Source organism: Streptomyces sp. NPDC006261 (assembly GCF_040613515.1).
Classification (GTDB): domain Bacteria; phylum Actinomycetota; class Actinomycetes; order Streptomycetales; family Streptomycetaceae; genus Streptomyces.
This window is the reverse complement of sequence record NZ_JBEXSI010000002.1, coordinates 115,003-172,206: the sequence shown is the minus strand read 5'-3', so window position 1 is coordinate 172,206 and position 57,204 is coordinate 115,003. Positions and strand designations below refer to the sequence as shown.

Here is a 57,204-nt window from a genome sequence, read left to right as displayed (position 1 = left end):
ATAGGTGCTGAACGGGATGTCGTGGACGGAGAAAGCCGGGCCGGGTCGGGCGGCGGTCATGAAGGGGACTCGTTTCTCGAACAGGGGGCGGGGGCCTTCCCGCACGGGGACGGTGGTTCCCTCGGGGAGCGGAAGGCGGTGTTGCTTCGGGATTTCAGTCCTTGACCGCGCCCGCGGTGACGCCCGCGGCCACGTAGCGCTGGGCCAGGACGAGGATGACGGCGGCCGGTACCGAGGCGACGACGGCGGTGGCCATGATGGCGTTCCACTCCTGATTGTTGTTGCCGATGTAGTGGTAGATGCCGAGGGTGATGGGCTCGTGGGTACCGCCGCTGACCAGGGTGCTGGCGAAGATGAAGTCCGACCAGGACCACAGGAACGTGAACAGGGACACCGTGACCACCGCGTTGCGGCTCATCGGCAGGACGATGGACCAGAAGGTGCGCAGGGCGCCGGCTCCGTCCATGGTGGCCGCCTGGATCAGTTCGCGGGGGAGGCCGGACATGAAGGCGGTGAAGATGAGCACGGCGAACGGCACGGCCAGGGTGGAGTCCGCGATGATCAGGCCAGGGACGGACTGGAGCATCCCGAGGCTGAGATAGACGGCGTAGAAGCCCATCGCCATGATGATGCCGGGGATCATCTGGGCGGCCAGCAGCACGAAGGACAGGATGCCGCCGCCGCGGGGACGCAGCTTGGCCAGGGCGTAACCTGCGGGCGCGGCGAGGGCCACGGTGAGCGCCACGGTCGCCAGGCCGATGACGAGGCTGGTGGCGAGGTAGGGCAGTTGCTCCTCGATGACCCTGCGGTAGCCGTCCAGCGTGCCCCGCACGGGGAACAGGTCCGGCGGGCTCTTGCGCATGGCCTGGTCGCGGGTGAAGGAGACGTTGAGCATCCAGTAGACGGGGAAGAGCATGACCGCGGTGAGTGCGGTGCCCAGGGCCGTCTTCCACCAGTGGCTTCGGCTGCGACGCGGTCGGGGGGTGAGCGTGGCGGTCATGGGGCGTGCTGCTTTCGCTGGGCCTTCAGGTAGATCAGGCCGAACACCAGGGCGGTGACGACGAGGAGGTTGCCGACGGCCGCACCGGGTCCGAAGGCGGGCAGCGCGTTGCCGAAGCCGAGTTGGTAGGACCAGGTGGCGAGGGTGGTGGACGAGTCCGCCGGGCCGCCCCTGGTCATGATCCAGATGATGTCGAAGACCTTGAGCGTGTAGACCAGCCCGAGGAGCAGCGTGATCGCGGAGACCGGTCGCAGCAGGGGGAAGGTGATGCGCCAGAAGCGCTGCCAGGCGTTCGCACCGTCGAGGGCGGCCGCCTCGTACAGCGAGTTGGGAATCGACTGCAGGCCGCTGTGGAGGACGACCAGGTTGAACGGGACGCCGATCCAGACGTTGGCGATGATCACCGAGACCAATGACCACGACGGTGAGGTCAGCCAGCTCACCGGGCCGATGCCGACGGTATGCAGGGCCGCGTTCACGATGCCGGAGTCGCTGTTGAGCATCCACGACCAGGTCGACGCCGAAACGATGAGCGGCAGCAGCCACGGCACCAGGAACAGGGCGCGCAGGGTCGCCGACAACCGGAAGTGCTGGTTGAAGAAGACCGCGAGGGCCAGTCCGATGGCGTACTGGAAGACCAGGCACACGGCGGTGAACAGCGCGGTGTGCAGGAGGGCCGGCGCGAAGGTCGGGTCCTCGAAGACGGTCAGGTAGTTCGCCAGGCCCGTGAACGGCGCGTCTCCCTGGACGAAGGAGCGGACCGTGTAGTGGCGCAGGCTCAGATCGATGTTGCGGTAGAGCGGATAGGCGTAGAAGAGGACGAGGTAGAGCGTCACCGGGGCGAGGAAGCCCCAGGCGGCCCATCGCGGGGAGGACGGACGGCGTCGCGCTCGTGAGGAGAGTGGGGCGGTACCGGCCGCCCCGTTCCGGACACGTGCGGGCCGGCGGTCCGGCAGCTGTGTCGTGTGAGTCATCTGCGCACCGGGTTTCTGGACTGCTGGACGCACCGGGATTCCGGATTACTTGACCGCGGACTGAGCCTCGCCCAGCGCGTCCTTCGGCGACTGCGCCCCGCTGAGTGCGGACTGGACCGCCTTCCACAACTGTTCGGAGATCTGCGGGTACGCGGTGCCCAGGTCGTCGCTCGTGCGCCCCTTGGCTGCCTTGACGGATTCGATCCAGGGCTTCAGAGCGGGGTTCGCCGCCGCCTGCTTGCCCTGCACCTCGCCGGTCGGCGCCACGTACGACAGGGTGGTGGCGGTGGTGTTGAGGTTCTCGGTGCTGGTCAGGCAGGACACCAGCTTCTTGGCGACGGCGTAGCGACCGGGGTCTCCCTGGACCGGCACAGTGACGAACTCCCCGCCGGTGGGCGCGGCCGCGTTGCCTCCCCGGGCGGCGGGAAGGGGGAGGACGCCGTAGTCGAAGCCTGCCTTCTCCGCGTTGGCGAGCTGCCAGGTGCCGTTCTCGGCGAAGGCGTAGTCGCCGCTCGCGAACTCCTGCCAACTGGTGGTCTGGGTGTTGTTGATGACGGAGTTGGGCGCGTACCCCTTCTTCAGCCATCCCTGCCACAAGGACAGCGCGGCGGTCGCCTCGGGGGAGTCCAGGGCGGTCAGCTTCGCGCCCGCTCCCCAGAACCACGGCAGGAACTGGAAGCTGCCCTCCTCCGTGCCGATGGCCGAGAAGGTGATGCCCTTCTTCCCGGCCTGCTTGACCTTCTCCAGGGCTGCCGTCAACGACTCCCAGTCCTTGACGGAGGAGACCTCCACGCCGGCCTTCTTCAGCACGTCCTTGTTGTAGTACAGGGCCAGGGTGTTGGCGCCGATCGGTGTGCCGTACGTCTTGCCGCCCGACTGACCGGCCGCCAGTAGGTTGCCGTCCACCGCGGAGGTGTCGAGCTGGTTCTCGTCGGTCGTGGTCAGCACGCCTGCCTCGGCGAGGGTCGACACCACGGGGTTGTCGACGATGAGGACGTCCGCCGAGTTGTCCTGCTGTGCCGCCAGCAGTGCCTTGTTGGAGAGGTCGCTCGTGTCGAAGACCGTCCGCTTGACCGTCACACCGGCATTGGTACCGCATTCGTCCAGCAGCTTCGCCCAGACGGACTTCTTGTCGAACTGCGGGTAGGGGTCCCAGACGGTGTACGTGCCGTCGTCGGCGGTCGCACCGCCCGAATCGGCGGAGCAGGCGGTGCCGGTCACGGTGACCAGGGTCGACAGAGCCACCGCCGCGGTAAGGCGGCGGCCGGAGAATCTGCGCATGACGGTTCCTTAGTTCTTGGCACTGATGAGCTCATGGCACGGGTGCGCTCGGAGGCGACTTAGGAGGTACGAGGGCATGCGGAGCAGCCACGGGCAGCGGGACGGAGCACCGTGGGGCGAAGCGTGGGCGAGGGTGGCGGGGCGGTGTCAGAACCGGGGCGCGGGGGCCTGGTCCTCGGCCCTCAGGGTCATGCCTGCGGGCCCGGTACTGGCCCGCAGGGAGATCGGCGGCACGAGGAGGTGGTGGCGGGGCGGGGCGTCCGGCTGATCGAGGCGTTCCATGAGGAGTTCGACAGCACGCCGGCCCATCTCCTCCGCCGGCACGTCCGCCGCGGTGAGCTGGGGGGTCACCGTCTCGGCCCATCGACCGGCCACTACTCCAGTCACCGAGAAGTCGCGTGGCACGTGCCGATCCGCTTGAGCGAGCCCCCGGTAGATACCGCCGAGAGCCGCCTCGTTCAACGTGACCAGGGCGGTCGTCTCCGGCTCGTCGTGCAGGATCTGTTCCAGGCACGCCTGGCCCGATGCGGCGTCGTCGCCGCAGCAGTACGTCCGCACCTTCAGCCCGCGCTCGGCGGCGGCCTTGGTGAACCCTTCCAGCCCGCGGCGGGCGGACTCGTACCCGGCGCGCAGCAGGTTCTCGGGCCGGTTGACGAAGGCGATCGTGTGGTGGCCGAGGTCCGCGAGATGGCGCACGCACGCCGCGGCCAGCGCGGTGTGGTCCAGCCCGACCCACCAGCCGCCCTCCGGGCGGGCGGTGCGGCCGATGGCGACACAGGGGAAGTCCAGCGCGGTCAGGTGATCGACCCGGTCGTCCTCCAGCCTGATCTCCATGAGGATGGCGCCGTCCACCCGCCGCTCCCCCAGCAGACGTTGGAACGAGCGGTCGCTGTCCACACCGCTCGGTGACAGCAGGACGTCGTAGTCGTGCGTCGCTGCGGCCTCCACCACGCTGCCGATGAAGTCCAGCTGCATCCCGGTGTAGTGGTTTCCCGCCGGTGGAAAGACGAGGCCGATCGTGCTGGTCCGCCCGTTGGCGAGCGCCCGGGCGCTGGCATTGGGCTGGTACCCGAGCTCGTCGATGACCCGCTGGATCTTCCGACGCGTGGCGTCGGACACGGAGCGCTTGCCGCTGAGCGCGTAAGACACGGTGCTTCGTGAGACACCGGCCCGCTTGGCGATTTCACCGATGTTCACGGCGACTCCTTTGGTGAACCGGCGCGCTGCACGCGGTGCGACAGCGCCACCCGCCCATGAGAGCTGGAGAGGGAAAAGAAAGACGTCCGGATCGTCGAACCGGTTCGCTTGGTAGGAAGGTAGGGAGCACTCAGCCGACTGTCAACACTTCGTACAGGATGACCTCGACGAGCCCTCGAACAGCAACTGTGACCGACGGTCAACTCCCTGGAGCACGCGTATTGCCCGGTCGATTTGCCGGTGCTAGCTTCTCTCGAACCGGTTCGATCCGGGCCCCAGCATCAGGCCATTGCCCACGGCGGCGGGCACCCCGAAGCACCCCTCGAAGTATCCCCTTTTCGTGCCGCTCTCGCAGCAGTGGAGGTTCGAACCGGTTCGCTTCTCCCCCACCTCGACGCACAGACCCCTGGAGGCGCTCAGTGCGAAGAACAAAAGCGATGGCAGCGAGTGTCGCGGCAACGGCGGTCCTGGCCGCCCTGATCGCCGGCCCCACATCCGCAACGGCACAGACCGCGCTGCCGGAACGACTCGTCATCGACCTCGCCACCGACACCGGTGCCTTCCACGGCGGTGCCGCCGGATCCCTGTACGGGATTTACGGCGACGGCGTGCCGAGCCGCAACCTCATCGAGGGCATGCATCTGCGGACGGTTTCCACGAAGGCGCAGGACGGACCGCAGCATCCGGGAGCGGACGCGTTGGAGATACTGCCGCCGTTCGTGGACGCGCGCGGCAAGGACCTCTACATCTACATGACCGACATCTACCGCGGCTTCCCCTACCAGTGGCCGGGCGCCAACGGTCCCGCCCGGCTCGCGGACTTTAAGGAGAAGATCACCAAACAGGTCCGCCAGGTCAAGACCATGGGCGCCTACCAGAACCACGTCGTGTACGTGCCGTTCAACGAGCCCGAGGGGAACATGTTCGGCACGGGGCCCTGGAGCTACGACAACGTCAACTGGCTGAACCGGCCGGAGCAGTTCTTCGCCGCGTGGAAGGAGGTCTATCACCTGATCAAGGGCCTCCACCCCGACGCGCGCATCGCGGGCCCCAACACCTCGCAACTCTTCGACCAGGTCAAGGGATTCCTCGCCTACGCCAAGGCAAACAACGTGGTTCCGGACGTGATGACGTGGCACGAGCTGTCGTCGCCCGCCGCCGTCCGCACGAGTGTGGCCAAGTACCGGACCTGGGAGAAGGAGACGGGGATCGGCCCGCTGCCGATCAACGTCAACGAGTACGGTCACAACTACCATCTCTCGGTTCCCGGCCAGGTCGTCCAGTGGGTCTCCGCCATCGAGGAGTCGAAGATCGACGCCGATCTGGCGTACTGGAACATAGACGGCAACCTCAACGACTCCGCCGTCGAGGCCAACAAGGGCAACGGCCAGTGGTGGCTGTTCAACGCGTACGGCCAGATGTCCGGCCGCACGGTGAAGGTGACCGCCCCGCATCCGAACGCGCAGTACACACTCCAGGGCGTGGCGACCCTCGACACGGGCAAGCGGCAGTCACGGGCGATCTTCGGCGGCAAGAGCGGGGACGCGGACGTCGTCTTCCGCAACGTCGACCCCAAGCTGTTCGGAACGACCGTGCACGCCACCGTGCAGGAGATCCCATGGACCGGGCAGGTCGGCGACTCGGCGCAGCCCTTGCGGCTGGCGGACCGGAAGGCCGAGGTCGGCGCGGACGGCTCGGTGACCCTGCCGATGCGGGACATGAACGAGATGTCGGCCTACCAGGTCATCCTCTCCCCCGGCGCCGCAGCCGGCGCACCGGCCGTGCCCTCGGTGAGCTGGCGCAAGATGTACGAGGCGGAGAACGCCACGTACACCGGCAGCGGCTACTCCAGGAACGGCCCGGAGGGAACGCCCCAGGACGTCGGTAAGTTCGCCACCTCCGGGACGTACAACGTGGGCGGTCTGCGCACCGGCTCCAACGGGGTCCTCGCCTTCGACGTCGATGTCCCCCAGGACGGCACGTACGACCTGAACGTCTTCGCCAACTCCTACAACCAGTACGGCCTGGTGCAGGAGCAGGGCCCGACCAACGTCTTCCTGCGCGTCGACGGCAAGGACCCGCAAGAGCTTCGGCTGCCACTGGGTTACAAGTGGGTGGTGTGGGGCCACACCGACACCACGGTGCGGCTGACCGCCGGCCGGCACCGGATCACGCTCGCCGCTCAGGACCCCGAGCTCGGTGCCACCAAGGGTGACGCCATCATCGACAAGCTGGACCTCAGCCTGCGCGACGCGGTCGTACGGCCGGCCGTGTACGAGGCCGAGTACGCCACGGTCAACGGGACCCAGCCCGTCTACACCCACGCAGGCGTCTCCGGACCGGGCACGGTACCGCTGGGCAACGGCGCCTCCACGACGTTCTGGGTCCACTCCCCCGCCGACGGCGAGGCCACTGTCTCCGTCGACCACCTGGGCGGCGGACTGGCGAGCCTGGCCGTCAACGGCGAAAAGGCGAACACGCCTGCCGTCGGAGGCACGGGGAAGGGTACGAACACGGTCAAACTCTTCCTGTCCGGCGGCATCAACAAGATCACCCTGACCGGTACGTCGGGTGCGCCGGTCCTCGACCGGCTGCGGGTCACGAAGTCGCATGGCACGCTGAAGCCCGGCGTCTACCAGGCCGAGAACGGTTCCGTGACCGGCGCGGCCAAGGTGACCACCGCTCGCACCTTTGCCGCCGGCCGCCAAGCCGTCACCGACATCGGTAAGGGAAAGGCCAACGCGCTCACCCTCGACGTGACGGCCGCCAGGGCCGGTCGGCACGCGTTGACCATCCGCTACTCCAACGCCGAACAGGCACCCGCCACTCACTACAACCCCGACCCTGTCGCCCGCCACGCGGACCTGTCCGTCAACGGTGCGGCGAGCCGCCGCGTGCTGTTCCCGACCACCTTCCACTTCAACAACTTCTGGGAACTGTCCGTCCCGGTCACACTCAGGCAGGGCACTAACCGGCTGTCGTTCACCGCTGACGAACTGCCCGACTTCGACGGGGACACCTACAACCAGCACGACCAGCGATCCCCGTACGCACCGGTGATCGACCAGGTCGCCGTCACGCCACTGTCATCCCCGTAGTTCCATCCCACAACCGTTGAGGCGGGGCTGCCGACTCCATGGCGCCCCGTCTCGGCGTCGGCCGTGTCGACTCGCCGCAGGGCTGGTGACAGCCTCCCATTCCGATGCTGCACGAATGCGGGAGTTGATGCGCACGGCCTACTACGGCTGAGCACGGGGCGGTCATCTCCGCGCGGAAGCTGCTGCCATGCTCCTCCCTGCCAGCCCTCGCAGAGGACCACCCGCAGGCACGATCACCGTTCAGCGCGGCTCGCGATCCGGGCCGGGAGCGGCCGGAGGAACTGCTCCCGGCCCACCGTCGGATTCGGTGCGGCGCGTTCAGGTCGGAGCGGCGTGAGGCTTGGGCTCCGAAGCCTTTCAGCCCGTGGTGGGGCCGGCCCAGTTCGTGGGGACGTGACCGAGGCGGACCCGTTGCGGGTGGTCGCCGACGGGGATGGAGGTGACCTTCTTACCGGTGGCGAAGTCGATCGCCGTCAACCTGGTCGGTGCCGCTCTCAGACACCACGCAGTGCTTGCCGTCTCCGCTGACGGTGGCCCAGTACGGCTTCGAGGCGGTGACGAGCGGACCCTCCTGAAGGGTCTCGCGGGTCACGACGGTGACGTAGTCATCCATGGTCCCGGCGATGCAGAGCTTGTCACCCTGAGGGCTCATGGACATGCCGTGGTGGCGGGAATCGTTGACGTAGGTGGTGCGTTCATCGCTGGTGTCCGGGTTCTTCGGCAGCGTCTTCACCCTGATGATCTTGTCGTTGTGCACGTCGTACTCGACGAAGCGGCTGGGCGGTTCGGCGCTGGCCGGAACCGCGTGCGCCACCTGCCACCGGCCTCCCTGCCCGCCAGGAGGCCGGCCACGCGACGTCGTCGATCGCCAGCCACGGCGCGGCGGCGACGGCAGTCGGCGTGAGCCCCGTAAACGCCTTCACTTCGCGGTGCAGATGGGACTGGTCGGCGTAACCGCTCTCGGCCGCGACACCGGCGGGAGGGACACCCGCCGCGAGCAGATGGGCCGCATGGTCGAACCGCACCAACTGGGCGGCCCGCTTGGGGGTGACGCCGAGCTGCACCCGGAAACGCGCCCACAAACGCTTGCGGCTCCAGCCGACCTCGTCCGCCAGGCCGTCGATACGCATCCGGCCCCTGCTGGCGACCGTCCGCCTCCAGATGTGGACGACCTCCGGATCGACCCGCAGGCCGTCCCCGATCCGCCGGCGGACGGCGTCCGCCGCCATCGCGAACCGCTCGTCCCACGATCCGGCTGTACGCAGCCGCTCCTCGAAGCGCCCGGCGTCGCGCCCCCAGACGTCCGCCAAGGACACCACGCTCCCGCTGCCCCCGGCCGACGAGCCGAGCACTGCGGCCGCCACACCCGGCTGCAGCCGGATCTGCAGGCACTCGCCCACCAGGCCGGACGCCCGCAGCTCCCCGGGGGCCAGGCCGATCACGACACTGCCGCGTCCGTGTCGCCCCTGCGTGTCGTAGACCAGGCCGTCATCGTCGCTCAGATCGATGAGCAAGGTGACGGACGGATGCGCGACCATCGCGATGTCGACGGGCGCGGGGACAGGGTGGCGGAATCCGGCCATGCTGATGCCCGGCAGCCGGTCCGAAGGCTCCGGTACTGCGATGTCAACGCCCGACCACGCGGGTGGCACGCCCTGCGACAACACGGCGCCAGTCTAGGCCGGGCCTGCGGGCGGGGTTCCGGCGCACAGGGTCGCGAAGTCCAGCAGCAGCCGGCCCACCGGCTCGGGCGCTTCCAGCATGGGCATGTGCCCAACGCCCGGCAGCATCTCGACCCGCACGCCCGGCACGACGTCGTACTGGCGCGCCGACGCCGGATCCCACCGGGGATCGGCGGCGCCGAAGACCACGAGCACCGGGAGCCGGAGTGCGGCGAGCCGCTCGGGCACGGACTGCTCGGCGAGGTACGCGGTGTTCTCGCGCAGCACCTTGCGGAACGCGCGGTACGTGGTGCTCCGGGCGTCGGCGATCATGCCGGGCGGAATGGGCGCAGGTCCGGCGAGCGTGGCGCCGACGCCTTTGCGGATCATCGCATCCGAACGCCGCCACCACAGCAGCGGTCCGAAGGGCGGTGCCAGCATCACGCGGAGGATGGCCGGCTGCGGCAGGAGCGCGTCGAGGTGCGGGCCGGTGCTGATCATCGCCAGCGAACCCACCAGGTCGGGGCGCTGCTCCGCGAGCGCGGTGGCGACGTATCCGCCGCTGGAGTGGCCGGCCACGGTGACGGCGCGCAGCCCGAGTTCGTCGAGCAGCGCCGCCACGCGGCCCGCCTGCGCCGGAACGTCGTAGGACGTGGCGCGCGGGGACTGGCCGCAGCCCGGGAGGTCTATCCGGACGACATGATGACGGGCGGCGAGGGCCGGGACCACCGGCCCCCAGGAGGCGCTCGAGGCTCCAGATCCGTGGATGAGCAGCAGTGGCGGCGCGTCCTGCGGTCCGTCACGGTCCACATGCATCGGCTGCACGTGCTGTGCGTCGTGGGTGTTCATGGAGCGATGGTGCGGGAGGCGGCGGCTGCCGGTCTTGTACGAATGTCGCCAACGGCCCGCGGCGGGCGCGCGCCGCATCTGCACGGCAAGGAGGCCATCCGTACCACGGCGGGCTTCCTCGGTCGACTCTGAGAATACGACGCCGGAACGCTGGATCGCGTGGCCGTCGGCGCCGGCGAACGGTTGTCGACATCGGCGGCGGGCCGAGCTGTCCCTCCCGGTAGGTGTGACAGTTCCTCAGGACACCTGACCAGTCCAGCAGCTCACCTGACGCCCCACCAGAAGGAGCGTCAGGTGGGCGTCAGGATGCTCTGTCAGCACCATGCCACCGCCCGAAACCGGAGTGGCACGCGCCGCGCACGCCCTCTGGACCTGTAGGTCAGCGGCCTTTTCGAGAGGCTCAAGGAGCATCACGCACGCCACATGATGCGCCTACGGAAACAGGACGGCACGAGCCGCCCCCAACCTGGAAAACCGGAGAAAAGCAGGTCAGACACCCTTTGCTGCGGGCTCCAGAATCGCGACGCACTCGACATGCGACGTCGTTGGAAAGGTGTCTGCCTGAGTAGGCCACAGAAAAGGCCAGGTCAGAAGCGCATTCTCGGCTTGAAGGGGGGCCCAGAGCGTCAAACGAGCGTCACGGCGGTCAGTGCCGGGGCGGTCTCGGGCCACCCCGGCCTCGCGGGCGAGCGAGCGGGATCCTTCGGGATGGTCCGGTTGCCGCAGTCTGTTCAGCCCTGAGCAGCACGGAGGAGATCGCGCGGTCTACCAGGATTCCTGGTCTCGCCTGGACACGCCCCACTCTCGTCGGCGCAACAGGTCCTCCGCCCACCACCCCCGTCGACACCGGACCGCCGGTCACCTTCCTGATGTGGCCGCCCATTGCCGCCATCCGCGCAACTCGACGCAGGGACCGCATACGACCTCATACATGAGCTGACGCCCTATCAAAGCGCACGTCCCATGAGCGTCAGGGCCGCCTTGCGCGGACCCTGTGAAGACCTGGGGCAACACTCGCCCGCCTTCCCTGCCCGGATGGGAACCGCAGGTGTCGAGCACGCCCTGCCAGGCCCGAGCAACCCACGAAAACCGCAGGTCAGATCCCCTTTGCAGTAAACTCAAGAATCGCCACGTACTCCACATGAGGCGCCCTTGCCTCGTCGAACGTCAGGAAACGGGGAACCAGGTCGCGAGGCGCTTGGCGATCGCCGGTACATCGACGTTGTCCTGCGCGACTTCCTCGACGAACGGGCCGGCCACGGAAACGGGGGGCGGGACGGTACTCACGCTGACGCCGTTGAACCGCAGGAAGACACGCATGGCGAGCCAGGCGGTGCGCTTGTTGCCGTCGATCAGCGCGTGGTTGCGGGCGACGGAGTGCAGCAGTGCCGCAGCCTTCTCGTGCAGCGTGGGATACAGCTCGGCCCCGAACACGTTCGTCCGGGGCCGCTCGATCGCCGACACCAGGAGACCCATGTCACGCACGCTGTGCTCGGTGCCGTTGACCGTACGGGCGATGGCCAGAATCTCGTCGATCTGGATGTAGCGCAGGTCCGTCACTTCAGGTAGTCCAGGATCTCCGCATCGCTGTCCATCAGCTCGGCGAGGACGTCATCGACCTTCAGCTCGGCCCGCTCCTGGGCGTTACGGATGGCCTCGATGGCAAGTTCCTGCTTACTGCGGCCCTCCCGACGGGCCCGCTCGGTGAGCTTCGCGTCAAGGTCCTCGGGGAGTCGAAGTGTCATCGCCATACAGGGATGATACCAGACTGGTATCAAGTGGCACGGTCGGGCCACGCTCGGCTCCGCGGAGCGTGGGACCAAGCAGCCGTGCGCATCGCTACCGCGGAGGCCCAAAGACTTCCATCGCGAGCGTCATCCGAGCGTCAAGAATCCCGCGAGAGCCACTTGAAGGCATCGCCGTTGCAAGCGCCTCGCTCACGAATTCGCAGGTCAGAGAGCTCTCGGAGATCGATCTGTCCGCTCGAACCGCTCCACGGAGGGAAACAGGTCGAGCAACCCACCCGGACATCAAAAGCGCAGGTCAGGAGCCCTTGCCCGCAGGCTCGAGGATCGCAACACACTCCACATGCGAAGTCATCGGAAAGATGTCGGCTGCAGCGAGGCCCGGAAAAGTGCAGGTCGGAGCCCATTGAGCGGCCAGCTCTACCGTCCGCGGGCGTCCGGAGCGTCAAACGAGCGTCATGGCCAACAGCCCCACACCCCTCTTCAGGAGGGAGACCTGACCAGTTGCCCCCAACTCGATTGAGGGAACCGAGCAGCCTGGAGTTGCTGTGGGCTCGAGCGCCAAGGGCCCCTGAGCTACTCACTGGCCTGGTCCGGGCTGGGCGTCAGAGGGCTGCGCTCGGCGTCAGATGTACGGAGGCTCGATACGCGCGTGGCGCCAGGGGAGCAGAGCGGGACCAGCACGGCGTGACAGATGACGTGCTCCGTTCGTTGTTCTGATGAATCGATGTCGGAGCGTATGTAGTCCTGCCTGCGCACCTCTATATATGAGCGAGGGAAGCCTGTGCGTTTGTGGCGGCGGTGTCTGGATGCGGCAGGAGTGGAAGAGGGGCGGCTGCGGGCCGACTACGGTCACGTTGCGCGGTTCCTCATGCGTAGTGATCCAGCGGCTTACGCAGCTGCTCGGGTTCTGGCGCCGGCGGCTTCCCAGCCGCATCTGCTCGCCGGTTTCGCGTTCGCGTCCTTCACCGACGACGTGTGTGATTCGGGCGCCCTTGAGGAGCGCAGGCGACGCTTCGACTGGTGGGTGGGCCTGGTGCGGACGGGGCTGGACACCGGCCGGGTGGAGCACCCGTTACTCCGGGCTTTCCTGCACACTTCCGAAGAGTGCGGTCTGCCGCGGCGATGGGTCGAGTCCTATCTGGAGGGTACGCAGATCGATCTGGGCTTCCCTGGCTTCGTCAACGAATCCGACTACCAGGCGTATATCGATCAGCTCACCTGGCCGTTCGCCATGCTCACCACCGGCCTGGTGCAGCCAGGTGGTGAGGACGAGCAGTTCGCCAGCTCCTGTCGGCTGCTCGCCGACGGGTGCCAGCGCACCGATTTCCTCGCCGACCTGGCGGAGGATCTGCGGGGCGGAAACCTCTACCTGCCTACCGACGACCTTCAGCGGCACGGCGTGACGCGTGGCGATCTCGAGCAGGGCCGGGACACTCCTGGTGTCCGCGCGCTGATCTCAGCGACTGCGGACACGGCGCATGCCACGCTCGAAGAGGCGAGCCGAATCGTCGACGAAGTCGCGGAGCCCCATCGTCCGTTGGTGCGCTGTGTATTGCGTCTGCACCACCAGCGGCTTCGGGCCATCGCTGCGCGGGGTGCCGATGTCGCGCGCGGCCCCCTGCGGGACCGGCCGGTGGCATGTCTGCGTCTGCTGGTTCAGGAGCGCCGGTCTGTTGTGGAGCGGGCGTGATTCAGCGCCGTTCCTGTCGTTGTTGATGCATGCAGATCAAATGCTTGACGTGGCGCTGCAGGCGGCGCGGGCTGTTGCGGAATCCGGGCGTACCGGCCGGGCGAAGCTCCCGGGTTCAGCTTTCCGTCGGCCAGGCGGGTCAGCTTGCGGACCAGGTAGGAGGAGTCGGCCTGTGACGTCGCCTGTCATCGGGATCCAGGAAGAAATCGACCTGTCGGCGGTACGCGAGCGAGTCGATGCGGTATTGCGGGATTTCTTGGACGAAAAGATCCGCTCGGCGGGTGGGCGGAACCTTCCACCGGAGGTGGTGGACACGCTGCGGTCCTTCCTGACTGCCGGCGGCAAACGCATCCGTGCTCTGCTGTGTGTGGTGGGCTGGCATGCCGCCGGCGGCCGTGGGGACACGGAGTCGGCCGTGCGGGTGGCCGCGTCGCTGGAGCTGTTCGTGGCCTTCGCCCTCATCCACGACGACATCATGGACGACTCGGTCAGCCGCCGGGGCCGCCCCGCCGTTCACCGGGCCCTGCGCCCCCGCCTGGTTCCGTCGCAGCGCGCGGAGCGGCTCGGTGCGGGTGGCGCCCTACTGGTGGGCAACCTTGCCTTGATCTGGGCGCAGGAGCTGCTGCACACCGCTCAGCTGTCCTGCGAGAGGCGGCAAGCGGTGCACGCGTTGTACGACGCGATGCTGGAAGAGGTGATGTACGGCCAGTACCTGGACGTGATGGGCACCGGCCTGGACGCGGATGATGTCGAGGCGGCATTGAGGATCGTCCGCTACAAGACCGCTACCGCGACGGTCGAGAGACCCTTACAGCTGGGTGCTGCCGTCGCCGGGGCCGGCGCGGAGGTCCTGGATCGGTTCACCGACCTCGGGCTGCCGCTGGGTGAGGCTTTCCAGCTCCGGGATGATCTGCTGGACGTGTTCGGCAGCACGGACGGCGCGGGTGCTCCGGGACTGGGTGATCTGCGGGAAGGAAAGCGCACCGTGCTGCTGGCTCTGGGTATGCAGGCGGCCGGTCCCGAGCAGCGGCAGCGTCTTGGTGATCTGGTGGGCCGGTCTGACCTGGACGAGTGCGGGGCGGGCGAAGTGAGGACCATCCTGGAGTCGACGGAAGCGCGAAAACGAACAGAGGCCATGATCACTGCCCGTTATGATTACGTCGTGCAGGTGCTTGAGACGGCTGCGTTCCCGCCCGCCGCCTACCGCGCTTTGCATGGGCTGGCCGTTGCCGCCATCTCCTACAGTTCCTGAGCTCGGGGCCCCCGTCCCGACAGCCGCCGCGAAGGACCGGTACGTCGGCAGGCAGTGAAGCGCGCCGGTGTCTCACTCCGGGCTGCCGTCGGCGGTCTACGCCTGTCCTATGTCTTTTCGATCAGGAGGACCTCCCTGTGACTGATGCCGCTGTCCTGACCTCCCGGATCCGGACGCGTCTGGCCGGATACGAGAACCGCTTCAGCACGCTGTTCGAACAGTACTTCCACACTCTCGGCACTGATTTCGAGGTGCCCGCGTTCAGCGTGTTCACGCCCGAGTGCCTGCACCTGCTGCGGGACCTGTCGCTGCGTGGGGGGAAGCGGATGCGCGTGGCGCTGGTCCATGAAGCCGCCCGCCTGGTGACCACGGAGCCGGTCGAGGCAGTGGACGAAGCCGCGTTGAGCGTCGAGCTGCTACAGACGCACGGGCTGATCCACGACGACATCATCGACGACAGCCCCACTCGCCGGGACGGCCCCTCCACCTACTACGCCTACCGGCACAAGTTCCCCGACCACCCGCAGGCCGCCCTAGGACTTGCCATCCTTGCCGGCGATCTAGCGCTCGCCCTGTCCCTGCGGGTACTGCTGGAGTCCACAGCCCCCCCTGCGATCCGGCAGGCCATGGTCGAAGTGCAGACCAGGGCAGCTTCAGACACCTTCGTCGGCCAGATCATCGACCTTGAGCGCGACTTCTCCCCGGCCACGGAAGAGGAAGCGCTCCACTGTGTGGCCGACCACAAGACCGCTCGCTACTCGGTACTGGCCCCGATGCAGCTGGGGTTGCTTGCCGCAGGCGGGCACCCGGACCTCTTCGAGACGGAGCTGCGCCGCTACGCCCGGCTGGTGGGGATCGGCGGGCAGATGCGCGACGACTACCTCGACCTGTTCGGAGACCCACAGATCATGGGCAAGCCCGTGGGGGCCGACATCCGGAGCGGGCGGCGCAACTACACCGTCCATGCCATCCTCGCGGCCGCCACGGATGCCGAGAGGACCGTGGTGGAATCCGCGCTCGGTGACCCAAACTGCACCGAGGAGACCATCGCAGCCGTCCGCGACATCGCCGAGCGCCGCCGGGTGCCGGTGAAGATGCGCAGCGGCATGCAGCGCTACGCGGAACTGGCCTCGGCCGAGGCGGCCGACTGGCGCTCGAGGTGGCGCCCGGAGTCGGTCGCGTTCTTCGAGTACCTACCGCAGTGGGCCATGGAACGGATCCGATAGCGCCCGCCGGACACCGGCCGAAGAAGGACGCGCCTCATGTCCCAGGCACGACGCGCGTGACGAGAGCTCAGCGTGCCGCGGGCGGCCCCACGCGGTCGGCGGCAATCAAGGGAGACCAGGTACCCAGTCGGCTCCGAGCGGAGCATCTCACGGTATCTGAGCAGAGGCGGCGGCGCCCCTGGCGGTGTGCTGATCAGCCGCCCGAACGGCCGGTAGACGCTGCGTTCGGGTGCGTACGGCGAAGGCCGTCATGCCCAGCGCGGCCATACCAAGAGCCCAGCCGGCACCCAGCAACAAAGAGCTCCAGGGCACGGTCTGCAGCCCGCCGGCTGCGACGGAGGCTTGCACCGCGCCGTGGGCGGGGAGGTAGCGCACGACGGGGCTGTCGGCGTTCGGGTTGATCATCGGGTTCTGCAGCAGCAGGTCGATGGAGCTGGTCATGATGGCCAGGAACATCCCGGCGAGTTCACTGCGCAGCACGGCCGCGAGCCCGATGCCGAATGCTCCGTAGGTGAGGGCGCCGATGAACATGCCTGCGGCGAACACCATGGGCTGCGCCGGGTGCCAAAGCAGGTGGGTCCAGGCGGTGGCGTAGACAGCGACCACTGCGGCCACCACGACCAGCGTGGCGCATTTCGCCGCCGCCAGACAGGACCGCAGGTAGCCCGCCTGCACCAGACGCCGGTCGAACAAGGCGGAGCGGGCAGTAGCGATGAACATCATGAAAGCGATGACCAAGGTCAGAGCCTGCAGTGCCCCGGTGATCTGGGTCAGGACGTTGGCGTCCATGACCAGCCAACGGTCCACCGCGCGCACGTGGAACCGCAGCGGCGTCCGGGCCACCACCTCGAACGCCAGGGTCGTCCACAGCGGGACGAACAGCAGCACGATAAGCAGCGCCAACCGGTTGCGGGCCTGTTCGATGAGCGCGAACCGCAGCGCGGTCCCCAGGCAGGACCACCACCGCTTCACGAGTCCCACCCGCCGGCGCCGGCCTGATCGGCTTCATGGAGAACGCCTGCCTCCAGGCGGTACAGGATGTCCAGGCGGGAGGCATCGTAGGCGAGGTGGGAGACCACCAGCACCGCGCGCCCCCGGTCGCACAGGGTTCTGGCCAGGTCCCAGAAGCGCAGGTAGGTGTCCCAGTCGAAGCCCTGGTACGGCTCGTCCAGGAGCAGCACCTGCGGATCGTGCATCAAGGCCAGGACGAGGTTGAGCTTCTGCCGGGTCCCGCCACTGAGCGTTTCCACGCGCTGGTCCCGGTAGCCGGTGCAGTTCAGCTGCTCCAGCAGTTCGAAGGCCCGGTCGAGACGGTTCAGGCCATAGGCCGTCCGGAGGAAGAGCAGATGCTGCTCGACGGTGAACGCCCCGTGGAGCACCGCGTCCTGCGGACAGCTGCCCACCGTTCCCCGGAGCTCCGCCACACCACTGTCCGCGGCCAGGTCACCGGTGAGGATCCGCAGCAGCGTGCTCTTCCCGGCGCCGTTCTCACCCACCACACCCACCATCTGCCCTGGTAACAAGTCCAGAGATACCCCCCGTAGGACGGGGCGGTTCCGATAGCTCTTGTACACGTCCCTCATGCGCAGGCTCGGCCGGCACTCGGCCGTGGCGGAGGTATCTCCATACAGCGCACGCGCCTGGTGGCCGGCCGTTCGCATCACACGCGCCCCGTCTGCTCGATCATGGTCATATCCTGGCGCGGCTCGCGCCGCGGCCGGCATGTCACAGTCCTTTGCGTCGTTGACGGCCCTGGTAGTCCTCCAACGCTTCCTCCAGGGCAGACGCGTCGAAATCCGGCCACAGGACAGGAGAGAAGTACAGCTCTGAGTGCAGCGTCTGCCACGGCATGAAGCCCGACAGCCGGGTCTCCCCAGAGGTCCGGATCACCAGATCCGGATCGGGCAGGCCGGCGGTGTCGAGGTGCCGAGCCAGTTCCTCGGCGCTCAAGGGCTCCTGCCCTGGAAGGAGGTGACCGTCCGCGGCACGGCTGTCCACAAGCCTACGCACCGCACGAGTGATCTCATCCTGCCCGCCATAAGCGATGGCGAAGTTCACCAGCGGGCCCTGAACAGTACTGCTGCGGTGTGCATGGTCGTGCAGTTCTGCCGCCATGGGGGGCGGCAGAAGATTCAGATCGCCGAGGAACCCGATACGCCACTGCCCCGCAGAGGCGATGTGTCCCACGAACGCCGCGATTACGGGAAGCCCCTGGTACACCTCCGCGCGGGACCGGCTGAGATTGTCGATGGACGTCGTCCATAGCGTGAGGACTTCGATCCCGGTGCCCGTGCGGCATCGGTCGAGAAGTTCCAGCGTCCGCTCGCAGCCGCGTCGATGGCCCTCCAGGCTCGGGAGGCCCTTGTCCTCGGCCCAGCGCCGGTTGCCGTCGGGAATGACTGCCAGGTGACGAAGCGGGGGAACGACAGCAGGCGGATCGGCAAGGCTCGCCCCGGCGGCGAGCGGGAGGGCGCATTCAGCGTCCGCCGCAGAAACGATGGGGCTCCGCCCGCCCGAGGCGCCTACGCTCACCATGATCCACTCCTCGTCGGCACCCGGTCTCCAGGCCGACTGCGATTCCGTCTCGCCAGCCGTCTACCCGTACAACGACCGTTCCCTCCTGACGCAACGCCCGTCGAACACGGTCTGCGCCGCAGCCGGTGTACGTCGGAGTGACGCCGAACCTCCGCGGCGACCGCCAGGGATCAACCGGAGGGCGGGAGATCGATGTGGTTGGCGCGCACCTCTGCTGGCCCTCCCGGACCGCTTCACGATCCGGTCCATGGTCGAGCGCGGCACGGACACGCATCCGGCCCCTGCCTTGGCCTCAGCGGCTCCCGCTCCCGTGGGGTGGCGTCCGCCGCCGCGGTGTTCTGCCGGTCTGCTGTGCCGCATCCGGGCCGTGAGCGCGAGGGCGCTCAGGACGGCCGAGGTGACCAGCATCTGTCGTGACGCGGTGCGCACGTGGATACTCCTTGAACCCGGAACCCGGAACCCGGGCGGACGGGCCGTGAACCGATCGGGCCGGCGTGATTCAGAACCGCGGGAGCGGGCCGCTGCAGGTGGCGCGGCCGTACGTCCCGCTGGAGGTCGCGCGCTGGACATGCACGCCACGGACAGCGAGGGCGCAGGCCGCCTGGCCGCCCTGATCGCCAAGGACGATGGCCACGGTCGGATCCTTGCCAAGGGGGACCTGCACGGTCTTCTTCCACGGCAGGGCGGCGTCCTTGACGACGGTCGCTGAGCCGGACTCGCTGCGGGCGAGGTAGGAGATCTCGACGGTGCCCTTCCCTGTGACCTCGTACGTCACCTCGGCGGTCGGGACGGCGGGGGGGGGACGGCGGACTGCTCGTCGGTGGCGAACACGCCGTAGCCGACGAGGCCGCCGCACGCGAGCAGCACGGCGGCGGCAATGGCTACGCCTTGACGCCCTGCGCCCTGACTCCGACCGGAGTTCTGCTCACCCTTCTCACTTTCCTGCTGGTTGCTCCTTGTTTCCAGTTCCGCGATTTCTGAGGATTTGCTGGCCGGCATGCCGGATCCCGTCTTTCGATGGGTGCGCTGAAGTCGAACCGGGCGGTTATACACCACGGCGGAACAGCCGCGCCAACGACCGGAAGAAAGGGGCGAACCACTCGCCTTCAGGCCGTCATTCGTCCCTGAATGTCCGTGAGGTTGACGCCGCCCTGCCGACCTGACTAGAAATCACCACACCCCTGGCCAGGGGTGACATATGTTCACCCCGCAGTCGGCCCGAAATTTCGGGTCGGCATGATTGGCGTGCCCGTTTTCTCATGCAAGGGCCGCCCCAGAAAGGACATTGTGAAAGCAAGACTGGCAAGAATAATCTCCTGCCTTGTGGTGTCGGCGGTCGCAGGTACTGCGCTACCGCAGGTGGCTTACGCTGCCCCGGCACCCAATGAAGACGACGGAAACGGCATTGTCGACACGGTCAAGGGCTGGTTTCGGACGATGAAGAAAAGGAACTGGCCAAACCCCCGGTCGGGGGGAAGTACGAGATACCGGGCCGGGAAAAGCTTCCGAAGGCCGAGCGTGTCAGGGAGCTGAGCGACCGGCGCACCGCGCAGGCACGGTTCTGGGAGATGTCGGACGGGCGGGTGGAGGCCGAGCTGTCGGCGATCCCGGTTTCGTACAGGGCCGAAAAGTCCTGGAAATCGATCGACACTTCTGTCCGTGCGTCGGGCGCCAAGGGCTTCGACTTCGCCAACACCGCCAACTCCGGGCGGAGCTGGTTCGGTTCGGACCCGAAGAAGCTGATGCGCTTCGAGGCGCCGGACGGCCGCTCGGTCAGCCTGGGCCTGGAGGGCGGCAAGAAGGATCTCGCTCCTACCGCCAAGCGTGGCTACGCCGTCGCCTACACGGGCCTCAACCAGGTTCAGAAGGTGACGGAGTCGCTGTCCGGCGCGGAGAAGAAGACGACGTCGTACACGTACAACGCCAACGGGCAGTCGGAGACCGTCAGCCACCCCAGCCAGTTCTCCAAGTACACCTACGACCTGCGCGATCAGGTCAAGACGGTGTCTGTCGGCAAGTCCGCGGCAGACGCGGCTCCCAAGGCCACGTCGTACACGTACACCGACCATGGCCAGAAACTGAAGGAGACCAAGGACAACGGCAACACCGTCGACCACACCTACTACCTCAACGGTGCGCTGAAGTCGACGGCGGAGAAGAAGGCGAACGGCACGCTGGTCGCCTCCCACGCCTACGCCTACGCCTACGCCTATGACGCCAACGGCAACAAGGCACAAGACGCCGCGCGGAAGATGAACGCCGACAACCACGCGGCATACCTCGAATCCACGACCAACCACACCTATGATCCGGCCGACCGACTCATCAGGACGGGCAACGGCACCGGCACGGACACCTACGTTCACGACGACAACGCCAACGTCATCTCGCAGACGGTCAAGAACGTCACGACCGCCTACGAATACGACCGCAACCGGCTTCTCCGGGCCACCGCCGGCGGCTCGGCGGCCACCTACAGCTACGACCCCTTCGGCCGCCAGCAGTCGGTCGCCTCGGGCGGCAAGGTCATCGGGCGGAGCCTGTACGACGGCTTCGACCACGTCATCGAGTCCCAGAAGCTGGACGCCGACGGCGCTATGAAGTCGACGACGTTCACCTTCGACCCGCTGGACCGCACCGCGACGAAGACGGCGGCGGGCAAGACCACGGACTTCGCGTACCTGGGCCTGTCCGGCGAGGTCCTCGACGAGAAGGTGGCCGGCGAGCTGACCAAGTCCTACCAGTACAGCCCGTGGGGCGAGCGTCTGTCGCAGGTCAAGCACAGAACCGACGGCACGACGGAGGACGGCTACTACGGCTACAACAGCCACACCGACGTCGAGACGCTGACCGACAAGAACGGCGACACCAGGGCCACCTACGGCTACACCGCCTACGGCAGCAACGACGAACCCGAGTTCACCGGCATCGACAAGCCCGAGGCCGGAGACCCGACGAAGGAGGAGTACAACCCCTACCGCTTCAACGCGAAGCGCTGGGACTCGCAGTCGGGCGCGTACGACATGGGTTTCCGCGACTACGACCCAGGGCTCAACCGATTCACCACGCGGGACATGTACAACGGCGCCCTGGCCGACATGAGCCTGGGTTCGGACCCGTTCACCAGCAATCGCTATGCCTTCACCGGCGGCAACCCGGTGAGCGGTGTGGAACTCGACGGGCACCTTGTCTGGTTCGGTATTCCGGCCGTCTACTACGGATGGGCGGCGCTCTTCGGAACCGCCGCCGTAGCGTCGACTCCGCAAGGCCAGGAGAACCTGCAGAACGCCGGGCAAGCCATCGGCAGCATGCTGCGGCCGTCCGCGGATGACTCCGGATCCAGCGATTCCTCCGCCCGGTCACGTCCGGGTCCCACCCCCGCGCCGTCGGCAAATGGCGCGCCCAGACCACAGCCGCGGGGTACCGACAACAGCAACTTCTCCTGCAACCCGATGCCTCTGATCGACGGAGGACGGATCTACGGAGGCTTGGAGGAGTACACGAACCACACGGGGAGCAAGGGCTGCAGGGCGACCGGCGCCTTTGCATTCCTCACCAAGGCCGACCGCCGATCGCGCACCGGCGCGAATGGCATGCCGAAATACCCCGAATGCGAACCGTCTGTTTCGCCGGACGGAATGGGAGAGATCAAGGCAGGAGGAGGGGAGCCGCAAGCCGGCCACCTGATAGGTTATTGGGGCAAGGGAACCGGCCAGGACGTCCGAAACCTGGTGGCTCTGCACGGCAGCGCAAACAGAAGAATGGCCAGCAAGGTGGAGCACTTCGGGTGGACGGCCTTGAATAAGGGCAACACTCTATCCATATCGGTCACTCCCATATACGGAGACCCTCGTTCGGCTGTCCCTACGATCGTCCGGGTCGGAATGACCGCATACGGGCCTCCGGGCAGTATCGTGAACAGCTTCTCGTGCACAGCGATCAACTCCGGAACCGGAATCGGCTCGAAATGCTAGAAGGGACAACTCAGTGGCAACGCTTTCAGAGATCAAAGCCCTGTTGGGCGAGCCCCGGTTCAACTGGTCGGATCCAGCACCATGGATCGAATTGGAGCGGGAAATCGGTGCCGAATTCCCGGCAGACTTTCGCGAGATCGTGAACGCCTACGGTTCGATCGAGATCAATGGACAGCTGTATCTCAAACACCCCGCCAGCCACCTACTGCACGACCTCGGAAGATTCATCAGGGAGAATTTCGAGCTCTGGAGCGAGGAGGACATGGCAGAATTCCTGCCCAGTCCGGTAGGGACGAACCCCGGTGAGCTGATCCCGGCGGCGACGGCAACAACAGGGGAAGCGATATTCCTTCGCGTTCCCGATGATTCTTCTCCGTCCTGGCGCGTCGTCGTCCAGGAGTTCGACAGTCCGGCCTGGACTCTTTACGAGATGACTTTCAGCGAATGGCTGCTGGATTATCTCAAGGGGCGGGACGTGACGTTGTGCTCTCGCGACCGCGCGCCTGATGGCCCGTCCTGGGAATTCCTTCCCTGAAAAACGAACGCGGCGGCATCTGCTGTTTTGGCGAAAGGAGATTCTACCGCGTTCCGAAGCGTCGCATCGAACGCTTCGGGCGACCCTTTCCGCTGGTGGCTCGGATCCCCTTGCCGATCAACGGAACGACCAGCGGAGCCCTACCATCCATGGGTGGGGCTCCGCTGGGCTACGGGCGTTTTTCCAGCAAAGAGAGGGCGGCGACAGTGAACAACCCTTTCCATCTTGATCAGGTGGCAAGTTCGAGTGCGACGACGGCACGGACGACGGTGGCGATCCGGGTGGTGCCGCAGCGGAGACCGCGCAGGAGCCGCCAGCATCTGAGGGTGGCCGTGGCACGTTCGCCAAGGCTGCGGATCTTGGCGTGATCGCGGTTGTGACGCCGAGCGCGTCCGAAGCCCGGATCAGGCGTCCGGCCGGACCCGCGATGACCTGCACGTTCAGCCCGTGGTGCTTCTTCCTCCCCGAGCAGTACGGGCGGTCAGCGGCAATGCAGTCGAATCGAACATGCGTCCAGCAGCTCACCCCCGTGACGGACTACTGGATTTCCACGCCGTGACCAGCCCCGCGAGGGCGTCTGCGGCCTCCGCGGACGAGAGCGAGGCCAAGTGGTCCCGGCTGGAGAACCCGGCCCGGTCGGTGCTGCGCGGCTCCGACGGCATGGCCCGCTCCGACGAGGGCGCCGACGGGCACCCGCGCCGAAACAGCTTTCGCCGAGGCCCGGGACTGCGTCATTGTCTCCACCAGCACACTCGAACTCGGCATCGATGTAGGCGACTTGGACCGAGTGATTCAACTCGACGCCCCCGCTACCGTCGCCTCATTCCTTCAGCGCATCGGACGGACCGGCCGCCGACCGGGCACTCTCCGCAACTGCCTGTTCCTCGCGGTGAGCGAGGAGGCCCTACTCTCCTCAGCAGCTCTGCTCCTGCAGTGGTCCCGCGGCTGGGTCGAACCCGTCATCGCCCCTCCAGAGCCGCGTCACCTGGTCGCCCAGCAGCTCCTCGCGCTGTGCCTCCAGGAGCACCGGGTCGGCGAAAACCTCTGGCAGCAGTGGTGGAACGGACTCATCCCGTTCCGAGCCGGAGCCGAGCCTGTCGTCAACCACCTCGTCCAGGAGGGCTATCTGGACCAGGACGGCGGCCTGCTGTTCATCGGCCCCGAGGCAGAACGCCGCTACGGGCACCGCCACTTCATGAATCTCACCGCCGTCTTCGCCTCACCCCCCGAGTTCACCGTGTTCAACGGCCGCAACGAAATCGGTCGCACCGACCCCGACCTGCTCACCGAGGAGATCGAAGGCCCCCGCCGACTCCTGCTCGCGGGCCGCAACTGGCAGGTGACGTACATCGACTGGCACCGCAAGCGCTGCTTCGTGGAACCGGTCGACGAAGGCGGGCGCGCCCGCTGGAACGGGTTCGGAGCCGAGCGTGTCCGCTCCTTCACCCTCACTCGTGCGACCAGGGACGTCCTGCTGGGAGAAGACCCTCCGGTACGTCTCACCAACCGGGCCTCTCTGCGGCTCGCAGAAGCACGCGAGAGGTTCCTGGACACGGTCCACCCCGGCGGAACTCTGATCGTCCGGCGCGACGGCGGGGACGTTCGATGGTGGACCTGGGCCGGGCACCGCGCGAACGCCACACTGGCCGCCACGCTCCCCTCCGTCGTCGTTCCGCACCGCCGAACGAACGGCGACTGGATCCGGCTTCGCGAGGACCTCACACCGCCACGCTGGCAGAACGCCTTGCGCGACGCCCAAGCGAACCTCGCCCTCCCCCAAGTCGACAGCCACGCGATCCGCGGCCTCAAGTGCAGCGAGGCGCTCCCCTCCCGTCTGGCCGAAGCAACACTCGCCGCACGCCTCATGGACTCAACGGGCGCGGAAACCGCCCTCACTGAATCCATTCGGCTCTCCACGCTCACCGACAGGTAGACACGCCTCGGCCACAACCTCGCTCCCTCGATGGGGGTCGGATCGCCGCAGAAGACGGTCGTCTCGCGGGTGAGGCGGGGCCATGAGATTGGCCCTGGCGAGGTGGACCACCGTTTGAGAGCGGTCTGGCAGGGTTTCGTAGTCGCCAGGCGCATACAGGCGAGATGGAAACGCAGCACACGCGCGCCAGCCCCTCAAAACAGGCCCGCTCGGCGCCACGAAATTCCCGGCACCTTGCCACACCCGCACAGCCAGGAGGCCATCTGATCAGCAAAGCAACACACCTGACAGCCCATCAGAACGAGCGTCAAATGAGCGTCAGGTTGCATCGCAGAGCGTTATTTCAGCGTCAAGATATCGCCCGTACCGCCCACAGCGCACATAACGCACACCACTCAAACCGGCAGGTCAGGCAGCCTTTGCGATGGGTTCAAGGATCGCGACGCACTCCACGTGATGCGTCATCGGGAACAGGTCGAACGCCCGCAGCGTCCGCACCTTGTACCCGCCCTCCGCGAAGTACGCCAGGTCCCGCGCCAGCGCCGCCGGGTCGCAGGCCACGTAGGCGATCTTGCGTGCGCCCAGCCCCGACAGGTGCTTGACCACCTGCTTGCCCGCGCCCGCGCGCGGCGGGTCCAGGACGATCAGGTCGCATTCGGTGATGCCCGTACGGGGCAGGACCTGGTCGACCTTGCCCTGTTCGATGCGGACCCGGTCCAGGTCCTTGAGGTTGTGGCGGGCGTCTTCGACCGCGCGCTTGCCGGACTCGATGCCGAGCACCGCGCCCTTCTCGCCGATGCGCTGGCCGATGGCTCCGGCGAAGAGGCCGACGCCGCAGTAGAGGTCGAGGGCCGTGTCGTTCTTGCGGGGCAGCAGGCCCTGCATGACCGCGCGGACCAGGGTGTTGGCCGCCTGCGGGTGGACCTGCCAGAAGCCGCCGGAGCCGACGCGGTACGTGCGGTCGTCGGCGCGTTCGCGGACGAAGGCGCGGCCGTGGACGCGGTGGACGCCGCCGTCATGCTCCTCTACGCGGAGTACGGAGACCGGCTTGTCCAGCTCGACCAGGGGGAGCCGGCCGCCGGGCTTCGGGGTGAGGATGACCTGGCGGTCGTTCGAGCCGGTGGCGGTGATCGCCTCCACCGCGGCCAGCTGCGGCCACTCGCGCTTCTCGACGCCGAGTTCCGAAACGCCGGGTGCGGCGATCAGGCAGCGGTCGATCGGCTGGACGTCGTGCGAGCGGTGCTTGCGCAGGCCCGCCCGGCCGTCCGCGTCGACGGTGTACTGGACGCGGGTGCGCCACGCGGGGACCTCGCCCGGCGGGAGCTTGTCGCCCTCGGCGGGCATGACCGTGCCGTCCCAGCCGGCCTCCTCGGGCGTCAGGCCCGCCAGGCGCTGGAGCTGCTCGGCGATCACCTCGCCCTTGAGTCGGCGCTGGGCACCGGGCTTGGCGTGCTGCCAGTCGCAGCCGCCGCACATGCCGGGGCCGGCGTAGGGACACGGGGCCTGGACCCGGTCCTTGGACGGCTCGAGGATCCGTACCGCGTCGGCCCGCAGGAAGCGGGAGTCCGTGTCGCCTTCGGTGACCTTGGCGATGATCTTCTCGCCGGGGAGCGTGTGGCGGACGAAGAGGACCTGGTTCTCGGCGGTACGGGCGATGCAGTGGCCGCCGTGTGCGACGGGACCGACCTCGACCTCGTACTCCTCCCCGACCAGCGACGACGTGGGTGCGTTCTGCATGAGGGGAGGCTCCAGGGAGGGGGAAGGGGGGCATACGGGGCAGGCGTGCGTGCCCGGACGACAGCCCACCAGTCTACGTGCGTCCGGTCGGAGTGCTTACCACGAGCGGTTCCTCCCGTGTCGGTCCCGGCCCCTCAGCCGTGGAGCCGGGGGTTTCAGCCCTTCCGGTCCGGCTCCTTGTGCCGTCGTTCCACCGGGCCCCGGCGTACCGAACCCGGAGCGTTCCACTCCGCGCGCTTCCAGGCCCGCTTCTTCGCCGCCTCGGAGGACTGGAGCTGGTAGGGGACGGAGGTGACCATGACGCCCGGGGTGAACAGCAGGCGGCCCTTGAGGCGCAGGGCACTCTGGTTGTGGAGCAGGTGCTCGTACCAGTGGCCGACCACGTACTCCGGGATGTAGACGCTGATCACATCGCGCGGGCTCTGACGGCGCAGCCCCTTGACGTACTCGATGACCGGGCGGGTCACCTCGCGGTAGGGCGAGTCGAGGATCTTGAGCGGTACGTCGATGCCGCGCCGCTCCCAGTCCTCGCGCAGGGCCTTCGTCTCGGCCGGGTCGACGCTGATGGAGAGCGCCTCCAGGTGGTCCGCGCGGATCAGCTTGGCGTAGGCGAGGGCGCGCAGGGTCGGGCGGTGGAGCTTGGAGACCAGGACGATCGCGTGGACGCGGGAGGGGCGAATGGTTTCGTCCGCAGGGGTCTCGTCGGCTGCGATCTCGGCGGCGACCCGGTCGTAGTGCTTCCGGATCGCGGTCATCGTGCCGTAGAAGATCACCATGCCGAGCAGGGCGACCCAGGCGCCGTGGGTGAACTTGGTGGCCAGGACCACGATCAGCACCAGCCCGGTGAAGAACGCCCCGAAGGCGTTGATGGCACGGGAGCGGACCATGTGGCGGCGCTTGCCCTGGTCGCCCTCGTCGGCGAGCAGGCGGTTCCAGTGCCGCACCATGCCGGTCTGGCTGAGGGTGAAGGAGACGAAGACGCCGACGATGTACAACTGGATGAGGCGCGTGGAGTCGGCGCCGTAGATCCAGACCAACAGGATGGCGGCGCCGGCCAGCAGTACGATGCCGTTGGAGAAGGCCAGCCGGTCGCCGCGGGTGTGCAGTTGGCGGGGCAGATAGCGGTCCTGGGCCAGGATCGACCCGAGCAGCGGGAAGCCGTTGTACGCGGTGTTCGCGGCCAGGAAGAGGACCAGCGCGGTGGCTGCGGCGAGGGCCATGAAGAGGACCGACCCGTGGCCGAAGACCGCCTCCGCGACCTGGGCGATCACCGGGTCCTGGGTGTAGTTCTCGCCGACCGGGACGCCGTCGCGGATCAGGTCCCTCGCCGGGTTCTCGGCCATCTTGACGTCGGTGGCCATGGCCAGGGCGATGATCCCGCAGAACATGGTGACGGCGAGCAGGCCCATCATGGCGAGCGTGGTCGCCGCGTTCTTGGACTTCGGCTTGCGGAAGGCGGGCACCCCGTTGCTGATCGCCTCCACGCCGGTGAGGGCGGCGCAGCCGGAGGAGAAGGCCCGCAGGAGGAGGAAGACGAGCGCGAAACCGGCGAGGCCCTGGTGCTCGGGCTTGATCTCGAACTCGGACGTCGGGGCGTGCATGGTGTCGCCCAGGACCAGTCCCCGGAACGCGCCCCAGAGGATCATGGCGAAGACTCCCGCCACGAAGAGGTACGTGGGGACGGCGAACAGCTTCCCCGACTCCCTGACCCCGCGCAGATTCATCAGCGTGAGCAACACGATGGCGCCGATCGCGCAGAGCGTCTTGTGCTCGACGACGAAGTGGACCGCCGAGCCCAGGTTCTCCACGCCGGCGGAGATCGACACGGCCACGGTGAGGACGTAGTCGACCAGCAGGGCGCTGGCGACGGTCAGTCCGGCCCGGGGGCCGAGGTTGGTGTTGGCGACCTCGTAGTCGCCGCCGCCGCTCGGGTAGGCGCGGACGTTCTGCCGGTAGGAGGTGACGACCGTGAACATGAGGACCACGACGGCCAGCGCGATCCAGGGGCTGAAGTGGTACGCCGACACGCCCGCGATGGACAGGACGAGGAGCACCTCTCCGGGTGCGTACGCCACCGAGGACAGCGGGTCGGACGCGAAGACGGGGAGCGCGATGCGCTTGGGGAGGAGGGTCTCCCCCAGCTTGTCGCTGCGCAGCGCCCGGCCGATCAGGATCCTTTTGGGCACGTCGGTCAGTTTGGACACGCTGAGGATCGTAAGCGGAGCTTGCGCCGGTCACGGACGCCTGAGCGCCGTGGCACCGCTCTCTCCTGCGGCAGGAGCAGGTATCGGCCGTAATCCTTAACGCAATCCTTGCAAACCGGCACAGCGCTTTTACTCCCCCTTTGCCCATGTGTCCCGGGCAACGCACACTCGGAGGAAACGGCGGCCCCCCAGCGGCATAAGCTCATCCCCGGGCAACGCCGAAGCCGTTGCCCCGTTGTTTGCCCGGCAAGCTGAGAGAGAAGTGTGAGCAGCGTGTTTTCGCAGGTCAGCCGGACGACCAGGACGGCGAGGTAGGCGAACGGTGCACATCGTCATCATGGGCTGCGGGCGCGTCGGAGCCGCTCTCGCGCAGACCCTGGAGCAGCAGGGCCACACGGTCGCGGTGGTCGACCAGGACCCCACGGCCTTCCGCCGTCTCGGGTCCGGGTTCGGCGGTCGCCGGGTCACCGGGGTCGGCTTCGATCAGGACACCCTCCGCGAGGCGGGCATCGAGGATGCCGGGGCCTTCGCGGCGGTCAGCAGCGGCGACAACTCCAACATCATCGCGGCCCGCGTGGCCCGCGAGATGTTCTCCATCGAAAATGTCGCGGCCCGCATCTACGACCCGAAGCGGGCCGAGGTCTACCAGCGGCTCGGCATCCCCACCGTGGCCACGGTCCGCTGGACGGCGGACCAGATGCTGCGGCGGCTGCTGCCGTCGGGCGCGGAGCCGCTGTGGCGCGATCCGAGCGGGGGTGTGCAGCTCGCCGAGGTGCACACGACGCCGTCCTGGATCGGTCACCGGATCAGCACGCTCCAGGAGCAGACCGGCGTCCGCGTCGCCTTCCTCACCCGGTTGGGCGAGGCCATACTGCCGACGTCGCAGACCGTCCTGCAGGAGGGCGACCTGGTCCACGTGATGATGCGCACGGACGAGATCGCCAAGGTCGAAGAGGCCTTCGCCGAGGGTCCCGAGGAGGGCGGTCACTGATGCGTGTGTCGATTGCCGGGGCGGGCGCGGTGGGCCGTTCCATCGCCACCGAGCTGCTGGAGAACGGGCACGAGGTGCTGCTCATCGACAAGGCGCCCAGCGCCATCTCGGTGGAGCGGGTCCCGTCGGCCGAGTGGCTGCTCGCGGACGCCTGCGAGATCACGTCGCTGGACGAGGCGGCCCTGCAGCGCTGCAACGTGGTGATCGCGGCGACGGGCGACGACAAGGTGAACCTGGTCGTCTCGCTGCTCGCGAAGACCGAGTACGGCGTGCCGCGGGTGGTGGCGCGGGTCAACCACCCGAAGAACGAGTGGCTGTTCAACGAGTCCTGGGGCGTCGATGTCGCGGTCTCGACCCCGCGGCTGATGTCAGCCCTGGTGGAGGAGGCGGTGAGCGTCGGCGATCTGGTCCGGTTGCTGCGCTTCAGCCACGGCGATGCCAACCTGGTGGAGCTGACGCTGCCGCCGGAATCGGCGCTGGCCGGCACCCGGGTCGGTGACGTGGCATGGCCCGAGGACACCTCGCTGGTCACCATCATCCGTGGGACGCGGGTGCTGACGCCGAGCGCCGAGGAGTCCCTGGAGGCCGGTGACGAGCTGCTGTTCGTGGCGGCCCAGGCGCGCGAGGAGCAGTTGGAGGACCTGTTGTCGGTCCGCCGCGATCTGCCGTCCGACAGCTGACGCGTGAACGTTCCTACAGCTGACGCGTGAGCATAAGAGGGGCCCGTAACCGCACGGCGGCGGTTACGGGCCCCTCTTTGACGCGTCCTTACGCCTCCGGGTTGCGGAGGGCTGCCGCGGCCTGCTCGGCCTTGCGGTCCTTCTCGGCCCTCTCCTCGGCCTCCATCTCGGCGAAGACGTCGATGGGCGGCGGAGCCTTCGCGAGGAAGACCCAGGTCAGATAGACCGCGAGCAGGAACGGCGGGATCTTCAGCGAGACCAGCACCCAGCCGAACTGGGTGGTGTCGGCCCACCAGTACAGCGGGAAGAGGATCGCGCACTTGGCCAGCAGGATGAGGCCCCAGGCGTAACTGGCCTTGGTGTACGCCTTCTTCCGGCCCGGGTTACGGGTCCGCCAGGAGAGGTTCTCCTTGAAGACCGGGCCGAGGATCAGACCGATCAGCGGCACCCCGGCGGCGGCGGTGACGAGGTAGGCCGTGGCCAGCCCCAGGGTGTAGAGCATGCCCGGCAGGTAGAAGTCCTTGGCGTTGCCCGTCATCATCGCGAAGACGACACCGAAGGCCACCCCGAAGACGCCGCTGAAGGCATGCTTCACGGTGTCCCGGCGGATCAGTCGTACGGCGACCAGGGCCAGGGAGACGGCCAGGGCCGCGATGGCCGAGACGTGCAGGTCCTTGTTGATGGTGAAGATCGTGACGAAGAGCAGCCCGGGCAGGACCGTCTCCACCATGCCGCGCACACCGCCGAAGGCCTCGAAGAGGGCGGCTTCGGTGACCGTCTTCGACGCGGTGTCCTGCTGAGCGGCGTGCTTCCCGTCGGCGTTCTGCCGGTCGGTGGGGTGGGGCTGGTCCGTTTCGGACGTCGGCTTGTCGAGAGACGTCACCGGCTACTCCTTGGCGAGCGGTCGGAGTTCGTATGTGGGGTTGAACAGCACCCGGCGCCCCTGGCTCATGGCGACCCGGCCCGAGGCGATGATCCTGCGGCCGGGCTCTATGCCGACGATGGAGCGCCGGCCCAGCCAGACCACATCCAGCGGCTCGGTGCCGTCGAATAGCTCCGCCTCCAGGGCGGGCACTCCGGCCCGGGGACGGAGGGTGACGGTCCGCAACGTACCAGCCACCTTCACGATCTGGCGGTCGGAGCACTCGGAGATACGGGTGCATCCGGTGACCTGGGTGTCCTCCCGCAGCTCCTGGGACTCCAGGTCCTGCTGGGAGCTGGAGAGCCGGTCGAGCATACGGCGGAAGCGCCCGGACGGCCTCTCCGCCCTGCCGGCCTTCTCGTGTCGGGGAACAGCACTCATACCCGAAGGGTACCGGTCCCGCCAGCTGCGTACGGAGGCCTGGGGGACCACTCGAAAGGGTGACCGACGGGGTCAGCCACGCTCGAAGCGGTAGCCCATGCCCGGCTCGGTGACGAAGTGCCGGGGGTGCGAGGGGTCCGTCTCCAGCTTCCGGCGCAGCTGGGCCATGTAGACCCGCAGATAGTTGGTCTCGGTGCCGTAGGAGGGCCCCCAGACCTCCTGGAGGAGCTGTTTCTGGCCGACCAGGCGGCCGCCGTTGCGGACGAGGACCTCCAGCAGGTGCCACTCCGTGGGGGTGAGCCGTACGTCGCGGCCCGCGCGGTGCACCTTCTTCGCCGCCAGGTCGACGGTGAAGGCGGCCGTCTCCACGATCGAGGCGCCCTCCGTGACGTCGTGACCGACCGGTTCCGCGCGGCGTACCGAGGCGCGCAGCCGGGCCAGCAGCTCGTCCATGCCGAACGGCTTGGTGACGTAGTCGTCGGCGCCCGCGTCCAGGGCCTTCACCTTCTCGTCGGAGGTGTGGCGCGCGGAGAGGACGAGGATCGGGACCCGGGTCCAGCCGCGCAGCCCCTTGATCACCTCGACCCCGTCCATGTCCGGCAGCCCGAGGTCGAGGACGACGACGTCGGGGTGGAGGGCGGCGGCGAGCTGAAGGGCGGTCGCCCCGTCGGCCGCGGCGTCGACCTCGTACTGGCGGGCCTTCAGGTTGAGCACGAGGGCGCGCACGATCTGCGGCTCGTCGTCGACCACGAGCACCCGGGTCATCGCGGACCTGCCTTTCTGCTGTGCGGGCTGTACGGGGAGCGGATGGGGTACGGGGCGGCGCGGGGCGGGTCCGTCATGAGGCGGCCTCGGCCGGGAGCACCGCCCGGTCCTGGGGCAGTTCCCGGGCCGGTGCGGCGGTGAGCGTCAGGACCATGGTGAGCCCGCCGCCGGGGGTGTCCTCGGCGTCCAGGGTGCCGCCCATGGCCTCGGTGAAGCCCCGGGAGACCGCCAGGCCGAGGCCCACTCCGGCGCCGCGCGGGGCGTCACCGTACCGCTGGAAGGGCTCGAAGATACGCTCCTTGGCCTCGTCGGGGACGCCGCGCCCCCGGTCGACGACCCGGAGCTCGACGCGTTCCCCGAGGGCGCTGGCGGCCACCGCGATGGGCTCACCGCCGGGGCTGTACTTGACGGCGTTCTCGACGACGTTGGCGACGACCCGCTCCAGCAGCCCAGGATCGACGGCGACCATGGGCAGTGTCTCGGGGATGTCCAGGTCGACGCTGCCCTCGGGGACCCCGAGGAGAGCCATCGGCACGACCTCGTCGAGGTCGATCTCGCGGATCAGCGGGGTCACGGTGCCGGTCTGGAGGCGGGACATGTCCAGCAGGTTGCCCACCAGGTGGTGGAGCCGGTCGGCGCCGTCCTCGATGCCTTCGAGGAGCTCGGCCTCGTCCTCCGGCGACCAGGCGACGTCGTCGGCGCGCAGCGAGCTGACGGCGGCCTTGATCCCGGCGAGCGGGGTGCGCAGGTCGTGGCTGACGGCGGCGAGCAGCGCGGTTCTGATCCGGTTGCCCTCGGCCAGCCTGCGGGCCTGCTCGGCCTCCCAGACCAGGCGCTGGCGGTCCAGCACGACGGCGGCCTGGGCGGCGAAGGCGCCGAGCACCCGGCGGTCCTCGGCGGGCAGCACCCGGCCCGAGAGAGCGAGCGCCATGTTGTCGCCGACCGGCATGTCCACGTCCGCGTCGTCCGGCCGGGCGACCGGAGCCGGCCCGACGGATCCGGCGCAGGTCCACGGGTCGACGTCGCTGACCCGCTCCAGCAGCGCGACCGACTCCATCGCGAAGGTCTCGCGGACCCGCTCCAGCAGCGCGTCCAGGGCGGTCTCGCCGCGCAGCACGCTGCCCGCCAGGAAGGAGAGGATCTCCGACTCGGCGCGCAGCCGGGCGGCCTGGAGGGTGCGGCGGGCCGCCAGGTCCACCACCGAGGAGACCGCCACGGCCACCGCGAAGAAGATCACGATGGCGACGAAGTTCTCGGGATCCTGGACGGTGAGGGTGTGGGTCGGCGGGGTGAACCAGTAGTTCAGGAGCATCACGCCGACGGCAGCCGAGGCGAGGGCGGGCCGCAGTCCGCCGAGCAGGGCCGCGGCGACGGTCAGGAAGAGGAAGAGCAGGACGTTGTTGGCGAGGCCCTGACCGTTGTCCAGGCTGAGCAGCAGCAGGGAGAGCGGGACCGGGCCGACGACGCCGACGAGCCAGCCCCAGATGATCCGGGCCCGCCCGAGCCGGGCACCGCGGGCGATGGGCAGTCCGCGCCCCTTGGCGACCTCTTCGTGGGTGACGATGTGGACGTCCAGGTCGGGCCCGGACTCCCGGGCGACGGTGGCGCCGACCCCGGGGCCGTAGATGTACTGCCAGGTCTTGCGGCGGCTGGAGCCCAGCACGATCTGGGTGGCGTTGACCCCGCGGGCGAACTCCAGGAGGGCCGCGGGGATGTCGTCGCCGATCACGTGGTGGAACGTTCCGCCGACGTCCTCGACGAGGGTGCGCTGGACGGCGAGCTCCTTGGGCGACGCGGAGGTGAGCCCGTCGCTGCGCGCGATGTAGACGGCGAGGATCTCGCTGCCGGAGCCCTTGGCGGCCATCCGGGAGGCGCGGCGGACGAGGGTGCGGCCCTCGGGCCCGCCGGTGAGGCCGACGACGATGCGTTCACGGGCCTGCCAGGTGGTGCGGATGTTGTGCTCGTCCCGGTACTGCTGGAGGTATTCGTCGACCCGGTCGGCGGTCCACAGAAGGGCCAGCTCGCGCAGGGCGGTGAGGTTGCCGGGGCGGAAGTAGTTGGAGAGGGCGGCGTCGAGTTCGTCGGGCTGGTAGATGTTGCCGTGCGCCATCCGGCGGCGCAACGCCTGGGGCGACATGTCCACCAGCTCGATCTGGTCGGCCCGGCGCACCACCTCGTCGGGAACGGTCTCCTGCCGGCGTACGCCGGTGATCGACTCGACGACGTCGCCGAGCGACTCGATGTGCTGGATGTTGACCGTCGATATGACGTCGATCCCGGCCTTGAGGAGCATCTCGACGTCCTGCCAGCGCTTGGCGTTGCGGGAGCCGGGCAGGTTGGTGTGGGCCAGCTCGTCCACCAGGGCGACGGCGGGGGCGCGCTCCAGGACGGCGTCGACGTCCATCTCGGTGGAGAGGGCCGAACCGTGGGTGATCTCGCGGGGCCGGACCTGTTCCAGGCCGTGCAGCAGCGCCTCGGTGCGCGGCCGGCCGTGGTGGTTCACGAAGGCCACCACGCAGTCGGTGCCGCGCTCGGCCCTGCGGTGGGCTTCGGAGAGCATCGCGTACGTCTTGCCGACGCCCGGTGCCGCGCCCAGGTAGATCCGGAGTGTGCCGCGTCCCATGACCCCATTGTCTTCCTGCGTCCGGCCGTGTCGGTCCACGGCCGGTGGCGCCCGGTACGGCTGCCCCCTCGACGCTACTCCGCGCGGGTCCGGCAGCCGGGGCCGGGAGCTGTATTGACGGAACTCCGACGTGCGATCGACGGGACTCCGATGCGCGGCGGACAGGAAATAGCCGGGGGCCACACCCCGGATAGGGATGCGGCCCCCGGCCGCGATGCTGTGGTGACACGTACCGCTAGCGGACCTCGGTGATCTCCGGTCCGCGCTGGAGCTGGCCCATGCCGCCGGAGAACTTCGAGCCCTCCTGCTCCTCCTGCTGGACACCCTCGGGCACCATCTGGGCGTCGTTGGGGAGCTTGAGGACGATCGGGTCGCGGGGGGCCATCGGGCCCTCCCCGCGGACCACGACGGTGTCCCGGAAGATCGTCTCCAGCAGGCCCGCGGCCTCCGGCTGGACGGCGCCCTGACCGGAGATGACACCGCGCAGGAACCAGCGGGGGCCGTCGACGCCGACGAAGCGCACGAGCTGGACGCCGTTGGTGCCGTCGGGGAGCTGTACGGGGACCTGCGCGCGCAGCTCCCAGCCCAGCGGGCCCTCGACCTCGTCGATGATGCCGCCCTGCTGGGTGATGCCGGAGGCGATCTCCTCGCGGACCTCGCCCCAGATGCCCTGCCGCTTGGGGGCAGCGAAGGCCTGCAGCTGGACCGCGCTGTCGCGGAGCACGACGGTGGCGGCGACGATCGCGTCCCCGGCCACCTCGACCCTCAGCTCCATGCCCTCGACACCGGGGACGAAGATGCCGCCCAGATCGACCCGGCCCTCGCCGGGCTGGGAGACCTCGGAGAGGTCCCAGGGTCCGTCGGGCCGGGGAGCCGGCGGAAGATTCGCCCGCCGGGCGCCTGACGCGGCCCCGTCGGTACCCTCGTCGGCGACCTGCTCGGTCTCGCGCACCTCGTCCGCCGCGTCCTCGGCGGAACCACTCTTCTTGCGACGTCCGAACACGTCACTGTCCTTCCCGGTCGTATACGACCGAAGCGTAGCTGTTCCCACCGTGGGTGATCCCGCCCTCGGCGACGTCCACCGACGCGTGGCCGCCGGTGGACCCGAAGCCCCCTTCGGCCCGCGCCGAGCCGGGAAGTTGCGCCACCTCGTGGAAGCGCACCTTCTCGACCTGCTGGACAACCAGTTGGGCAATCCGGTCGAACCGTTCGAATCGCACGCTCTCGCGCGGATCGAGGTTGACCACGATCACCTTGATCTCCCCACGGTACCCGGCATCAACCGTCCCCGGGGCATTCACGAGGGCCACTCCGCAGCGGGCCGCGAGGCCGGAGCGGGGGTGCACGAAGGCGGCGTACCCGTCGGGCAGGGCGATCGAGACCCCGGTGGGCAGCACCACGCGCTCGCCGGGGGCGAGTTCGGCGGCCTCGGTGGTCACCAGGTCGGCCCCGGCGTCCCCGGGGTGTCCGTACGCCGGAATCGGCACGTCCGGGTCGAGCAGGCGGATCAGTACGTCGACGGGGCTGCGCATCAGGGGTTCACCTCGAAGGCTCGGGCACGCTTGACCTGGTCCGGGTCGGCCATGGCCGCCTGGATCTCGGCGGGCCGCCCGTTCTCGATGAAGTGGTCCACCTTGACCTCGATGAACAGGGCGTCGGCCCGCACCGCGACGGGCCCCTCGGGGCCGCCGATCCGGCCGGTGGCCGTGGAGTAGATCTTCCGGCCGTGCACGGCGGTGATGCGGGCGTCGAGGTGCAGCACGGTGTCCACCGGGACGGGGCGGACGAAGTCGGTCTCCAGCCGTCCGGTCACCGCGATCGTGCGCAGCAGCCAGTTCAGCGAGCCGAGCGTCTCGTCCAGGGCCGTGGCGAGCACGCCGCCGTGGGCGAGGCCGGGGGCGCCCTGGTGGGCGGGCTTGACGGTGAACTCGGCGGTCACGCTCACGCCCTCGCCTGCCCGCGCCTGGAGGTGCAGGCCGTGCGGCTGCCCCTCGCCGCAGCCGAAACAGTGCTCGTAGTGCGCGCCGAGGAGCTCCCCGGGGGCGGGGGCGTCAGGGTGCCGGACCGGGGCGACGGCGTCGGCCGGGGGTGTCAGAGCTGCTGATGTTCCACTCACAGGCGCAGACCTTACCCGCGCGGCGGTGTGCGGGTCCCGCCGTGCCAAGCTTGGCCCCATGCAGCCTTCCGCACCGCCCTTCGACGAACGTCTCACCGCTCCCCGTTCCTGGTGGTTCATCGCCTTCGGGGTCGGTGTCGCCTGTGCGCTGATGCTTCTGCCGCTCGGGTCCCTGCCGCTGCTCGCCGGGCTGGTCGGCGGCACGGCGGCGGCCGCGGCCGCGGTGAGCAGTTACGGCTCCGCCCGGATCCGGGTGGTGGCCGGGGCGCTGGTGGCGGGTGACGCCCGCATCCCGCTCTCGGCGCTCGGGGAGCCCGAGGTGCTGGACGCCGAGGAGGCGTACGCCTGGCGCACGCACAAGGCGGACGCGCGCGCGTTCATGCTGCTGCGCAGCTATGTGGGAACGGCGGTGCGGGTGGAGGTCACGGATCCGGAGGACCCGACTCCGTACGTCTTCCTCTCCACCCGGGACCCGAAGGGCCTGGAGGCGGCGCTGACGGCGGTTCCGGCGGCCTGAGGGGGCTGTACGAACGGATGGCCTCAGAGGCCTGTACGGACGATGGCCTGAGGAGCCCGTACGGACGATCGCGGGCTCAGCCCTCGATCTCCTTGGGCAGTACGACCGGTACGGCGGGCCGCTCCAGCGGGGGCAGCTCGGCGAGCCGGTCCCAGGGGATCCGGTGCTCGCGCAGGTCGTTCCTGACCCGGTCGGCGAGCTTGCGGGTGTCGCGGCGGTTCATCGTGGCCCCGACGGCGGCGCCGATCATGAACGGGATCAGGTTGGGCAGGTTGCGGGCCATGCGCTTGGTGATCTGCTGGCGCAGCTCGCGCTTCATCTGGCCGCCCAGGGCGGCGTTGAGTGTGGTGGGCCGGGTGACGTCGATGCCGCGCTCCTCCGTCCACGACGTCAGATACGCGGTGGAGCGCTGGGCCAGGTTGCCCGGCGGGCGGCGACCGTAGACCTCGTGGAGCTCGGCGACGAGCTTCATCTCGATCGCGGCGACGCCGGTGACCTCGGCCGCCAGCTCGGCGAGCATGGCGGGCGGTACGGGCAGCATGGCGACTGCGCCGATGCCCGCGCCGACGGTGGCGCTGGCCCGGCTCGCGCCCGCCACGAGCTTGTCGGCGAGCTCCTCGGGCCCCAGCCCGGGAAACTGCTTGCGCAGGGTGGCGAGATCGCGCACCGGGACGCGGGGAGCCGTTTCGATGATCCGGTCGGCCAGCTGGCCGGCCAGGGCACGGGCACTCTCCCCGCCCTCGCGCACCCCCCGTTTCACTGCGTGCAGGCGGCCTGCCCCGGTCGTGGGCTCCGCCTGATCCTTCTTTCCGCTCCGGTCCGGCAGGGCTGCCGCTCCCGCCACTTCGAGCGAGGCCGAACGGCCTCGCTCGTCGTCGGAGGTACCGGTAGCACCGGAGGGGTCCGGCAGGGCGGCGGACCGCTCGGCAGACGGGCTGACGCCTGCTGCCGGGCCTGGGCCGCCCTCGTTCGCCTCCGGTCCGTGCCGACGCCAGGGGCGCCGCTTCCGGAACGGTGTGTCGCCTGGCATGGCCGACCCGACCTCAGTCGCAGTCGCGGCAGATGGGCTGACCGTTCTTCTCGCGGGCCAGCTGGCTGCGGTGGTGCACCAGGAAGCAGCTCATGCAGGTGAACTCATCGGCCTGCTTGGGCAGGACCCGGACGGCCAGCTCCTCGTTGGAGAGGTCCGCGCCGGGCAGCTCGAGTCCTTCGGCCGCGTCGAACTCGTCGACGTCGACGGCGGATGCCGTCTTGTCGCTCCGACGAGCCTTGAGCTCTTCGAGGCTGTCCTGGTCCACGTCGTCGTCGGTCTTGCGTGGGGTGTCGTAATCCGTTGCCATGTCGCTCTCCCCCTCTTGGGTGTCTGCGGGTGTCTCAGCGCACGTAACGCGTGAGAGGCCGGACTTGTGCCCGACCTGAGGCGGAGATTTTGCCTCACATCAAGGTCTGTTACTCAATCGACACCCAACCGGTCGCCTCGGCGAGGCTCGGCTTGGGTGGCGATGGGGACCGTACACGGTCCCGACTGCGCAGTTCACAGGCGCCACCCCGTGTACTTCCCGTGATAACACCCCCCGAAAACCCGGACGATTACCGGCTTTCCGCATGAGGTGCGATCACGGAGAGTGGATGGCCCGAAAAAGGGCTCTGTGATCGATCACACACGGCTCGCCCGGGGACGGGTCCTGAAAATTCCGCCCAAAGCGAACATGGAGATTCGGTGCAGAGTCACACCGTGCGGCCTCTCAGACCGGCAGGGTGACGCGCATCACGAGACCGCCGCCTTCGCGGGGCTCCGCGATGATACGGCCTCCGTGGGCCCGCGCGACGGACCGTGCGATCGACAGGCCGAGTCCGACCCCCTTGTCGCTGCCCGTGCGCTCCGTGCGCAGCCGCCTGAAGGGCTCGAAGAGGTTGTCGATCTCGTACGCCGGCACCACAGGACCTGTGTTCGAGACGACCAGCAGGGCCTGGCCGGGCTGCAGGGAGGTGGTGACCTCCACCCAGCCGTCCTCGGCCACGTTGTAGCGCACGGCGTTCTGTACGAGGTTCAGCGCGATCCGCTCCAGCAGGACCCCGTTGCCCTGGACGACGGCGGCGGACCGCTCACCGCGGATCTCGACCTTCCTCGCCACCGCCTCCGTCCGGGCCTGGTCGATGGCACGGTCGGCGACCTCGGCCAGGTCGACCGGTTTGCGCTCCACGATCTGGTTGTCGCTGCGGGCCAGCAGGAGCAGCCCCTCGACCAGCTGCTCACTGCGTTCGTTGGTGGCCAGCAGCGTCTTCCCCAGCTGCTGGAGCTCGGGCGGGGCCTCCGGGTCGGAGAGATGCACCTCCAGCAGCGTGCGGTTGATCGCCAGCGGCGTGCGCAGCTCGTGCGAGGCGTTGCCGACGAACCGCTGCTGCGCGGTGAACGCCCGCTCCAGCCGGTCCAGCATGTCGTCGAAGGTGTCCGCGAGCTCCTTGAGCTCGTCGTCCGGGCCGTCCAGCTCGATCCGCCGGGTGAGGTCCGTGCCCGCCACCCTGCGCGCGGTCCGGGTGATCCGGCCCAGCGGTGACAGGACGCGTCCGGCCATGGCGTAGCCGAAGGCGAAGGCGATCACGCTGAGGCCGACCAGAGCGAGGAGCGCCCGGTTCAGCAGGCTGTCCAGCGCGTGCTGCCGCTGGGCCGCCGTACAGGCCTTGATGGTCTCGTTCAGCTGGTCGTTGTTGGTCGCGGAGCCCAGCTGCGGGCAGGTGTCACTGGCGATCAGCACGTTGTTGCCGCCGACCTTGAACTCCAGGCTCCCCGCGTCATGGAGGGCCTGGGCGGCCAGCATGTAGATGATCGAGAGCAGCAGGATGCCCGCGATCAGGAACATCCCGCCGTACAGCAGCGTGAGCCGTATCCGGATGGTCGGGCGCAGCCAGGGGTACGGGGGGTCCTGCTGCTTGGGCTCCCAGGTGGGCTTCGGAGGCGCCGTCGGGGGCGGCGGGGTGGCGGCCATGGTCCTCAGATCCGGTATCCGGAGCCCGGCACGGTGACGATGACGGGCGGTTCGCCGAGCTTGCGGCGGAGCGTCATGACCGTGACCCGCACCACGTTGGTGAACGGGTCGGTGTTCTCGTCCCAGGCCTTCTCCAGCAGCTGCTCCGCCGAGACGACGGCGCCCTCGCTGCGCATCAGGACCTCCAGCACCGCGAACTCCTTGGGGGCGAGCTGGATCTCCGCCTCGTCCCGGAAGACCTCGCGCCGGTTCGGGTCGAGCTTGATGCCGGCCCGCTCCAGGACGGGCGGCAGCGCCACCGTCGTACGGCGGCCCAGCGCGCGGACCCGGGCGGTCAGCTCGCTGAAGGCGAAGGGCTTGGGGAGGTAGTCGTCGGCGCCCAGTTCCAAGCCCTCGACCCGGTCGCTGACGTCACCGGAGGCGGTGAGCATGAGCACCCGGGTGGGCATGCCGAGCTCGACGATCTTGCGGCAGACGTCGTCGCCGTGCACCAGGGGAAGGTCCCGGTCCAGCACGACGACGTCGTAGTCGTTGACCCCGATGCGCTCCAGGGCCGCGGCCCCGTCGTAGACGACGTCGACGGCCATGGCCTCCCGGCGCAGTCCGGTGGCCACCGCATCGGCGAGCAGCTGCTCGTCCTCGACGACGAGTACGCGCACAGCGCAGTCCTTCCCTAGGTACTTCAACGGGTTCACACAGCGAACGGCCCCCGAGGGAGGCCGACTGTGTGCGTCCATCCTGCCCGCAACGCGTATAAACCGGCGGTAAGACGGCGCTGGGCCGACCGGGCCCGGGGAATGGGGCGGAATTACCGCCCAGCTGAGGTTTCTCCGAGACCGCGTGTGGGGATGAGGGGTTCACACCCGCGATCACGCCCGGCCCGTGGCATCTCACGGCCCCGCTCCTTTCCCCGGAGAAGCGGCGAGATCACCCGCCCCTCCGGCTCTCCCGCCGGAGGAATCCCGGGCACACCCCCGTGCCACCGACCCACGATGAGGGGGCGCATCATGGACGCTTTCACCGCAGGTCTGCTGCAACGCATCAAGACCACCGAGTCCGACCTCACGCGGGCTCGCGAGGACGGCGACGACTTCCTGGCGGATGTCGAGCAGGGCGAGCTGGACGACCTGCACCGCCTCGCGGCCGAGCACGGCGTGGAAATCGGCGCCACGAGCGTCTGAGCCGTACGACAGAGGGCCCCGGATGCCGACAACGGCACCGGGGCCCTCTCCTGTACCGTGCGGCCCCCACGGCTCTCACCAGGGCCTCCGGTCGGGCAGAGGCTCAGTCGTGCCAGGCGCCCAGCTCTTCCAGGGCGGCCTGCAGCGGCTCGAAGACACCGGGGGTGGCGGCCACCGTGAGATCGCCGTCGGCCGGAAGTCCGGGGCGGCCGCCGGTCAGCGCGCCCGCCTCCCGCGCGATGAGGTCACCCGCCGCCAGGTCCCAGGGGTGCAGTCCGCGCTCGTAGTACCCGTCCAGCCGGCCCGCCGCCACGTCACAGAGGTCGACGGCCGCCGAGCCGCCCCGCCGGATGTCGCGCAGCCTGGGGATCAGCTGCTGGGCGACGTCCGCCTGGTGGCTGCGGACCTTGCTGACGTAGTTGAAGCCGGTCGAGACGAGTGCCTGGTCCAGCGGCGGGGCGGGGCGGCAGCGCAGGGCGTTGCCGTTCGCGTACGCACCGCCGCCCAGGACCGCCTGGTAGGTCTCCCGGCGCATCGGGGCCTCGACGACACCCACGACCCGCTCGCCGTCGCGTTCGGCGGCGATGGAGACCGCCCAGGTCGGCAGGCCGTACAGGTAGTTCACGGTGCCGTCGAGCGGGTCGATGACCCAGCGGATGCCGGTGGAGCCCGGGGAGCTGGCCCCCTCCTCACCGAGGAAGCCGTCGTCGGGGCGGAAGTCGGAGAGGTAGCCGGTGATCAGCTTCTCGGCGGCGATGTCCATCTCGGTGACGACGTCGATGGGGCTGGACTTGGTCGCGGCCACCCCCAGGTCGGCGGGGCGGCCGTCGCGCAGCAGGGCTCCGGCGCGGCGGGCGGCCTCCAGGGCGAGGTCGAGCAGTTCGGACAGGGCGGGGTCGGTCACGGTGCTCCCAGGGGACTCGACGGAAACGGGGCTTTACGCCTACGGGCGGTGGCAGCGGCCCTACGCGTACGGGCTGTCGGCGCCCGCCGCCGCGGGCTTGGGGGCCCTGGCCGGGCAGCAGCCGACCGGACAGAGGTCGTGGGAGGGACCGAGGGAGCCGAGCGCGCAGGGCTTCGCCTCACGCCCCCGCTCGCTCGCGGCACGCTCCAGCACCAGGTCCCGTGCGGCAGCGGCGAAGCGCGGGTCGTCGCCCACCGTCGCGGACCGGCGGACCGGCAGCCCGAGCTCGGCGGCCTTGGCGGTGGCCTCGGTGTCGAGGTCGTACAGGACCTCCATGTGGTCGGAGACGAAGCCGATGGGCGCCATCACGACCGCGGGGACGCCCTCGCCGTGCAGGGTCTCCAGGTGGTCGCAGATGTCGGGCTCCAGCCACGGGATGTGCGGGGCGCCGCTGCGGGACTGGTAGACGAGCTGCCAGGGGTGGTCGACGCCGGTCTCCTCGCGCACGGCCTCCACGATCAGCCGGGCCACGTCCAGGTGCTCCGCGACGTACGCCCCGCCCTCGCCGTGCGCCTCCATGGGCCCCGAGGCGTCGGCGGCGGAGGTCGGGATGGAGTGCGTGGTGAAGGCGAGGTGGGCGCCCGCGCGGACGCCCTCGGGCAGGTCGGCGAGGGAGGCGAGCACCCCGTCCACCATGGGCTCCACGAAGCCGGGGTGGTTGAAGTAGTGGCGCAGCTTGTCCACGCGCGGCACATCGAGGCCCTCCGCCTCCAGGGCGGCCAGCGACTCGGCGAGGTTCTCGCGGTACTGGCGGCAGCCCGAGTAGGAGGCGTAGGCACTGGTGGCGAGGACGGCGATGCGGCGGTGCCCGGCGGCCGTCATCTCGCGCAGGGTGTCGGTCAGGTACGGCGCCCAGTTGCGGTTGCCCCAGTAGACCGGGAGGTCCAGGCCGTGGCCGGCGAAGTCCTTGCGCAGGGCGTCCAGCAGCGCGCGGTTCTGGGCGTTGATCGGGCTGACCCCGCCGAAGAGGAAGTAGTGCTGCCCGACCTCCTTGAGCCGTTCCTCGGGGATGCCCCGGCCGCGGGTCACGTTCGCCAGGAACGGGACCACGTCGTCAGGGCCCTCGGGACCGCCGAAGGAGAGCAGCAGCAGAGCGTCGTAGGGAGAGGGATCGCGCAGATCGGACATGGCACCGATCCTGCCACCCGCCGCTGACAGTGCGGCAACCGACATCCGACGCACCGTCGGGAACCCGCCGGGGCGCTCCGGAAGCTGCTTTCGGCCACTGCCCGGGAGGGCCACGGAATCGACTTCCCGGCCGCCGCCCGGAACACGCCGTGATCCGCTTCCGGCCGCCACCTGAGACCACGACGGGATCCGCTGTCGGTCGGCGCGTGGGACCACGCCAGGATTCGCTTCCGGCCGGCGCGCGGGGACCCTGAGGATCCCCGTGCGGCCCCCACCTGAGGCTCCGGGATCCCCGTGCGGCCACCCTCTGGGACCCCCGGGGCTCGCCTTCGGCCAGCACGCCGAAGGCCCCGAAATCCGGTGTCCGGCTCGCCCGCCCGCCCGTAAGCTGTATCAGCCAGCTACACGCCTGACAGGCACGACCGGAGTACCCCGTTGCCCAACCCCTACCGCGCCATCTTCGCCGCCCCCGGCTCCAAGGGGTTCTCCGCCGCCGGGTTCTTCGGGCGGATGCCGCTGTCCATGATGGGCATCGGTGTCGTGACCATGATCTCCCAGCTCACCGGCCGCTACGGGCTGGCCGGGGCGCTCACCGCGACCCTCGCCATGGCGGCCGCGGTCTTCGGCCCGCAGGTCTCGCGCCTGGTCGACCGGTACGGGCAGCGGCGGGTGCTGCGCCCCACCACGCTGGTCGCGGTGGCGGCCGTGGCCGGGCTGCTCATCTGCGCCCAGCAGGGGGCGCCGGACTGGACACTGTTCGTCTTCGCGGCGGGCGCGGGCTGTGTGCCGAGCATGGGATCGATGGTCCGGGCCCGCTGGGCGGCGGTCTACCGGGGTTCGAGCCGTGAGCTGCACACGGCGTACTCCTGGGAGTCGATCGTCGACGAGGTGTGCTTCATCTTCGGGCCGATCATCTCGATCGGGCTCTCCACCGCCTGGTTCCCGGAGGCCGGGCCGCTGATCGCCGCCGCGTTCCTGCTGGTCGGGGTCTTCTGGCTGACCGCCCAGCGCGCCACCGAGCCCATCCCGCACCCGAAGTCGCTCCACACCGGCGGCTCGGCCCTGCGCTCGCCGGGCCTCCAGGTCCTGGTGATCACCTTCGTGGCGACGGGTGCGATCTTCGGCGCCGTCGACGTGGTGACCGTGGCGTTCGCCGAGGAGAGCGGCCACAAGGCCGCGGCCTCCCTCGTGCTGGCCGTCTACGCGCTCGGTTCCTGCCTGGCGGGGGCCGTCTTCGGGCTGCTGCACCTGAAGGGGAAGCCCTCGACGAGGTGGCTGGTGGGAGTCTGTGCGATGGCCGTGAGTATGATCCCCCTCCAACTGGCCGGGAACCTTACGTTGCTGGCCGTGGCGCTCTTTGTCGCGGGCCTCGCCATCGCACCGACGATGGTCACCACCATGGCCCTCGTCGAAGCGCACGTACCGCGCACCAAGCTGACCGAGGGCATGACCTGGACCAGTACCGGGCTCGCGGTCGGAGTGGCGCTCGGCTCCTCGGCCGCCGGCTGGGTGGTCGACGCCGCCGGGGCGAAGGCGGGGTACGCGGTGCCCGCCGTGGCGGGAGCGCTCGCGGCGGCAGTGGCGGTCCTGGGGTATCGCCGGCTGGCCAAGCCGGTTCCTACGGGAGGGCGCGGGGAAGATGACCGACACCTACGCACGGACGACGACGAACGCGTGGCGTAACTGGGCGGGCAACGTCACCGCCCGGCCGGCCCGGGCCGAGTCCCCCGCCTCCGTGGACGAGCTCGTCGACGTACTGCGCCGGGCGAACGCGGACGGCCTCACGGTGAAGCCGGTGGGCACCGGCCACTCCTTCACGGCGACCGCGGCCACCGACGGCGTGCTGATACGCCCGGACCTGCTCACCGGCATCCGGGACATCGACCGGACGACGATGACCGTCACCGTGGAGGCGGGCACTCCGCTCAAGCGCCTCAACACCGCGCTCGCCCGCGAGGGGCTCTCGCTCACGAACATGGGCGACATCATGGAGCAGACGATCGCCGGGGCGACCTCCACCGGGACGCACGGCACCGGCCGCGAATCGGCGTCGATATCCGCGCAGATCCGCGCTTTGGAGCTGGTCACCGCCGACGGCACCGTGCTGGTCTGCTCGGAGCAGGAGAATCCGGACGTGTTCGCCGCCGCCCGGGTCGGGCTCGGCGCCCTCGGGGTGATCACCGCGGTCACCCTCGCCGTGGAGCCGGTCTTCCTGCTGACCGCCCGTGAGGAGCCGATGACCTTCGACCGGGTCACGGGCGACTTCGACCAGCTGGTCGCCGAGAACGAGCACTTCGAGTTCTACTGGTTCCCGCACACCGGCAACTGCAGCACCAAGCGCAACAACCGCAGCGCGGGCCCGGCCGCCCCGCCAGGCAGGGTGAGCAGCTGGGTCGACGACGAGCTGCTCTCGAACGGGGTCTTCCAGGTGGCCTGTTCGGTCGGGCGGGCCGTCCCTGCGGCCATTCCCTCGATCGCCAAGATCTCCAGCCGCGCCCTCTCGCCCCGGACCTACACCGACATCCCCTACAAGGTGTTCACCAGCCCGCGCCGGGTGAAGTTCGTGGAGATGGAGTACGCCGTTCCGCGCGAGCGGGCCGTGGCGGCGCTACGGGAGCTGAAGGCGATGGTCGAGCGCTCCCCGCTGAAGATCAGCTTTCCGGTCGAGGTGCGCACCGCGCCCGCCGATGACATGGCCCTCTCGACGGCCTCGGGCCGGGACAGCGCGTACATCGCCGTGCACCTCTACAAGGGCACGCCCCACCGCTCGTACTTCACGGCGGTCGAGCGGATCATGACCGCGCACTCCGGCCGCCCGCACTGGGGCAAGATCCACACCCGGGACGCGGCCTACCTGGCGGAGGTCTACCCGCGCTTCGGCGAGTTCACCGCCGTACGCGACCGGCTCGACCCGGACCGGATGTTCGGCAACGACTACCTCCGGCGCGTCCTCGGGGACTGACCTCCCGGTACGCCTCGGCCCCCTTGATGCTCCAAGGGGGCCGAGGCGTCTTTCGAGGTGCGTCGTCACCCGCCGCCGGTGCCGTCGGCGGGCGGTGCCTGCTCGCCCTGGCCGGTGACGCCGTCGGTGCCCGGGCCGGTCGTCGGGTCGGGGGCGCCGGTCGCGCCGCCGTCGGGGTTGGGCGGGGTCGGCGTCGGGGCCGGCGTGGTCTGCCCGTCGCCGGAGGTGGAGGGCTTCGGCGTGGGGGTGGAACCGGTGCCGGCGTTCCCGTCACCCGTTCCCGTACCGGGGTCGGTGCTCGCGCTGCTGCCGTCGCCCGGATCGGTGGCGGGGGCGGAACCGGTGCCGCTGCCGTCCTCGGTGCCGGTGCCGGTGCCGGTGCCGGGGGTCTGTTGATCGTCCCCTCCACCGTCCTGGCCGGTGTCTCCGGAGGGCGTGGGACCGGCAGGGCCCGGGTCGCGGTCGCCGCCCCCGCGTACGACGGAGCTGAGGGTGGTGCCCTTGCCGCCGCTGAGGTCGTTGCCCGAGATCATCTCGAAGGCGGTGATTCCGGCCATGGACACGGCGAAGACCGCGGCGGCCGCGAGCGCGGGGCGCTTCCAGCCGCGCAACAGGGTGCCGTGGGTGGTGCCCTCGGTGAACGCGTCGTCGGCATCGGCCGGACCCCCGCCGGCCCGCGGCAGCAACTGCGTACGGTCCGGACCGCATCCGGCGCCCGCTCCCGCGCCGGACCGCTCCCGCAGCATCCGGGTGCGCGCGTCGCCGAGGTCCAGCAGCTGCGTCCGGTCGGTGTCGGCGACCGGCTTCAGCAGCTGTGTGCTCTCCCCCTCCGCGAGCACATCCGGGACCGCGCCCGGGTCGACCGTGGGCAGCACCGTGGTGGCGTCGCCCGTCGGCGCCGGCCCGGGTTCCGTCCGCCGCTCGGCGCCTCTGCGCCCCGCCGGCGTCGTCTCCTTGGTGTGCACGGTCACCTGGCGGCCCTCCGGGTGGGTCACCTGGACCGTCACCTCGCGGATCTGCTCGCCGGTGCGGCGGAAGAAGTGCTGGAAGACGGAGCCGCCGCACGTGGCGACGACGCTCATCACGCCGGCCCCGGCGATGGTGCCGTACACGCCCAACTGCGAGGCCGCCACGGCTGCCGCGACGGCCGCCGCCGCACTCCCGGCGACCTGCGGCAGACTCAGATCTATGCGCCTTTCCTTGGGTTCTGTGTCACTTTCCGGCTTCTGAACCATTACCAGCCCCTGCTTGACATCTCTCCCACCATGCAACAGGAAGGGACAAATGAGCGAAGTGGATAGTTCCGTTTCCGGCGATTATGTGAAGCACGACACGCACCAGGGGCATCTCGCGGAGAACCGGGTACCGCAACTCCCGTGCCTCCCGAGAAGTTGGCGGCGCGCCGGTCCACCCAAGTGGCCCGAATGGAGTACCGTACGAGCCCTGGGGCGGACTCCCACACCGGAATCCGCAGCTACGGGAGGGAGCCGGCAGCGGCACTCGAACCGGCAGCGCCAAGGCATGGCACGGGTACTTGCTGTACAGAGCGGCCAAATCGGTCACTTTGGGACGCAAGAGACAACCGTGCCATGGCGGCGTTCCAGGGCGAGCGCCCGACACGCCGGGCAACTTGGCAAGGTTGTGGCAGGCTGCACCCGGGCAGGTCACACTCGACTAGCGGAAGCAGCGACGCACGTGACGTCGGCAGGCACCACCCGGGAGGTCCCCATGCCCGAACTGCGTGTCGTGGCCGTCTCCAACGACGGCACACGACTGGTGCTCAAGGCTGCCGACAGCACGGAATACACCCTTCCGATCGATGAGCGGCTGCGCGCCGCCGTGCGCAACGACCGCGCCCGGCTCGGCCAGATCGAGATCGAGGTGGAGAGCCACCTCCGCCCCCGCGACATCCAGGCCCGTATACGGGCCGGTGCCTCCGCGGAGGAGGTCGCCCAGTTCGCCGGCATCCCGGTCGACCGTGTGCGCCGCTTCGAGGGCCCCGTGCTCGCGGAGCGCGCCTTCATGGCCGAGCGGGCCCGGAAGACTCCCGTGCGCCGTCCAGGCGAGAACACCGGCCCCCAGCTCGGCGAAGCGGTGCAGGAGCGGCTCCTGCTGCGCGGCGCCGACAAGGAAACCGTGCAGTGGGACTCCTGGCGCCGCGACGACGGCACCTGGGAGGTCCTGCTCGTCTACCGGGTCGCGGGCGAACCGCACTCGGCCAGCTGGACCTACGACCCGCCGCGCAGGCTGGTCCAGGCCGTCGACGACGAGGCGCGCTCGCTGATCGGCGAGAGTGACGGCGCGGCGCCCGAGCCGAGCTTCCCGTTCGTGCCCCGGATCGCCCGGCTGCCGCGCGACCGGCCGCTGGACCGCGCTCTCGACCGGCAGATCGAGCGGCCCGCACCGGCCTCCGAGCCGGAGGAGTACGTGAGCAGCGCCTCGGCAGGTGAGCGTGACTCGCTGACCAGCCTGCTGGAGGCGGTGCCGAGCTTCCGCGGTGACATGGTCGTCCCGGAGCGGCCCACGCAGCCCGAGCCGCCCGCGCTGGAACCCGCGGTGGAGGAGAGCGAGGCGGACGAGCCGCCCGCCGCTGCCGCCGGCGCCGGTTCGGCGTACGCGGACGTGCTGATGCCTCGGGCGGTGGCAGGTCACCGCGACCGGCTGACCGGGACGACGGACCGTCAGGCCGAGGCGGACGGAGTCCGGCCGGGACGCCGGGCCGCCGTGCCGAGCTGGGACGAGATCGTGTTCGGCACCCGCCGCAAGAAGCAGGACTGACCTCAGGTGACGGTCGGCAGGAGAGGGGCCCGTACGCGGTGGCGTACGGGCCCCTCTCCGTCAGGGCGCTTACCGGGCCAGGCCCTACTGCGGCTCGGGGCCGGTGGCGACCGGGCGGGCGGGGTCCGCCGACCACTCGGACCAGGAGCCGGGGTAGAGCGCGGCGCGGATTCCGGCGATCTCCAGGGCGAGTACCTCATGGGCGCCCGAGACCCCCGATCCGCAGTAGACGCCGACGGCCTCGCCGTTCTTCCCCGCCCCGAGCCCGGTGAACCGCTCGGCGAGCCGCCCGGCCGGAAGGTAGCGCCCGTCCTCGGCGACGTTCTGGGTGGTCGGCGCGGAGACCGCGCCGGGGATGTGGCCGCCGACGCGGTCGATCGGCTCCACGTCGCCCCGGTAGCGCTCGGCAGCCCGTGCGTCCAGGAGCAGCCCCGAGCGGGCGAGGGCGGCCGCCGCGTCCGCGTCCAGGGTGGGCAGGGCACCGGGTTTCGGCCGGAAATCGCCCTCGTCGGGGTGCGGGATGTCGGTGGAGAGGTCGCCGGTCCACGCGGCGAGCCCGCCGTCCAGGACCCGTACGTCCGCGTGCCCCGTCCAGCGCAGCAGCCACCAGGCACGCGCGGCGGCCCAGCCCTGCCCGCCGTCGTACACCACGACCGGGGTGTCCTGGCCGACCCCGGCCCGGCGCATCACGGCGCCGAAGGACTCCGGTTCCGGGAGGGGGTGGCGGCCACCGCTGCCCGCCGGTCCGGCCAGCTCCGTATCGAGGTCGACGAAGACGGCGCCGGGCAGGTGGCCGGCCTCGTAGGCGGCGCGGCCGTGCGGACCACCCAACTGCCAGCGGACGTCCAGGAGCACCGGGGGCCGCGGTCCCGCCGACTCGCTCGCGTATGCGGATGCGGTGATGATGGGCTTCATGGGTGCCATCCTCGCGCAGAGGCCGTGGCACCCGTACCAGCATCGGAACGGAAATACCACATCAAAGCGGTCCTTCTTCGTCGAGAACCCGCAGAACGCGGCGCGGCCGGAGCCGTACCGGCGCCCGGTGGTGCGAGCATCTGCACGGGGTGTGCGGACCGCGTCCTGACCCGGGACGGCCGCACGCGCCCCGTTCCCCTGTCCGGCCACACAACGGTCCGAGGAGAGACAAGACGATGACCGAGGCTGCTGCCCGGCGCACGCCCGGAACACCTTGCTGGGTGAGTCTGATCGTGCACGGCCTGAGCGCGACCCAGGAGTTCTACCGAGCTCTGTTCGGCTGGGAGTTCCGGCCGGGACCCGACCAGTTGGGCCCCTACGTCCGCGGGCTGCTCGACGGGAAGGAGGTCGCGGGCATCGGCCAGCTGCCCCCCGACCGGCACCTTCCGATCGCCTGGACCACCTACCTGGCGACGGACGACGCGGACCTGACGGCCGAGGCGATCCGCTCCTGCGGTGGCACGGTCGCGGTCGGCCCCCTCGACGCGGGCGAGGCGGGACGGCTTGTCATCGCCTCCGACCCGGGCGGGGCGGTCTTCGGTGCCTGGCAGGGCTCGGAGCACATCGGGACCATGACGGCGGGCGTCCCCGGCACCCCCGTCTGGAACGAGCTGGTGACCCGCGAGACCTCGATGGTCGCGAAGTTCTACCAGACGGTCTTCGGTTACGAGACCGAGGCGGTGGTCTCCGCGGACTTCGACTACCAGACCCTGCACCTGGACGGCCGGCCGGTGGCCGCCCTGCACGGGGTCGGCCAGTCGCTGCCGCGCGACCGGGGCCCGCACTGGATGACGTACTTCGAGGTCGCCGACGTCGACGAGTCCGCGGCGCGGGTGGTGGAGCTGGGCGGGCACATCCTGCAGCCGCCGCGCGAGGGTGCGAGCGGCAGGCTGGCGACGGTGGCCGATCCGGAGGGCGCAATCTTCACGATCGTACGGTCGTCGTCCGACGAAAGGCCCTAGTTCTCGGCGGCGACCGGCAGCACGTCCGGGGAGAGGGTGCCGGCGCGGGCCGTCTCCGCGGTGAGCCGGCGGCGGTGGTGGCGTCGGCACAGCACCTCGTAACCGACCTCGCCCGCCTGCCGGTTGACGTCCCCGACGACGACCTGCGCGCCCTCGACGACCATTTCGCCGTCCACCGTACGCGCGTTGTGCGTCGCGCGGGCACCGCACCAGCAGAGCGCCTCGACCTGGAGGGCCTCTATCCGGTCGGCCAGTTCGATCAGCCGCTGGGAGCCGGGGAAGAGCTTGGTGCGGAAGTCCGTGGTGATGCCGAACGCGAAGACGTCCAGGCCCAGATCGTCGACGACCCGGGCCAGCTGGTCGATCTGGACCGGGGCGAGGAACTGCGCCTCGTCCACGATCACGTAGTCGACGCGGCCGCCGCGGCTGACCCGGTCGACGATGTGCGCGTACACGTCCATGCCCTCGTCCGCCTCGACGGCGTCCGTCACCAGGCCGAGCCGGGAGGAGAGCTTGCCCTGGCCCGCCCGGTCGTCGCGGGTGAAGATCACGCCCTGGAGCCCGCGCGCGGAGCGGTTGTGACCGATCTGCAGGGCCAGCGTGCTCTTTCCGCAGTCCATGGTTCCGGAGAAGAACACCAGCTCGGGCATGAGGGGTCGAGCACCTTTCACGGGGACGGTCACAGGGGGCGGAAAACGCGGTTACGAGCGTACTTCGAGCAGCGGGACGAGCTGTTCGACGGGGGTCAGGGAGCCGTGCATGCCGACCATCGCCGACTCGTGCGGCTCGTTGACCGACGCCGTGATGACGACGTCGTCGTGGGCGGCGGCGACCACATCGCCGATCCGGCCGTACACCCGCTCGTCGATCGTGGGGCCGAACCAGCCCGCGGCGATCGCCTCGTCCCGGCTCGCCACCCAGAACTGCTCGCCGAGCACCTCGCGCCAGACGGCCAGGACATCTCCCTGGGCGCCGGGGACCGCGTATACGTGGCGGGCTCGGCCCTCGCCGCCGAGCAGGGCGACGCCCGCGCGCAGCTCCCAGTCCTCGTCGAAGTCGATCCGTGACTGCTCGTCGAACGGGATGTCGATCATGCCGTGGTCGGCGGTGATGTAGAGCGCGGAGCGCGGCGGGAGCTGCTCGGCGAGGCGCTGGGCGAGCCCGTCGACGTACATCAACTGGCCGCGCCAGGCATCGGAGTCGACGCCGAAGCGGTGGCCCTTGCCGTCGACCTCGCTGTAGTACGTGTAGACGAGTGAGCGGTCACCTGCGGCGAGGCGCTGGGCGGCGACGTCCATCCGGTCCTCGCCGGAGAGCCGGCCGAGGAATGAGCCGCCGCTGAGCGCGACCTTGGTGAGCGGGGTCTGCTCGAAGTCCGGGGAGGAGACCTGTGCGGTGTGCACACCCGCCGCGTCGGCGAGCCGGAAGACCGTGGGGTAGGGCTGCCAGACCTTCGGCGCGGTGAACGGCTTCCAGCGGAGCTGGTTCATCAGCGCGCCGGTCTCCGGGTTGCGCACGGTGTACCCGGGCAGGCCGTGCTCACCGGGCGGCAGTCCCGTACCGACGGAGGCGAGCGAGGTCGCGGTGGTGGAGGGGAAGCCGGCGGTGATGGGGCGGCCGGTGTTGCCGAGCGAGGTGGGGAGCAGGGAGTGCAGGAAGGGGGCTTCGCCGGGGTGGGCCTTGATCTGCTCCCAGCCGAGGCCGTCGATCAGGAAGACGCAGTTGCGGTCGGCGGGCGTCAGCTCGCCGATGGTGGCGGCGAGGCCTTCCACCCCCTGCCCGGCGGCGAGCGTCGGCAGCAGGTCGGCGAGCGAGCCGCTGCCGTACGCGGGGACGGGGGCGGTGTCGAGAGCGAGCGGGACCGGGTCCTGCCAGGCGGACTGGGCCATCACCGGCCGGTCGCCGCGGTGGCGGCCGTGGCCTCGGAGAGCGACTGGGCGAAGGCGAGGGTCTGGCGGACGGCGTCGGGGCCGTCCCCGGCCTCGCTGACGCGCAGGCTCAGGTCGTCGGCGGTGGAGCTGCCGGTGTAACCGTGGTCGGCCTCGCAGTTGGCATCGCCGCAGGCGGCGGGCTCCAGGTCGATCCGGGAGACGGCGCCCCAGCCGATGGTGAGGACGACCTCGCGGGGCAGCGTGCCCGCGACGTACTTCTCCGGGTTGGCCACCACCCGGCTGACCACGACGGAGGAGATCCGGTCGAGCTTGACCGACTCCGTGGAGGTGGTGGCGTACGGCGTCGGGGAGCTGGTGTCGGCGGCCTGCTCGTCGGTGTGGCTGACGATGAACCGGTGCCCGGTCAGGACGAGCACCGTGGCATGACGGCGGACCTCGTTGGAGTCGAACGTGGTCTCCTGGTGGACCAGGTACGAAGCGACCGGCTCTCCGCCGACGGCGGCCTCGACCGCCTCGGCCACGAGGGCCGGGTAGTAGCCGCTGCGCTCGATCGCCGCGCGCAGCCCCTGGGTCGTCGTACCGGTCTTTGCCATGCGCACCATCCTACGGGGGGCCGGTGACTGCCGGGGACGCGCTGGGGCCTGTCGTCGGACTGCAGGCCCCAGCGCGGGTCAGTAGCTGGGGAGGCGGCGGGGGCCGAGGTCGCCGCGCGGGGGCGGTGGGGCCAGGCGGACGCTCGCGCCCAGCACGGTGAGGCCCTGGGGGGCCACGACCACCGGTTCCAGCGCCACGGAGACCACTTCGGGGTGGTCGTCGACGAGCCGGGACAGCCGCAGCAGCAGCTCCTCCAGGGCGGGGGTGTCCACGGGTGCCGAGCCGCGCCAGCCGAAGAGGACCGGGGCCGCCTTGATCGACCGGATCAGCTCGGCGGCGTCGCGGTCGGTGGCCGGAACCAGCCGGTGCGCGGTGTCGCCGAGCAGCTCGGAGGGGGCGCCCGCGAGGCCGAAGGAGAGGATGGCCCCGGCTGCGGCGTCGATGGACGCCCGTACGACCGTGTCGACGCCACGGGGGGCCATGGACTGGACGACCGGGAGGAGTTCGGCGGGCTTGCCGAGGAGCTCGGTGAACTCGCCGTACGCCCGGCGCAGCGCGTCCTCGTCGGCGAGATCCAGCCGTACGCCGCCGAGGTCGGCACGGTGGCGCAGGTGGGGCGCGGTGGTCTTCAGCGCCACCGGGTAGCCGAGGCGGGCGGCCGCGGCGACGGCTGCCTCGGGGTCCGGGGCGGGGAGCGTGGGGCGTACGGGGATGCCGTAACGGCCGAGCAGCTCGCGGGCCTCGTCGTGGGTGAGGGGGCGGCCGCGCGGGTCGGGGGTGGCGCCGAGCAGGGTGCCGATCAGGGCGGCGGCGCCGGGCTCGTCGGTGGTCTCGTCCAGGAACTCGGGCACCTTGCCGGGCGTGGCCGCCTGGCGCCGCCACTGGGCGTACTTCACGACCTCGGCCAGGGCCCGTACGGCACGTTCGGCGGCGGGGTAGGCGGGGATGCGGCCGGGGGGTTCGTCTCCTGCGGCCTCTCCGCTCCCTCCGCCTTCTGCGGTTCCTTCGACCTGTCCGGTTCCTTCGGCCTCCGTGGCGGCCGCCGGGGGTTCCGTCGCGGCCGCGCCGGGGCCGGTCGGTGCCGCCGACGAGCCGGACGGCTGCGCGGCGAGCGTCGTGGGCCGGGTGCGAGGTGCGGCCGTGCTGCTCGCCGCGGCGAGGGCCTCCGCGAGGCCGCCGATCTCCACATGGACGACGGCGACGGGCTTGGCGGGTCCCCCGGCCGCCGCACCGTGCAGGGCGGCGGCCAGCACCTCGCCGTCACCGGTCTCGGCCTCGCCGTTCTCCCCCACCCACGGGATGGCGGTGACGATCACGGCGTCGCAGGTGCCGTCGGCGAGCGCCTCGGCCAGCGCGTCCCGGAAGTCCTGCGGCGATGCGGCCGTGGTGAGGTCGCGCGGCGGGCGCGGGCGGAGTCCCTCGGCCAGGCAGGCGTCGTACGTGAGGAGGCCGAGGGACTCGGAGTTGCCGAGGATCGCGACCCGGGGTCCGGCCGGGAGCGGCTGGCCGGCCAAAAGCAGTCCGGCGTCCACCATCTCGGTCACGGTGTCGACCCTGATGACGCCTGCCTGCCGCATCAGCGCGGAGACGGTGGCGTCGGGGATGCGGCTGACCGGGACGGCGTGGCCGGGCGGGTTGGTGCCGCTGTGCCGGGCGCCCTTCACCACGACGACGGGCTTCACGGCGGCGGTGCGGCGGGCGAGGCGGGTGAACTTGCGGGGGTTGCCGAGCGATTCGAGGTAGAGGAGGGCGACGTCGGTGTCCTGGTCCTCGAACGAGTACTGAAGGAAGTCGTTGCCGGAGACGTCGGCCCGGTTGCCCGCCGAGATGAACGAGGAGAGGCCCGCGCCGCGCCGGTGGAGGCCGGAGAGGAGGGCGATGCCGATCGCGCCGGACTGGGTGAACAGGCCGATCCGGCCGCGGGCGGGCGACTCGGGTGCGAGGGAGGCGTTCAGCCGGACGGATTCGGCGGTGTTGATGATGCCGAAGGCGTTGGGGCCGATGATCCGCATGCCGTACGAGCGGGCCTGGCGGACCAGTTCGCGCTGGAGCTCGCGGCCGGCGGAGCCCCGCTCGGCGTAACCGGCGGAGAGGACGACGAGGCCCTGGACGCCGTGCTCGCCGCAGTCGGCGACCGCCTCGGGGACCCGGTGGGCGGGGACCGCGATGACGGCGAGGTCGATCTGCTCGCCGATCTCGCCGAGCGAGCGGTGGGCGGAAATTCCGTCGAGGGTAGCGAGGCCCTCGTCGAAGGCGCGGTTCACGGCGTAGGTGCGGCCGGTGAAGCCGGCGGCGAGGAGGTTGCGCAGGACCGTGCGGCCCACTCCCCCGGGCGTGCGGCCGGTGCCGATCACCGCGACTGAGCCGGGGGCGAGGAGACGCTGCACCGAGCGGGCCTCGGCGCGCTGTTCGCGGCCGCGCTGGACGGCGAGGGACTTCTCGGTGGGTTCGAGGTCGAGGGTGAGATGGACGGAGCCGTCCTCGAAGCTGCGCTGCTGGGTGTAGCCGGCGTGCCGGAACACCTTGATCATCTTGTTGTTGGCGGGGAGCACCTCGGCGGCGAAGCGTCGGATGCCGCGCTCGCGGGCGACGGCGGCGATGTGTTCGAGCAGGGCCGAGGCGACGCCACGGCCCTGGTGGGCGTCCTGGACGAGGAAGGCGACCTCGGCCTCGTCGGCGGGGGCGGAGGCGGGCCTGCCCTGTTCGTTGATGCGGTCGAAGCGGACGGTTCCGATGAACTCGCCGCCGATCGTGACGGCCAGTCCCACCCGGTCGACGTAGTCGTGATGGGTGAAGCGGTGCACGTCCCGGTCGGAAAGGCGGGGGTACGGTGCGAAGAACCGGTAGTACTTCGACTCGTCGGAGACCTGCTCGTAGAAGCTGACCAGCCGT

The 57,204-nt window shown here is 69.8% G+C and carries 49 protein-coding genes and 3 pseudogenes (2 of these 52 cut by a window edge); 15 read left to right on the top strand and 37 right to left on the bottom strand.

Features of this window, described 5'->3' with window-relative positions:
- From ABZ154_RS02020 to ABZ154_RS02000, 5 genes are all read right to left on the bottom strand, one after another.
- Positions 1-60, bottom strand: partial view of a trehalase family glycosidase gene (locus ABZ154_RS02020; RefSeq protein ID WP_356828129.1) — the 5' portion only. It extends 1,695 nt beyond the left edge of the window; only the first 60 of its 1,755 coding nucleotides appear in the window; the start codon lies at positions 58-60; its stop codon lies off the left edge, out of view.
- A gap of 94 nt (positions 61-154) precedes the next feature.
- Positions 155-1,000 carry a carbohydrate ABC transporter permease gene (locus tag ABZ154_RS02015; RefSeq protein WP_356828127.1) on the bottom strand — a complete coding sequence of 282 codons (846 nt, stop codon included), beginning with the start codon at positions 998-1,000 and terminating at the stop codon, positions 155-157.
- A complete protein-coding gene (locus ABZ154_RS02010; protein ID WP_356828125.1) occupies positions 997-1,974 on the bottom strand; it encodes a sugar ABC transporter permease in 978 nt (325 codons plus the stop codon). The genes ABZ154_RS02015 and ABZ154_RS02010 overlap by 4 nt, the downstream gene beginning before the upstream one ends.
- Positions 1,975-2,019: 45 nt before the next feature.
- Positions 2,020-3,255 carry a sugar ABC transporter substrate-binding protein gene (locus tag ABZ154_RS02005; RefSeq protein ID WP_356828123.1) on the bottom strand — a complete coding sequence of 412 codons (1,236 nt, stop codon included), beginning with the start codon at positions 3,253-3,255 and terminating at the stop codon, positions 2,020-2,022.
- A 147-nt stretch (positions 3,256-3,402) separates the two neighbouring features.
- Positions 3,403-4,452, bottom strand: a complete 1,050-nt coding sequence (locus ABZ154_RS02000; protein ID WP_356828121.1) for a LacI family DNA-binding transcriptional regulator — start codon at positions 4,450-4,452, stop codon at positions 3,403-3,405.
- 437 nt (positions 4,453-4,889) lie between these two features.
- Between ABZ154_RS02000 and ABZ154_RS01995 the strand changes: the two genes are divergently transcribed.
- Positions 4,890-7,550, top strand: a complete 2,661-nt coding sequence (locus tag ABZ154_RS01995; protein WP_356828119.1) for a cellulosome protein — start codon at positions 4,890-4,892, stop codon at positions 7,548-7,550.
- 357 nt (positions 7,551-7,907) lie between these two features.
- On the opposite strand, the pseudogene ABZ154_RS01990 reads toward ABZ154_RS01995, so the two are convergent.
- From ABZ154_RS01990 to ABZ154_RS01970, 5 genes and pseudogenes are all read right to left on the bottom strand, one after another.
- Positions 7,908-8,328, bottom strand: a pseudogene (locus ABZ154_RS01990) (YncE family protein); the annotation flags it as partial.
- On the bottom strand, positions 8,246-9,217 hold the full coding sequence (locus ABZ154_RS01985; RefSeq protein WP_356828117.1) for a helix-turn-helix domain-containing protein: 972 nt from the start codon (positions 9,215-9,217) through the stop codon (positions 8,246-8,248). The pseudogene ABZ154_RS01990 and the gene ABZ154_RS01985, both read right to left, overlap by 83 nt.
- 9 nt (positions 9,218-9,226) lie before the next feature.
- Positions 9,227-10,060 carry an alpha/beta fold hydrolase gene (locus tag ABZ154_RS01980; protein WP_356828115.1) on the bottom strand — a complete coding sequence of 278 codons (834 nt, stop codon included), beginning with the start codon at positions 10,058-10,060 and terminating at the stop codon, positions 9,227-9,229.
- 1,167 nt (positions 10,061-11,227) lie between these two features.
- Complete coding sequence (locus ABZ154_RS01975) at positions 11,228-11,620, bottom strand: type II toxin-antitoxin system death-on-curing family toxin (RefSeq protein ID WP_356828113.1); 393 nt, start codon at positions 11,618-11,620, stop codon at positions 11,228-11,230.
- The gene (locus ABZ154_RS01970) at positions 11,617-11,811 is read right to left on the bottom strand and encodes a CopG family transcriptional regulator (protein ID WP_345983346.1); all 195 of its coding nucleotides are present in this window, start codon (positions 11,809-11,811) and stop codon (positions 11,617-11,619) included. The genes ABZ154_RS01975 and ABZ154_RS01970 overlap by 4 nt, the downstream gene beginning before the upstream one ends.
- Before the next feature lie 814 nt (positions 11,812-12,625).
- Between ABZ154_RS01970 and ABZ154_RS01965 the strand changes: the two genes are divergently transcribed.
- The 3 genes from ABZ154_RS01965 to ABZ154_RS01955 all read left to right on the top strand — a co-directional run bounded on the left by ABZ154_RS01965 (position 12,626) and on the right by ABZ154_RS01955 (position 15,976).
- The gene (locus ABZ154_RS01965; protein ID WP_356828111.1) at positions 12,626-13,498 is read left to right on the top strand and encodes a squalene/phytoene synthase family protein; all 873 of its coding nucleotides are present in this window, start codon (positions 12,626-12,628) and stop codon (positions 13,496-13,498) included.
- Between the two features lie 172 nt (positions 13,499-13,670).
- On the top strand, positions 13,671-14,750 hold the full coding sequence (locus ABZ154_RS01960; RefSeq protein ID WP_356828109.1) for a polyprenyl synthetase family protein: 1,080 nt from the start codon (positions 13,671-13,673) through the stop codon (positions 14,748-14,750).
- 137 nt (positions 14,751-14,887) lie between these two features.
- Complete coding sequence (locus ABZ154_RS01955) at positions 14,888-15,976, top strand: polyprenyl synthetase family protein (protein ID WP_356828107.1); 1,089 nt, start codon at positions 14,888-14,890, stop codon at positions 15,974-15,976.
- 147 nt (positions 15,977-16,123) lie between these two features.
- On the opposite strand, the gene ABZ154_RS01950 is transcribed toward ABZ154_RS01955, so the two are convergent.
- From ABZ154_RS01950 to ABZ154_RS01930, 5 genes are all read right to left on the bottom strand, one after another.
- Positions 16,124-16,948: an ABC transporter permease gene (locus tag ABZ154_RS01950; protein WP_356828105.1), complete on the bottom strand. Its 825-nt coding sequence runs from the start codon at positions 16,946-16,948 to the stop codon at positions 16,124-16,126.
- Positions 16,945-17,559 carry an ABC transporter ATP-binding protein gene (locus ABZ154_RS01945; protein ID WP_356828103.1) on the bottom strand — a complete coding sequence of 205 codons (615 nt, stop codon included), beginning with the start codon at positions 17,557-17,559 and terminating at the stop codon, positions 16,945-16,947. The genes ABZ154_RS01950 and ABZ154_RS01945 overlap by 4 nt, the downstream gene beginning before the upstream one ends.
- Before the next feature lie 142 nt (positions 17,560-17,701).
- Entirely contained in the window at positions 17,702-18,511 is an 810-nt protein-coding gene (gene uppS, locus ABZ154_RS01940; protein WP_356828101.1) for a polyprenyl diphosphate synthase, read from the bottom strand.
- Between the two features lie 499 nt (positions 18,512-19,010).
- On the bottom strand, positions 19,011-19,286 hold the full coding sequence (locus ABZ154_RS01935; protein WP_356828099.1) for a hypothetical protein: 276 nt from the start codon (positions 19,284-19,286) through the stop codon (positions 19,011-19,013).
- Positions 19,283-19,510, bottom strand: coding sequence for a hypothetical protein (locus tag ABZ154_RS01930; RefSeq protein ID WP_356828097.1), 228 nt, complete (start codon positions 19,508-19,510; stop codon positions 19,283-19,285). Before ABZ154_RS01930 ends, ABZ154_RS01935 begins: the two co-directional genes overlap by 4 nt.
- Before the next feature lie 569 nt (positions 19,511-20,079).
- On the opposite strand from ABZ154_RS01930, the gene ABZ154_RS01925 reads away from it, so the two are divergent.
- Positions 20,080-22,485: an RHS repeat-associated core domain-containing protein gene (locus tag ABZ154_RS01925; protein WP_356828095.1), complete on the top strand. Its 2,406-nt coding sequence runs from the start codon at positions 20,080-20,082 to the stop codon at positions 22,483-22,485.
- Between the two features lie 13 nt (positions 22,486-22,498).
- Positions 22,499-23,020, top strand: coding sequence for an SMI1/KNR4 family protein (locus tag ABZ154_RS01920; protein WP_356828093.1), 522 nt, complete (start codon positions 22,499-22,501; stop codon positions 23,018-23,020).
- 229 nt (positions 23,021-23,249) lie between these two features.
- Here the strand turns inward: ABZ154_RS01920 and ABZ154_RS01915 are convergent.
- A pseudogene (locus ABZ154_RS01915) lies at positions 23,250-23,518 on the bottom strand (IS5/IS1182 family transposase); the annotation flags it as partial.
- 185 nt (positions 23,519-23,703) lie between these two features.
- On the opposite strand from ABZ154_RS01915, the pseudogene ABZ154_RS01910 reads away from it, so the two are divergent.
- Positions 23,704-24,953, top strand: a pseudogene (locus tag ABZ154_RS01910) (helicase-related protein); the annotation flags it as partial.
- 408 nt (positions 24,954-25,361) lie between these two features.
- On the opposite strand, the gene ABZ154_RS01905 reads toward ABZ154_RS01910, so the two are convergent.
- Both ABZ154_RS01905 and ABZ154_RS01900 read right to left on the bottom strand, forming a co-directional pair.
- Positions 25,362-26,690: a class I SAM-dependent RNA methyltransferase gene (locus ABZ154_RS01905; RefSeq protein WP_356828091.1), complete on the bottom strand. Its 1,329-nt coding sequence runs from the start codon at positions 26,688-26,690 to the stop codon at positions 25,362-25,364.
- A gap of 155 nt (positions 26,691-26,845) precedes the next feature.
- Positions 26,846-28,894: an APC family permease gene (locus ABZ154_RS01900; protein WP_356828089.1), complete on the bottom strand. Its 2,049-nt coding sequence runs from the start codon at positions 28,892-28,894 to the stop codon at positions 26,846-26,848.
- 322 nt (positions 28,895-29,216) lie between these two features.
- Between ABZ154_RS01900 and ABZ154_RS01895 the strand changes: the two genes are divergently transcribed.
- Together ABZ154_RS01895 and ABZ154_RS01890 are read left to right on the top strand one after the other, a co-directional pair.
- Positions 29,217-29,885, top strand: coding sequence for a TrkA family potassium uptake protein (locus ABZ154_RS01895; RefSeq protein ID WP_356828087.1), 669 nt, complete (start codon positions 29,217-29,219; stop codon positions 29,883-29,885).
- A complete protein-coding gene (locus tag ABZ154_RS01890; RefSeq protein WP_356828085.1) occupies positions 29,885-30,565 on the top strand; it encodes a TrkA family potassium uptake protein in 681 nt (226 codons plus the stop codon). Before ABZ154_RS01895 ends, ABZ154_RS01890 begins: the two co-directional genes overlap by 1 nt.
- Positions 30,566-30,653: 88 nt before the next feature.
- On the opposite strand, the gene ABZ154_RS01885 is transcribed toward ABZ154_RS01890, so the two are convergent.
- The 7 genes from ABZ154_RS01885 to ABZ154_RS01855 form a co-directional block, all read right to left on the bottom strand.
- Positions 30,654-31,448, bottom strand: a complete 795-nt coding sequence (locus ABZ154_RS01885) for a DUF3159 domain-containing protein (protein ID WP_356828083.1) — start codon at positions 31,446-31,448, stop codon at positions 30,654-30,656.
- 3 nt (positions 31,449-31,451) lie between these two features.
- Positions 31,452-31,868 carry an OB-fold nucleic acid binding domain-containing protein gene (locus ABZ154_RS01880; protein ID WP_356828081.1) on the bottom strand — a complete coding sequence of 139 codons (417 nt, stop codon included), beginning with the start codon at positions 31,866-31,868 and terminating at the stop codon, positions 31,452-31,454.
- A 72-nt stretch (positions 31,869-31,940) separates the two neighbouring features.
- Positions 31,941-32,633 (bottom strand): response regulator, encoded by a 693-nt coding sequence (locus ABZ154_RS01875; RefSeq protein WP_356828079.1) that lies wholly within the window; start codon positions 32,631-32,633, stop codon positions 31,941-31,943.
- Positions 32,634-32,706: 73 nt separating this feature from the next.
- Positions 32,707-35,256, bottom strand: coding sequence for a sensor histidine kinase KdpD (locus ABZ154_RS01870; protein ID WP_356828077.1), 2,550 nt, complete (start codon positions 35,254-35,256; stop codon positions 32,707-32,709).
- A 235-nt stretch (positions 35,257-35,491) separates the two neighbouring features.
- The gene (locus ABZ154_RS01865; protein WP_356828075.1) at positions 35,492-36,259 is read right to left on the bottom strand and encodes a DUF3710 domain-containing protein; all 768 of its coding nucleotides are present in this window, start codon (positions 36,257-36,259) and stop codon (positions 35,492-35,494) included.
- 1 nt (position 36,260) lies between these two features.
- Positions 36,261-36,788: a dUTP diphosphatase gene (dut, locus tag ABZ154_RS01860; protein ID WP_356828073.1), complete on the bottom strand. Its 528-nt coding sequence runs from the start codon at positions 36,786-36,788 to the stop codon at positions 36,261-36,263.
- Positions 36,788-37,372 (bottom strand): PaaI family thioesterase, encoded by a 585-nt coding sequence (locus ABZ154_RS01855; RefSeq protein WP_015611957.1) that lies wholly within the window; start codon positions 37,370-37,372, stop codon positions 36,788-36,790. The genes dut and ABZ154_RS01855 overlap by 1 nt, the downstream gene beginning before the upstream one ends.
- Positions 37,373-37,430: 58 nt before the next feature.
- Between ABZ154_RS01855 and ABZ154_RS01850 the strand changes: the two genes are divergently transcribed.
- Positions 37,431-37,889: a DUF3093 domain-containing protein gene (locus ABZ154_RS01850; RefSeq protein ID WP_356828071.1), complete on the top strand. Its 459-nt coding sequence runs from the start codon at positions 37,431-37,433 to the stop codon at positions 37,887-37,889.
- A 76-nt stretch (positions 37,890-37,965) separates the two neighbouring features.
- On the opposite strand, the gene ABZ154_RS01845 is transcribed toward ABZ154_RS01850, so the two are convergent.
- From ABZ154_RS01845 to ABZ154_RS01830, 4 genes are all read right to left on the bottom strand, one after another.
- The gene (locus ABZ154_RS01845) at positions 37,966-38,919 is read right to left on the bottom strand and encodes a hypothetical protein (protein ID WP_356828069.1); all 954 of its coding nucleotides are present in this window, start codon (positions 38,917-38,919) and stop codon (positions 37,966-37,968) included.
- Positions 38,920-38,932: 13 nt separating this feature from the next.
- The gene (locus tag ABZ154_RS01840; RefSeq protein ID WP_003965732.1) at positions 38,933-39,229 is read right to left on the bottom strand and encodes a DUF4193 domain-containing protein; all 297 of its coding nucleotides are present in this window, start codon (positions 39,227-39,229) and stop codon (positions 38,933-38,935) included.
- 405 nt (positions 39,230-39,634) lie between these two features.
- Positions 39,635-40,876, bottom strand: a complete 1,242-nt coding sequence (locus tag ABZ154_RS01835) for an ATP-binding protein (protein ID WP_356828067.1) — start codon at positions 40,874-40,876, stop codon at positions 39,635-39,637.
- 5 nt (positions 40,877-40,881) lie between these two features.
- The gene (locus ABZ154_RS01830) at positions 40,882-41,535 is read right to left on the bottom strand and encodes a response regulator transcription factor (protein WP_151510567.1); all 654 of its coding nucleotides are present in this window, start codon (positions 41,533-41,535) and stop codon (positions 40,882-40,884) included.
- 348 nt (positions 41,536-41,883) lie between these two features.
- Between ABZ154_RS01830 and ABZ154_RS01825 the strand changes: the two genes are divergently transcribed.
- Entirely contained in the window at positions 41,884-42,057 is a 174-nt protein-coding gene (locus ABZ154_RS01825) for a hypothetical protein (RefSeq protein WP_162888441.1), read from the top strand.
- Positions 42,058-42,160: 103 nt separating this feature from the next.
- Here the strand turns inward: ABZ154_RS01825 and ABZ154_RS01820 are convergent, their stop codons facing one another.
- Both ABZ154_RS01820 and ABZ154_RS01815 read right to left on the bottom strand, forming a co-directional pair.
- Positions 42,161-42,961, bottom strand: a complete 801-nt coding sequence (locus tag ABZ154_RS01820) for an inositol monophosphatase family protein (RefSeq protein WP_356828064.1) — start codon at positions 42,959-42,961, stop codon at positions 42,161-42,163.
- 60 nt (positions 42,962-43,021) lie between these two features.
- Positions 43,022-44,149 (bottom strand): ferrochelatase, encoded by a 1,128-nt coding sequence (locus ABZ154_RS01815; protein ID WP_356828062.1) that lies wholly within the window; start codon positions 44,147-44,149, stop codon positions 43,022-43,024.
- A gap of 435 nt (positions 44,150-44,584) precedes the next feature.
- Between ABZ154_RS01815 and ABZ154_RS01810 the strand changes: the two genes are divergently transcribed.
- Together ABZ154_RS01810 and ABZ154_RS01805 are read left to right on the top strand one after the other, a co-directional pair.
- On the top strand, positions 44,585-45,832 hold the full coding sequence (locus ABZ154_RS01810; RefSeq protein ID WP_356828060.1) for an MFS transporter: 1,248 nt from the start codon (positions 44,585-44,587) through the stop codon (positions 45,830-45,832).
- Entirely contained in the window at positions 45,789-47,111 is a 1,323-nt protein-coding gene (locus ABZ154_RS01805) for a D-arabinono-1,4-lactone oxidase (protein WP_356828058.1), read from the top strand. The genes ABZ154_RS01810 and ABZ154_RS01805 overlap by 44 nt, the downstream gene beginning before the upstream one ends.
- A 65-nt stretch (positions 47,112-47,176) precedes the next feature.
- Here the strand turns inward: ABZ154_RS01805 and ABZ154_RS01800 are convergent, their stop codons facing one another.
- A complete protein-coding gene (locus ABZ154_RS01800; RefSeq protein WP_356828056.1) occupies positions 47,177-48,346 on the bottom strand; it encodes a hypothetical protein in 1,170 nt (389 codons plus the stop codon).
- A gap of 493 nt (positions 48,347-48,839) precedes the next feature.
- On the opposite strand from ABZ154_RS01800, the gene sepH reads away from it, so the two are divergent.
- Positions 48,840-49,889 (top strand): septation protein SepH, encoded by a 1,050-nt coding sequence (sepH, locus tag ABZ154_RS01795; RefSeq protein ID WP_356828054.1) that lies wholly within the window; start codon positions 48,840-48,842, stop codon positions 49,887-49,889.
- An 84-nt stretch (positions 49,890-49,973) separates the two neighbouring features.
- On the opposite strand, the gene ABZ154_RS01790 is transcribed toward sepH, so the two are convergent.
- Positions 49,974-50,804 (bottom strand): sulfurtransferase, encoded by an 831-nt coding sequence (locus ABZ154_RS01790; protein ID WP_356828052.1) that lies wholly within the window; start codon positions 50,802-50,804, stop codon positions 49,974-49,976.
- Positions 50,805-51,040: 236 nt separating this feature from the next.
- Here ABZ154_RS01790 and ABZ154_RS01785 point away from each other — a divergent pair, with 236 nt between their 5' ends.
- The gene (locus ABZ154_RS01785) at positions 51,041-51,826 is read left to right on the top strand and encodes a VOC family protein (protein ID WP_356828050.1); all 786 of its coding nucleotides are present in this window, start codon (positions 51,041-51,043) and stop codon (positions 51,824-51,826) included.
- Here the strand turns inward: ABZ154_RS01785 and ABZ154_RS01780 are convergent.
- From ABZ154_RS01780 to ABZ154_RS01765, 4 genes are all read right to left on the bottom strand, one after another.
- Positions 51,823-52,476 carry a thymidine kinase gene (locus ABZ154_RS01780; RefSeq protein ID WP_327220973.1) on the bottom strand — a complete coding sequence of 218 codons (654 nt, stop codon included), beginning with the start codon at positions 52,474-52,476 and terminating at the stop codon, positions 51,823-51,825. The genes ABZ154_RS01785 and ABZ154_RS01780 overlap by 4 nt on opposite strands.
- 51 nt (positions 52,477-52,527) lie before the next feature.
- Positions 52,528-53,715 carry a nucleotide pyrophosphatase/phosphodiesterase family protein gene (locus ABZ154_RS01775; RefSeq protein WP_356828048.1) on the bottom strand — a complete coding sequence of 396 codons (1,188 nt, stop codon included), beginning with the start codon at positions 53,713-53,715 and terminating at the stop codon, positions 52,528-52,530.
- Positions 53,715-54,311, bottom strand: a complete 597-nt coding sequence (locus tag ABZ154_RS01770; protein WP_356828046.1) for a DUF5998 family protein — start codon at positions 54,309-54,311, stop codon at positions 53,715-53,717. The genes ABZ154_RS01775 and ABZ154_RS01770 overlap by 1 nt, the downstream gene beginning before the upstream one ends.
- A gap of 78 nt (positions 54,312-54,389) precedes the next feature.
- Positions 54,390-57,204: the 3' portion of a GNAT family N-acetyltransferase gene (locus ABZ154_RS01765; protein ID WP_356828044.1), read on the bottom strand. The gene runs 119 nt beyond the window's last position; the window shows 2,815 of its 2,934 coding nt (coding positions 120-2,934); its start codon lies off the right edge, out of view; it ends in the stop codon at positions 54,390-54,392.

Coding starts and splice junctions, on each gene's coding strand:
- ABZ154_RS01995 (WP_356828119.1), top strand. CDS start 4,890: ATGGCAGCGAGTGTCGCGGCAACGGCGGTCCTGGCCGCCCTGATCGCC.
- ABZ154_RS01805 (WP_356828058.1), top strand. CDS start 45,789: ATGACCGACACCTACGCACGGACGACGACGAACGCGTGGCGTAACTGG.
- ABZ154_RS01785 (WP_356828050.1), top strand. CDS start 51,041: ATGACCGAGGCTGCTGCCCGGCGCACGCCCGGAACACCTTGCTGGGTG.
- ABZ154_RS01980 (WP_356828115.1), bottom strand. CDS start 10,060: ATGAACACCCACGACGCACAGCACGTGCAGCCGATGCATGTGGACCGT.
- ABZ154_RS01880 (WP_356828081.1), bottom strand. CDS start 31,868: ATGAGTGCTGTTCCCCGACACGAGAAGGCCGGCAGGGCGGAGAGGCCG.
- ABZ154_RS01890 (WP_356828085.1), top strand. CDS start 29,885: ATGCGTGTGTCGATTGCCGGGGCGGGCGCGGTGGGCCGTTCCATCGCC.
- ABZ154_RS01840 (WP_003965732.1), bottom strand. CDS start 39,229: ATGGCAACGGATTACGACACCCCACGCAAGACCGACGACGACGTGGAC.
- ABZ154_RS01970 (WP_345983346.1), bottom strand. CDS start 11,811: ATGGCGATGACACTTCGACTCCCCGAGGACCTTGACGCGAAGCTCACC.
- ABZ154_RS01945 (WP_356828103.1), bottom strand. CDS start 17,559: ATGAGGGACGTGTACAAGAGCTATCGGAACCGCCCCGTCCTACGGGGG.
- ABZ154_RS01870 (WP_356828077.1), bottom strand. CDS start 35,256: ATGGGACGCGGCACACTCCGGATCTACCTGGGCGCGGCACCGGGCGTC.
- ABZ154_RS01930 (WP_356828097.1), bottom strand. CDS start 19,510: ATGCCGGCCAGCAAATCCTCAGAAATCGCGGAACTGGAAACAAGGAGC.
- ABZ154_RS01780 (WP_327220973.1), bottom strand. CDS start 52,476: ATGCCCGAGCTGGTGTTCTTCTCCGGAACCATGGACTGCGGAAAGAGC.
- ABZ154_RS01925 (WP_356828095.1), top strand. CDS start 20,080: ATGTCGGACGGGCGGGTGGAGGCCGAGCTGTCGGCGATCCCGGTTTCG.
- ABZ154_RS02015 (WP_356828127.1), bottom strand. CDS start 1,000: ATGACCGCCACGCTCACCCCCCGACCGCGTCGCAGCCGAAGCCACTGG.
- ABZ154_RS01790 (WP_356828052.1), bottom strand. CDS start 50,804: ATGAAGCCCATCATCACCGCATCCGCATACGCGAGCGAGTCGGCGGGA.
- dut (WP_356828073.1), bottom strand. CDS start 36,788: ATGCGCAGCCCCGTCGACGTACTGATCCGCCTGCTCGACCCGGACGTG.
- ABZ154_RS01800 (WP_356828056.1), bottom strand. CDS start 48,346: ATGGTTCAGAAGCCGGAAAGTGACACAGAACCCAAGGAAAGGCGCATA.
- ABZ154_RS02010 (WP_356828125.1), bottom strand. CDS start 1,974: ATGACTCACACGACACAGCTGCCGGACCGCCGGCCCGCACGTGTCCGG.
- ABZ154_RS01815 (WP_356828062.1), bottom strand. CDS start 44,149: ATGTCCGATCTGCGCGATCCCTCTCCCTACGACGCTCTGCTGCTGCTC.
- uppS (WP_356828101.1), bottom strand. CDS start 18,511: ATGGTGAGCGTAGGCGCCTCGGGCGGGCGGAGCCCCATCGTTTCTGCG.
- ABZ154_RS01775 (WP_356828048.1), bottom strand. CDS start 53,715: ATGGCCCAGTCCGCCTGGCAGGACCCGGTCCCGCTCGCTCTCGACACC.
- ABZ154_RS01825 (WP_162888441.1), top strand. CDS start 41,884: ATGGACGCTTTCACCGCAGGTCTGCTGCAACGCATCAAGACCACCGAG.
- ABZ154_RS01875 (WP_356828079.1), bottom strand. CDS start 32,633: ATGACCCGGGTGCTCGTGGTCGACGACGAGCCGCAGATCGTGCGCGCC.
- ABZ154_RS01905 (WP_356828091.1), bottom strand. CDS start 26,690: ATGCAGAACGCACCCACGTCGTCGCTGGTCGGGGAGGAGTACGAGGTC.
- ABZ154_RS01835 (WP_356828067.1), bottom strand. CDS start 40,876: ATGGCCGCCACCCCGCCGCCCCCGACGGCGCCTCCGAAGCCCACCTGG.
- ABZ154_RS01845 (WP_356828069.1), bottom strand. CDS start 38,919: ATGCCAGGCGACACACCGTTCCGGAAGCGGCGCCCCTGGCGTCGGCAC.
- ABZ154_RS01770 (WP_356828046.1), bottom strand. CDS start 54,311: ATGGCAAAGACCGGTACGACGACCCAGGGGCTGCGCGCGGCGATCGAG.
- ABZ154_RS01850 (WP_356828071.1), top strand. CDS start 37,431: ATGCAGCCTTCCGCACCGCCCTTCGACGAACGTCTCACCGCTCCCCGT.
- sepH (WP_356828054.1), top strand. CDS start 48,840: ATGCCCGAACTGCGTGTCGTGGCCGTCTCCAACGACGGCACACGACTG.
- ABZ154_RS02005 (WP_356828123.1), bottom strand. CDS start 3,255: ATGCGCAGATTCTCCGGCCGCCGCCTTACCGCGGCGGTGGCTCTGTCG.